Genomic DNA, 57,671 nt, shown 5'->3' with positions numbered 1-57,671 from the left:
CCGCTTCGGGCAGCTCGCTGCGGTATATCATCACATCATTCATCTCCCAGTCCTTTAAGCAACACCGTCATGTCGCGCTCCACAGCGTCGACCACGGGCGCAATCATGGCCGGGTCGGTCGCAAGCGAGTCGGGCAGCGACAGCGTGAGCGCGCCGCTCAGCACCCTGTCCCGGTCGTGGGCCAGCAACTGCACAGGGGTGGTCATCGACCCGCGGGCCACCACCAGGGTACACTCCCATCCTGCGGGGGTGGCAAACTCCAGGACCTCACACCGCTGCCCGCCCAGATTGAGCATCACGCGTTCGCGACGGTTGGCAAGCACGGCCCCCGTCCCCCCGTCGCCACACTCGGTGAGCGTGAGATAGAGGCGCGGCGACCCTATGACATTATAGCCGACATCAATCCATGCCCCGCTCTCGGAAGACGACACGTCGACATCGGCACTCTTATTGACCCTTAACCTCAGCCCGCGGGCATGCACGTCGGCATAGGAGCTGTCGGGCATCTCTACGCGCGGCCAGGCCACGGGTCGCGGCACAACTGCATCGCTCCCCCCTCCGCCACAGGCGGCAGTGAGAAGCAGCAGGGCCGTAAGCCCCGTGAGGCCCGTTATACGTTTCATTGTTTTATCTGATCGGTCTGCACCTCGCCCATCACCTTGACACGCACGTTGACTATGCGGTGCTGGCGCACGGAGAGCACCAGGAAGCGACACCGGCCGTAGACTATCGACTCTTTATCTTTGGGGAAGTCGCCCTTGATGCCAAGGAGCATGCCGGCGAGGGTCTCGCAGTCCTCGGTCACGTCGGCGTATTCCGACTCGTCGAGTCCGGTGACGCGGAAGAAGTCGTTGAGGAGCGTCTTGCCCTCAAACACATACGACCCGTCGGGCTGACGGTGATAGGTCTCCTCCTCCTCGTCATACTCGTCGTCGATGTCGCCGACTATCTCTTCGAGCACATCCTCGAGCGTGACTATGCCCTGAGTGCCGCCAAACTCGTCGACCACTATGGCCAGATGTACGCGCCGCGAGCGGAAATCTTCGAGCAGGTCGTCGATCATCCTCGACTCGGGCACATAATAGGCCTCGCGCATGAGCGACTGCCATTTGAAGCCCGCGGCCTCGGTCTTGCCCACATAGGGCAGCAGGTCGCGCGAATAGAGCACACCCTTGATATTGTCCATCGTCTCCTCGTAGACCGGCAGACGGGCAAAGCCGCTGTCGATGACTACTTTCATCACTTCGGCGAATGTAAGCTCCACATCGAGTCCCGTCACGTCGACACGCGGGGTCATGACCTCCGAGGCCGTGGTGTCGCCAAACTTCAGTATGCCCTCGAGTATGCCTTTGTCCTGCTCCGAGTCCACGGCCGTGATTTCAAGGGCCTGCGAGAGATCGTCGGCGGTCACCGAGTCGCTGTGTTTGGGCACGACCTTATTGACTATCACCGAACTCTTCACAAGCACCGACGACAGCGGGTAAAACATCTTTACGGCGAGGCTCAGCGGACCTGTGGCCATGCGGGCCCACGCCAGATTGTTGGAGTTGGCATAAAGTTTGGGTAATATCTCCCCGAACAGGAGTATCAGAAACGTCAGCAGTATCGTCTGCAGCACAAAGCTCCACAGTTCGCTCATGCCCTCAAACACCGGGCCGAGTGCGAAGTTACACAACACTACGATGGTGACGTTGACCAGATTGTTGGCGATGAGTATGGTGGCCAACAGCCGTTCGGGACGTCCGACCAGCGAGAGCACACGTTCTCCGCAGTCGCCCTCTTCCTCGAGCTGGTCATATTGCATGGGCGTGAGCGAGAAAAAGGCTATCTCGCTGCCCGATACGAAGCCTGAGACTATGAGGGCCAGAATTGCGATTGCAAGGGCTGCTATCTGCGACGCATCCATGGCGGGGATGGCGAGCAGTGGCATGGAAGCCAAGCCGTTGACGAGATTTGATAAGGCCTCTACGGCCGGTAAAGGATCTGTGTCCAAGACTATGGTTATGAGTGAAACAATAAGTATACGCGCCGGCAGACTGTCACCTTTGCGCATTAAAGCACTGCAAAGTTAACAATTTATCTTATAGTTTCAAAGTTTATCTATTATAGTTTAAAGAGTTTAGAGAGTTTAAAAAGTTAAGATAATAGTTTTGGAGGGTATCCGTTGGTGATATATCCACCAAGCTATTATTTTAACTTTTTAAACTCTCTAAACTCTTTAGACTATAAGAAATACCCGTTGCCGTTGCGGTTGTTGTGCCATTCGATGGTGGTGTCATGACCGCTCTCACACCATCTGATGAAATCGGGATACACTGTGCGGATATGCACATTCTCCCTGGGCCACCGCCATGTGGCCGGCACGCATATCATCTGCGGAGCTGTGCCTATCAAGCTCTCGATATTGGGATTGGTGGCCGAGATGATAGTGCTGCCGTCAGCGTGCTCCACCTTTACCTTAAATCCGCCCATGTTGCCGCTCTCTCCTTCGGTCGCGGTCATGCAGCACGACATTGTGAAGTCGCTGTCCACCTCTACGGTGGCAGTCTTGCCGGTTGCGCGCACACCCGAGGCATTGATTACCGTACCCGACGAGTGATTGCCCTCAAACCATGCGTGAAACTCTGCACCGCCCTCTTCGTCGGGCAAGAGCAAGTTGTCCTTATAATATAGGTACACAGGCAGAGTACCACCCGCGGCAAGAGCTTTCACCTTGACGGTCCTGGTCTCGGTCAGGGCATCGGTCACAGCCCCCGACACGCTAAACACCACGTCGTTAAAATCAAAGTCATTCGTGCCAAGGTCCTCGCAGGCAATAATCCACTCCCATACTTCGGGTTTGGGATCATCAGGATCTTCAATCTCGACAACGGGGTTGTCATACACGTGGTCCGAGTTATCAATAAGGAACACCATGTCATTGAGGTCCATGTCGCTTCCTTCGTTTGACAACCAGTCTTCAAAACCAAGCCATGTCCATCCGAATTTAGGTCCGACCCATGTCGCAGCATGGAAGGCTTGTTTACCTTCAACTGTGAGGTTTTGCCCGTTATCGTCTTTTAAGATGTTGCCGTTTTCATCTCGTTGCATAAGCGGGTCGGGATTGTAATCGGCCATAGAATAAACTTTTGTACCGTCACCACGCTCAATATACATTATATAACGCATGCCGACAGGTATGTCTACTCGTATGCCTTTCGTCAGTATGCAACCATCAGTTCCGGAGGGTAGGGCTACGCCATCATCTGTGCCGACACCTTTTATTTCCGGGTTATGTTCTGTCTCATCAGTAATATATTCAAGCAGGACGTAATCTCCATTACCCCAACCTTCTTCATAACGACCGTAACCGTTGCACTCACCGTTATTAACTTTGAGCACTGATTTTACATTATCGCCGATAACTCTTCGAGCTATTTCGAGATACTCGGCCGGTGTTACATCGTTGGGGCTGAGACTTTCTTTCCAGTTCTTTCTGAGGACTTGTTTTATGGTCTCATTTGTTCTAAAATCATGAAATTCATATCGTTCGACCTTGTTAAAGGTTGTTGTGCCTAAGAGGTTGTTCTCTGGATCGAAAGTTTCAGAGCGATATCTCTGCCATAGCTCAATTTCATGGATATTGTCATTGTCATCCTTGATGGCGATACCGAGTTTATTGGGTTGGGATGTGTTCCAATATACGGTGTATATAATGATAGGTCCTACAGAGCGGAATACGAAATCTATATCTACATTTTGCTTATAGATATTTAAATTACTTTCAGGCATCACGCTGTTGAAGCCTCTGACGTCGATGCAAGATATTGTGCGCCAATCGGCTTCTTCGGTCTTTGATACAGTGATTGTCTGCTCGGCACCATTGACAAAAACGGGATATGTGCCATAAGTGATGGTGCGTGAGGCGCGCGATTTGCTCGGAGCTGTGGTTTTGAAATCTACTGTTCCGCCGGCTTTTACGGCATAGTTATGTCCGTTGGCGCGGACTATGAGGTCGGTAACGCCCTTGGGTATGTCGACGTCAAGAGTCTTTTGGCCGTCGACATTGGTGTACGAACCGAAAATATAACGTTTACCGTCATAATCAGCCATGATTTTAACGTCAGTGGGGCGGGTGGTTGTGATGTCTACTGTGGTGCGTGTGGCGTGGTTCCAGTCGTGGGTGCGGTCAAACACGCCGAAGTTCTTAATGAACTCGCGGGAATACTCTTCTGACTTAGAGGGTAATATCGGTTCGACGGAACATCCCGTCAGGATTACGGCCGCACCAACTGATGCCGTTAAAGCCAGAGATAGTAGTTGCCTGTGTCTCATGTGTTTAAGCATAAGTTAGGTGAATGTATTGAGTGAATAAATTGGAAGGTTAGTGAATGATTGTTTAGGTAATATCAAAATGTGACTATATCAGGTTATAAATTAGATATCTGTCAAGTCTGATAAGTTTTGCAAAAATAATATAAAAATTTTGCCCCCCCCTAATCATTTAACAAGCGTTAACACAAATGCTGCCGTTTATCTCTTATGGTTTAGAAAGTTAAAGGAGTTTAGAAAGTTAAGACTGGGGCATTTTATTGACTTCTGTGCCCCTGTATTAACTTTCTAAACTCCTTTAACTTTCTAAACTATGAGAAATAACCTATAATAGTATCTTCTGAGTAAATCGTGAAGCTGAGCCTTGTAGCTCAAGGATATACACGCCGCCAGGCAGTCCGGCGGTCGAGAGGCGTATCTCATTTCCGGCGGCCGACGTCGAAGCCACGGCGGCACCCGTCATAGAGACGAGCCGCGCGCGCAACTGAGACTCGCCCGCCACAAACACACATACCTCTGTGTCAGATTGTTCCACGAGGATCTCGTGGCTCGCGGAGACATTCCCTATACCTGTCTGAGCATTCTTTTCTATGATATATTTCAGACCGGCCAGCGGCTGTATCATGCCGCCGCCCCAGCGCAGACGCTTCTCGTCATCCTCCGGAAGAGCGAGCACTGCCTCGGGATACACGTTGGTGTTGCGAAATACCTCCTTGATGTCGGCCACCGTCAGCTTAGGATCGGCCTGGAGCCACAGGGCGATGGTGCCAGCCACGAAAGGTGACGCCATCGAAGTGCCGGTCAGTGGAAGCCAGTAATAGGTCTCGCCGCCATATTGAGCCGAAGCTGAGGCATAAGAGTCATTGTTGATTTTTTGGGTGGTATAGCGGTTTGCCGCCGAGATGACGTTATAGCCCGGAGCCACGACGTGGGGCAGACGTTCGCCTGTGAAGGTGTTCTGACCGTATGATGACGACGGCCATATCTCTCCGGGCTTGATTGAAGCCGCATAAGAATTGCCGTTGAGATAGCTTGTGCGTGAAGTGGCCGAGCAAGCACCTACCGATATTATGTTATCGATGGTGGCGATGCCGCAGAGCGAGCCGTCGGTGGTGCCCTGGTGCCATGCAGGATAAGTTTTGGTCTTGTCGGCATTGGAGGCCGCACCTACGCCATATGAGTCAAGCGTATTGTTGATAGTGTAGCCATACACCCTCTCCCCCTTGCGGCAGCTGACATACAGGCCGGGGCGGTAGCGCGAATCCTTGCCGCCTTTGAGCCGCGAGAATATCTGAAATCTGTACTCGCTTTTCTCCGAGAGCACTATTGATGCTCCTTCGCGGGTGGCGTTGAGCCAGCCGTCCACGATGCGTATGTAGGAGTCGTCTGAAAACCATTTGTCGAAATCCTTGTTCACCTCACAGCCCTGATTCGCGGTTTTGCTGCCGCCTATGGCTTTTTGCACTGACGAAAGGATGTCGTTGAGATTGCGGCTGAAACATATTTCGCCCGAATCTGAGTCATAGACTATAAAATCGACCTGCGCCGGTCCGGCCATTCCGCTTACTGTAGGGAAACCAGTCGCTCCCTCTTTCAGTCGCGGGGTGGAGTAGACGTGTGTGGTCTTTTGTTCGGAAGTGTAGGGGAGGCCTACGCAATATTCTTCAGGAGCATTGTCGCTGCCAACCACCTTCATGGCGCATCGCAAGGCTCCCTCATTGCCTGCGGCCACGCAGATAATGTTTCCTCGGCCGGCATAGTCCGCCACGATCGAGCCGGTCACACCTGCACCCGTACCGCTGCGCGAGCCCTGGATGTCGCCCGACGAGATATTTATGACTATGGGTTTGCCTGAGGCGGGAGCATAGTCGTTGAGCAGAGCCGAGAGACCGTTGCCTAAGGTAGTGGAACTCAGATTGGCTCCCGCAGAGCCCATCACTATGTCGGCGTTGGGTGCTACGCCGAAGGTCGGCATCCTGTCATAGTTGGCGGTGCCTGAGCCATCGTTATATCGGCCCGCTCCGTCATAACCTCCGGCCGCTATGCCGGCTACGTGTGTTCCATGATATGCCGATTCCGCGTCGGTGGTGTATCCCGAAAGGTCGACCTTTGAGTTTGGGGTGTTTTTGATGTAATAAAAAGCCTTGACGCGGCTCTGAGAGGGATTGCCCGGCTGGCTGAACGCCAGATGGTTGGGGTCGAAACCAATGTCCAGAATGCCGATGGTTATTCCTGAGCCGTCATATTTCTGCGTCAGGCCCTCGCCGTTGTGGATGGCGTCGAGTTGTGACGGGATGTCCTGTGCCGAAACTGAGGCGCATGTGACTAACGCACAGAGAGTCAGTAGATGGGGCGATAAGAGTTTCATGGATGGGGTGATGATTGGTTGATTAGTTTAGACTAAGAGGTTATTATTAAACAACTTCTTAGGATAGAGTCATGGAGTCAGGGGTCAAAGTTATACAAATTTATGCGATTATGCAAATTCTTACTGTTTAAACACCATCTAAAAAACTCCTGTCTGTCGTTTGGCTCTGTTATCCTCTTTTTAACTTTATAAACCATAAGAATTGTATCTCTAAATATTTTTCCGTATTTTTGCACGCAAAACATCAATTTGGAAATGAGATATATACTATCACTTATCGCCCTTGTCGTGCTGATGTCCTGCATGACCGCATGCGGGTCTAAGACAAGCGGCGAGGAGTCGGAAACAGTCGCCGAAAGCGTCGACGAGCAAAACACACAGCTTGCCGAAGCTCTCAACGTGGGCAATATAGGCCGCGCCTCGGCTATGGCCGACAGCATGTCGCTTTTTGTTGACGATTTCACCCCCGAGCAGACCGTGCAGGTGCTCATGGCTTTTCTTAGCGTGCACAACGACGCCGTGGCAGCCAAGGAGCGTCGCCGCGACCTCGAGACCATACGCAAATATATCGACGTCTATGACATAGCCGTTTCCACCAATCCCAAAGACACCCGCGCGGCGTTTGCCAAGGCCAAACGCATCAATCCCGAGGTGGATTTTGACTCGATAGCTGTAATGTTTCGCGAGCGGCTCGCGCAGTATGACGCCATCCAGGATGGCACGCTGAACGCCCCCGAGCCCGCTGCCGCCGACTCGGCCGCCGCCGACAGTGTGGCCGAAGAGATACCCCTCGAGCTCCGTCCGGCCGAGTAATCCCCCCATCCCCTTACATCCGATTTATGAAAAAAATACTGACTTTTATAGCGGGGCTTGCTGTCATCGCTGCGGTGGCCTTCGCTTTCTTTTATCCCGATGCAATCCAGGGCAACGAGCTCCGTCAGCATGACATGCAGCAGGGCGTGGCCATCAGTCACGAGCTGATGCAACACATGGAGCAGACCGGGCAGGTGTCACGCTGGACCAACTCACTCTTCTCCGGAATGCCAACCTTTCAGATCAAACCCACCTACACCTCCTCGGGGCTCATCGGATGGGTCAACACGGTGATGGGCCTCGGGCTCCCCTCGCCCTCGTCGCTCATAGCCATGATGATGGTCGGATTCTTTATCCTCCTCATAGCCATGGATATGCGGTGGTACATAGCCCTTATCGGAGCCATCGCCTATGGCTTCTCCACCTATTTTATAATAATAATAGGTGCCGGACATATATGGAAATTCGTCACCCTCGCCTATATCCCGCCGACCATAGCGGGCATAATCATGTGTTATCGCGGCCGTTATCTCGCGGGCGGAGCCCTGGCGGCTTTCTTTGCCATGATGCAGATAGCGAGCAATCACGTCCAGATGTCCTACTACTTCATCTACGTAATCCTCGGCATCGTCATAGCCTGTGGCGTCACTGCATGGCGCGCCAAGGCCATGAAAGAGTGGGGCAAGGCTACCGGTGTGCTTGCCGTGGCCGGTGTGCTTGCCGTGGCCGCCAATATGCCCAATCTCTACAACACTTACGAATACTCCAAGGAGACCATGCGCGGCCGCCACTCCGAACTCACCCAGGCCGCCGCCTCGGCTTCGCAGTCAACCTCAGGTCTTGACAAGGATTATATAACGCAATACAGCTATCAGCCCTCCGAGACATTCTCGCTGCTCATACCAGACATCAAGGGTGGCGCATCGGTGCGCCCAACCCAGGGCCGCATGGCTGCCATGAATCTCTCCGACCTCGACGACGCCCGCTCCTACGGACAGCTCGAGCAGCAGTATCTCAGCTATATGAGCCACTATTTCGGCGACCCCGAGGGCACCAATGGTCCCGTCTATGTCGGCGCACTCATCTTTGCGATGTTCCTGCTGGGGTGTGTGATAGTCAAGGGGCCTATGAAGTGGGCTCTGCTCGCGCTCACGGTGTTCTCCATACTCCTTGCCTGGGGCAAGCACGCTATGGCCTTTACCGATATCATGCTTGCCGTGGCCCCGATGTATGCCAAGTTTCGTGCAGTCGAGAGCATACTCGTCATCGCCGAGTTTACCATGCCTCTGCTCGCCGTCATGGCATTGCAGCAGCTTGTCACCACCCCCGACTGCTATGCACGCTACCGCCGTCCGCTTCTGTGGTGTTTCGGCGTCACGCTCGCTCTCTGTGTTATCGGCATGGTGGCTCCGGGAGTCTACGGCTCGGCCATTACCGACAACGACCGCATGATTGACGGTTACATCACCTCGTCGCTCGTGCAGCAGGGCTATGACAACGCCACGGCCCGCTCCTTCTCGCTGAGCAATCCCGACATCTATGCGGCTGTCGAGTCGCTGCGTTACGGTCTGCTCGAGGCCGACGCCATGCGCAGCTTCATCATCGTGGCCGTTGGCGCGGTGGTGCTTGTGGCATGCATGCGCGGATGGCTGAAGATGGTGCCCGCTGTCGCTGTGATAGGCGTGCTGGTGCTCTGCGACCTCTATGGTGTCAACAAGCGTTATCTCAGTCACGACAGTTTCGTGCCTAAGCAGGTGACTGTCGGCCCGCCTATAGCCATTACTCAGGCCGACAAGGCCATACTCGCCGACACTGCCATGAACTATCGCGTGATGGACATCCCACGCTTCTTCAGTGCCGACCCTTCCTATTACCACAAGGCCATCGGGGGCTATCATGCGGCCAAGCTTACCCGCTATCAGGACCTCATTGACCGCCACCTCTCTCACTTTACCAACGGCTCTCAGACCGATGCCGACTGGAATGTGCTCAATATGCTCAACGCCCGCTATGTCGTGGGCATGGACGGTCAGCCGCTCGCCAATCCCGAAGCCCTCGGCAATGCCTGGTGGGTGGAGTCGGTGAGCTATGCCGACGGGGCCGATGACGAGATGGAGCGTCTCTCGCAGATTGACCCCGCGCGCGAGGCTGTGGCCGACAAGAGTTTCCGCGATGTGCTCGGCGACGGCTCGGCTGTGGTTCCCGGCGACACCATCTATGAGACGTCCTATGCTCCCGACCGTCTCACCTATCGCGCCCGCTCGGCCAAGGGTGGCGTGGCAGTCTTCTCCGAGATATATTTCCCGTGGGGATGGACCGCGACCGTTGACGGTCAGCCCGCTCGTCTGGGACGGGTCAACTATGTGCTCCGCGCTCTGCGCATTCCGGCCGGCGACCATGAGATCGTGATGACGTTTGACCCCGAGTCGACCCGTACGGCCGACACCGTGGCCATCATCGCCATTATACTTATATATATAGCGATAGCCGTGGCCATAGGTCTTGCTGTCAGAAAATATATGGCCCGAAAAAAAGTTACATCCTCTAAATGACACCGCTCGCCCGCGCGGTCCGACGCTGGTGGCGCAGCCGCGGCCACGGAGTGCACTCACCCTTTGCCTACCGCTTCATCACCACTGTGCTGAGGCAGCGCGGGGCGGCGGCATATTACGCCTGGCCCCGGGTGGAAGCCATGCCCTCGCCGGAGTGGCACAAGCTGCTCTTCCGGCTGGTGTGTGAGTTCGCGCCGTCGCGCGTCGACGCCTTGCGGCTCGCCGACACCGAGCGCGAGGCCATAGCCCTTGCCGACTCGAGAGTCGAGGTCTGCGCCGACACTCCGGGCATCCCCTTTGCAGGCATACGTCTCACCGCCCCCGGGGTCGAGGTGCTTGTCGAGCGCAATATCACCGGCCATGACAGCCGGTGGGCCGCGCTGCTTGCCTCGATGACCTCCGGCATGACATTTACCGACGGGCTCGTCGGCATAGCTGTCATCCGCCACGACCTCCCGCGACAGGATTACGAAGTGAACTTCTTGCAGCTATGACCCGCTCAATCCTCGACATCGACCGGCTGATTACCGACTACAACCTTTATCTCACGCTTGAGAAAGGGGCGTCCGCCAACACCCGCGAGGGTTACGTGCGCGACGTCAGGCGGTTTCTGAAATGGCTCTCCGACGGCAAAGGCGAAGCCTCCACGCTGCGCGAAGTCACCACCGACGTGCTGCGCCTCTATCTCGGCGATCTCAATGACGTGGGCATCGCGCTGAGCACACGCGGGCGCATCGTATCGTCGTTGCGCTCCTTTTTCGCATATCTCGAGATGGACGGCTATCTTGACGAAAATCCCGGCGAGCTCCTCGAGTCGCCACGCCTCGGGCTCCACTTGCCCGAAGTGCTCACCGTCGAGGAGATTGATTCCATGATAGCATCCATCGACTATGCCAAGCAGGAGTGTCAGCGCGACCGCGCCATGATGGAAGTGCTATACGGGTGCGGACTCCGCGTGAGCGAACTCGTCAACCTCGAGATATCCAAGCTCTATCCGCGCGAAGGTTTCCTCGTGGTCACCGGCAAAGGCGATAAAGAACGCATGGTGCCCATGTCCGACACCTCCATCGAGGAGATAGACGCATGGATGAACGACCGTTCGCGGCTCAAAATCAAACGCGGAGACGAAAATATCCTCTTTCTCAACCGTCGTGGAGGCCGTCTCACACGCCAGCGCGCCTTTCAGATAGTCAAAGGGCTTGCACAGGCCGCCGGCATACGCAAAAACATCTCGCCCCACACCCTCCGTCACTCCTTCGCAACCCATCTGCTCGAGGGCGGAGCCAATCTCCGCGCCATCCAGCAGATGCTCGGTCACGAATCGATAGCCACCACCCAGATTTATATCCACCTCGACACATCCACCCTCCGTTCCGACATCCTTGCCTACCACCCCCGCAACCACCGACCCTAAGCCGCAATCTCCCCTCTGCTCCATTAGCCTCGTTAGACCCGTTGTTAACTCGTTGATTACCCCATTGACCCCATTATCTCTCCCATAATCAAAATATTTCGCTGAAATTTTTGAAAATCAAAAGTTTTTCAATAACTTTGCACAGTTTTTTCAACCAATATTGTCGTGGGAAAGTTATCAATATTCAGCATCCCGCTCAAGACGATGCCCGAGGGCACGCAGGAATTTGCATATCATCTCGATAAGCAATTCTTTGTAAATATGGAGAGTACCGACGTGCACGACGCCGATCTTGAGGTCCGTCTCACGGTGGTGCATAAGCATGATATGTACAATCTTGCGTTCCATATCACCGGCACGGTCACACTCATCTGCGACCGTTGTCTTGACGACCTGATACTGCCTATTGACGTGACCTACGACATCGCAGTGAAGTATGGCGACGACTACGACGAGACTGACGAGCTGCTGATCATACCGCAGACCGACCTCACGCTCAACGTGTCCTACATGATATACGACACTGTGTCGCTCGCCATTCCCCTCAAGCACGTCCACCCCATGGGCAAGTGCAACAGGGCCATGAGCGCGCTTCTGCGCAAGCACCGCGCCATCAAGGACGACGAGGATGCCGAGCTGGCCGAGACTCTCATCGGTGAGATGGAGGCCATGCCCGACGACGTGGACGAAACCCCCGCCACCGACCCGCGCTGGGACGGGCTGAAAAAACTCTCGGCCGAGCTGCCCGACGGCGACAGTTGAGACCACCAACGAGACGATAATAGTAACAAGTAAATAAAAAATTTATAATAAGTCATGGCACATCCTAAACGAAAGCAATCCAAGACACGTACAGCCAAGCGTCGTACTCACGACAAGGCCGTAGTCCCCACCCTGGCACTCTGCCCCAACTGCGGTTCTTGGCATCTTTATCACACCGTATGCGGTGAGTGCGGTTACTACCGCGGACGCATCGTTATCGAAAAGACCGCCGCTGTCTAAAGTCGCGATTCTCCCCTCCACGGGAGAGAAACTTAAAGAGCCTGGTACCAACCCCAAAAATCGGTACTCAGGCTTAAATTCTATTTAATCAAATTTGCAATGGTAAACGCACGTATATCAGGACTCTCCTCCTACGCCCCTGACGATATCCTCGACAACCACATGCTCTCGCAGATGGTTGACACCAACGACGAGTGGATCACCACACGCGTAGGCATCAAGGAGCGTCGTATTTTAAAAGACCCCTCCAAAGGCTCGTCCTTCATGGGCATCAAATGTGTGGAGCGTCTGCTCGAATCCACCGGAACAAAGCCTGAGGAGGTCGACCTGCTCATCTGCGCTACTTCCAACCCCGACTACCGCTTCCCCTCCACAGGTTCTATCATAGCCCATCAGTGTGGCCTCAAGAACGCCTATGCTTATGACGTCCAGGCCGCTTGCGCCGGATTTCTCGTAGCCCTTCAGGACGGTGCGGCCTATGTCCGCTCGGGTCTCCGTAAAAAGGTAGTGGTTGTCGCCGCCGAAAAAATGTCGTCGATGACCAACTATGAAGACCGCGCCACATGTCCCCTCTTCGGCGACGGTGCAGGTGCCATGCTCCTGGAGCCGACCGAGGAGAATGTCGGCATAATCGACGGCGTGTTCCACGTCGACGGTGAAGGCCTCGAGCACCTCTGGATGCCCGCCGGCGGCTCGGCACTCCCCGCCTCTCACGAGACTGTGGACGCCAAGCAGCACTATGTCATACAGGACGGACGCAATGTCTACAAAAACGCTGTCACCGACATGCTCGACTCTTCGCTCGAAGTGATGGAGAAGAACGGTCTGACTGTCGAAAACATCGACTGGTTCTGCTCTCATCAGGCCAACCTCCGCATCATCGAGGCCGTAGGCGCACGCCTTGGCATCGACAATGAAAAGGTGCTGGTCAACATCGAGAAGTATGGCAACACTTCAGCCGCTTCAATACCCCTCTGCCTCGACGAGTGCCGCGATCGCATCAAGAAGGGCGACCGTCTGATACTCACAGCTTTCGGCGCAGGTTTCACCTGGGGCGCGCTCTATATCATCTGGGACCTCTAACCGGCCCTAAGGTAACCGCTTATGAAAAAAAACACAAAAATAGCATCTTTTCAGATGCTATTTTTGTTTTATCGGTAAACGTCTAATCAACTTTCAACATGGAACAGCAACAACAGCATAAAGCCGGCTTCGTCAACATCGTGGGCAACCCCAACGTAGGCAAGTCGACCCTCATGAACCTGCTGGTGGGCGAGCGCATCAGCATCATCACCTCCAAGGCCCAGACCACCCGTCACCGCATAATGGGCATAGTCAACACTCCCGAATATCAGATCGTGTTTTCCGATACCCCCGGAGTGCTCGCACCCAAGTACAAGCTCCAGGAGAGCATGCTCAACTTCAGCGAAGGCGCGCTCGTCGACGCCGATGTGCTCGTCTACGTCACTGATGTGGTTGAGGACCCGGCCAAAAACGCCGACTATCTGGCCAAGGTTGCCAAGGAAAACATCCCAGTGCTCCTTGTCATCAACAAGATTGACCTTGTGAAAGAGCAGTCTCAGCTCGAAGAGCTTACCGCCCGCTGGCAGACCATTCTGCCCAAGGCCGAGATATTCCCCGTGTCGGCCAAGGAAAACTTCAACGTCGCCAATCTAATGCAGCGCATTGTCGAGCTCTTGCCCGTCTCGCCACCCTTCTTCGGCAAGGACGCGCTCACCGATAAGCCGGCCCGCTTCTTCGTCACCGAAATCATCCGCGAGAAGATACTCCTGCTCTATGACAAGGAGATCCCCTACTCGGTCGAGGTCATAGTGGAAAAATTTGAAGAGAAAGAAAACTCCATCCACATCATGGCCGTCATCTATGTAGAGCGAGACTCGCAGAAAGGTATCATAATCGGCCACAAGGGCTCGATGATCAAGAAAGTAGGTGTCGAAGCCCGTAAAGACATTGAAAAATTTTTCGGTAAGAGTGTCTACCTCGAAATGTTTGTCAAAGTCGAGCCAAACTGGCGTAACCGCGAAAACAAACTCAAATCATTCGGCTATCTCGAATAATTCTTTAGATAAAAAAGTCAAAGGAGCCTATAATTGCACTGATAGGCTCCTTTGACTTTTTTATACTATAAGAGAAGAGATACAAAAGGACAAAAGTTTCAAAAGAAACAAAAGTTTTTAATTACATGTAAAGCACGTGTAGCTATTTAAAAACTTTTGTTTCTTTTGAAACTTTTGTCCTTTTGTATCTTCTAAATTATAATGATACGGTCTTGTTTATGCCTTGGCTCCTTTGTTGCGGCGGGCATCGGTGAGGTAGGCTACGGGAGCGGCCACGTAGATGGTGGCGAATGTACCGATAATCACACCGAATATCATTGCGAATACAAACGAGCGGATGGCATCGCCGCCGAGGATGAAGATGCACAGGAGCACGAGGAGTGTCGAGCACGAGGTCATCACTGTACGGCCGAGGGTCGAGTTGATCGATGAGTTGATGGTCTCGAAGAAGTTCTGCTTGGGATAGAGTCCTACGTTCTCACGTACGCGGTCAAACACTACCACGGTGTCGTTGATCTGATAACCGATTACTGTAAGGATAGCGGCGATAAACGACTGGTCAATCTCCATTGCGAAGGGGAATACGCCCCAGAACAGCGAGTAGAAACCTACGATAGTGAATGCGGTGAACGCTACGGCTGCAAGCGCGCCTACCGAGAAGGCTACGTTGCGGAAACGCAGGAGGATGTAGAAGAACATGGCGATGAGCGCGAGGATGACGGCGATATAGGCGTCGGTGCGCATATCGTTGGCCACGGTCGGGCCTACTTTCTGCGATGACATGATGCCGACATTCTCGTTGGTGGTCGAGAAGTCTTCCATGCTCATGCCGTTGAGCTCGCCCTGGAGTCCTTCGTAGAGTATCTTGGTGATTTCCTCGTCCACACCCTCTTCGTCAGAGTCGATTTTGTAGTTGGTCGAGATACGCACCTTGGTGTCGTCATCGATGGTGATTACGCTGAGCTGTGCGCCGTCAAAGAGCGGGGTCAGCTTGGCGTCGAGCTCATGGGTCTTGACGGGATGGTCAAACTGTACCACATAGTTGCGGCCGCCCGAGAAGTCGATGCCCTGGTTGAGACCGCGGGCAAAGAGGCTGATGACGATTACGGCTACAAAGATGCCCACTACAGTGAAGCTCACCTTGCGTGCGCCAAGGAAGTTATACTTGGTGTTGGTAAACATCTTGTTGCTCAGAGGGGTCGAGAATGTGAGGTTCTCAAAAGCCTTGGTCTTGCCGCAGAGCATATAGATGAGACGGGTCAGATAGACGGCGGTGAAGAACGAGCAGATGATACCGATGATAAGGGTGGTGGCGAAGCCCTTGATTGGGCCTGTGCCGAAGAGCAGGAGGATTACACCTGTGATAATAGAGGTGAGGTTGGAGTCGAAGATGGCCGAGAAGGCGTTGGCATAACCGTCAGCGATGGCGGTGCGGATGTTCTTGCCGGCGCGGAGCTCTTCCTTGGCGCGCTCGTAGATGAGCACGTTGGCGTCAACTGCCATACCGAGGGCAAGCACGATACCTGCGATACCCGAGAGGGTCAGCACTGCCTGGAAAGAGGCGAGGATGCCGAAGGTGAAGAAGATATTGAATATCAGCGCGACGTTGGCGATGAGTCCGGGGATGAGGCCATAGAACAGACACATGAACACCATCAGGAGCACCAGAGCTATCACAAACGACCACAGACCGTCGTGGATGGCCTGTTCGCCGAGCGATGGACCGATTACGGTGTCGGAGATGATGTCGACCTTGGCGGCCATCTTGCCCGATTTGAGCACGTTGGCAAGGTCCTTGGCCTCGTCGGTCGAGAAGTTGCCGGTGATCGACGAGCTTCCGCCCTCGATGGCACCGTTGACGTTGGGGGCCGAATATACGTGGTCGTCAAGCACGATTGCTATCTGCTTGCCGATGTTGGCTGCGGTGAGGCGGGCCCAGATGCGAGCGGCCTCGGGCTTCATAGTCATCGACACATAGTTGCCGCCCTGCTGGGGGTCATACTCGCTGGTGGCGCGGGTGATTACGTCGCCTGAGAGGGCGGGCTTGCCGTTGGTGGTCTTGAGAGCCACGAGCTCATAGATGGCGAGGTTGCGCTTGCCGCGTACCGAGTCGTCGATCTGCACGATCTGGGGCTTGAATTCCCAGGCGAGCTTGAGGTTGTTGGGGAGGATACGCTTGGCGGCGGGCGATGCCAGGATGGCGTCGATGGTGTCGCGTGCAGTCTCCGAAGCCATGCCCACGCCTACGATGCTGCGGGGGCTGCCTACCTGGAGGAAGTAATCAAAGAGGCCCTTGCCGTTGTTGGCCGAGTCGGAGCGCAGGGTGTTGTCGAGCTGCTGGAGCACACCCGAGATTTCGTTGAACGGGGTGGTCTCGTAAAATTCGAGGTTCGCGCTCGATTTCAGAAGCTCGCGCACACGGTCATGCTCTTTCACGCCCGGAAGTTCGAGCAATATCTGGCCGTCCTTTTCAAGCTCCTGGATGTTGGGGGCAACGACGCCAAACTGGTCGATACGGGTGCGGAGCACGTTGGTCGAGCTGCTCACACGGTCTTTTACCTCCTGCTTGAGCGAGTTCTTGGCTGCGTCAAAGCTCTCGCCGCGTTTCACCTGGTCCTTGAACACAACCGAGAGGTCGCCCTGCGGGTCGAGCTTGCGGTATTCGTTGCAGAATATGTCGATATAGTCGGCACTCTTGTTGACGCGGGCTACCGAGTCGGCGTTGGCGATGGCGGTGTTGAAGTAGGGGTTGCCTTCCGAGTTGGCCATCGAGCGGAGGATGTCGGGAACGGAAACCTGAAGTGTCACGTTCATACCGCCCTTGAGGTCGAGACCGAGGCCTACGGCGAGTTTCTGTACTTCGTTGAAAGTGTAGCCGAGATAAACTTTTTCGTTAGCGATGTTCTTGATGTACTCGCTATAGGCTTTACGTTTAGTTTCCGGAGAGTTGTTGTCCTTGGCTGCCTCGGTGGCTGCATATTCCTCGGCCTTGCCCTCCCAGTGGTTGGTCACCACGGTGAAAGAAAGGTAGAAGAGGCAGATGAGCACCATGAAGATGGCTATCACACCGGCAACAACACTTCCCAAAGATCCTTTGCTTTGCATTGTGTTAAAGTAGTGTATTAAAGTGATTTAAGTATTTGAATTTTTCGGTTTGACATGACGGGACGCTCCACACCCCGTCGGTTGTGAGGTGCAAATATACGAATTTTATTGCAATTACACCCAAAAGTTTATGTAAATGTGTGAAATAAGACACATGAGGGCGCGATTTTCCCTCTTTTTTACAGCGAAGCCAGACGGGCGAGATACTTGCCGATGATGTCAAACTCGAGATTGACTCTTGTCCCCGGCACGATGGCGTTGAAGTTGGTGTGCTCGAAGGTGTAGGGGATTATAGCCACACGAAACGATGTCGGGGTCGAGTCACACACCGTGAGGCTCACACCGTTGACCGTCACCGAGCCTTTTTCGACGGTCATATAGCCCTGGCGGGCCATCTCGCGGCTCACCTCGTAGGTAAATTTGAAGTATTTGCTGCCCTCGACATCCTCCACGCTCTCACACACGGCCGTGGTGTCGACATGGCCCTGCACGATATGGCCGTCGAGGCGTCCGTTCATAAGCATCGACCGCTCGAGATTCACGCGGTCGCCCGGACGCAGCAGGCCGAGGTTGCTGCGGTCGAGAGTCTCCTGTATGGCAGTGACGGTGTAAGTCCCGTCGCCGGGGAGGTCTACCACGGTCAGACACACACCGTTGTGGGCCACGCTCTGGTCGATGCGAAGCTCATTGGCAAACGAGCATGCCACTTTAAGGTCAATATTGCCGTCACGGCTCACAACATCCACCACGCGGGCGGCTTCTTCTACTATTCCTGAAAACATATGTATTCTGTTGTTTGTTATATGATTGATTGAAACTCAGTTATATATCTCTTGTCATCCGGAGAGAGCCGACCGGCAAAACTGCTCATGACCGTCAGCCGGGCAGAATAAGGAATGAGATTACAAGAAAGACTTATAAACTCATAACCTTATAAACTCATAACCTTCAGCGAAGCTGAGTAAAAATTCTCTCTGGCCTGGCAAATTTACGAAAAAATGGTGTATTTTTGCAATCATGAAGAAAAGTATGATTTATACCCGCACGGGCGACAACGGCACCACTGCCCTTGTCGGCGGCACACGTGTAGCCAAAAACTCACCCCGTGTCACAGCCTACGGCTCGGTCGACGAGCTTAACGCCCACATCGGACTCCTCCAGGCCCACGTCCGCGACATAGAGGCCGCAGCCGAGGACAGCACACTCCTGTTGCGCGTCAACGCCGTGATGTTCAGCCTCGGAGCCTATCTCGCCACCCCCTCGCCTCAGCTTGGGCCCGACGAGCCACTCCCCTCCGACCTCAAGCAGCCGGCCGTGACCGAGGCCGACATCGAAGCCCTAGAGCGCGCCATCGACCGGCTCGACGCCTCCGTGCCACCCCAGCGCACCTTCATACTTCCCGGCGGCACCATAGCAGCCGGCGTGGCCCACGTAGCCCGCACAGTGTGTCGCCGTGCCGAGCGCGAAGTCCTCGATCTCGCCGACACCGGAGCATACGTCCACCCCATGGTGATTCGCTACATCAACCGCCTCAGCGACTATCTCTTCATCCTCGCCCGCGGACTCAACCACTACTCTGGCGTCCCCGACATACCCTGGCCCTGAGGCGTGTCCTCATAGAGCGCGAGCGTCTCGCGCAGCGACGTCTTCACCATGGCCCGCAGCTCGGGAGGCGAGATGACAGTCACTTTCGGTCCAAGCGAAAGGAGCTCCTGCACAAAGTCGGGCGTGAGGCGCAGACGGTAATAAAATATTGAGTAAGAATCATGCACCGCCTCTCTCTGGGAGTGGTGCAGCGGCAGCGCGCGGAAATACTTAGCCTGGCGCGGGTCGGTGCGCAGGGCCACCTCCTTGGGTTCGCCTTGCGAAAAAACTATGCCGAAAGTATCGCGCACATAACTCTCGGCGTCAAATGTCGGGTCGGGCTCAAACGTCCCGTCGCTCACCGTCACATCCTCCATACGGTCGAGTGCGTAGGTCTTCACCTTGCCGTCGCCCGCATTGCGTCCGGTCAGATACCACCTCTGGCGGAAAATCTTCAGAAAATAAGGCTCGACGGCCACCCCGTGCGTAGGGGTCGAGCGTGTGTAAGGCCGATAGGTAAACAACACCGTGCGGTGCTCTCTCAGAGCCGACACCACCTGCGACAGATAAGTGCGAGCCGAGGGCACATCTTCGAGAAATATGCGGTCCGACACATCCGAGACCGTCGAGAGCACATTGCTCATGGCAGCCGAGTTGAGCAGCCAGTCGGTCACACCCTCCTGGCGGTCGTTGCCCGAGGCGATGCTGTATTCATACGTAGTCGGATCACACTCGATAGTGATAGCAAACAGCTCCTCGATAGCCGCACGATAGTTGTAAAACGTGCGTCGTGGCAGCGGTTCCCCGTCCGAGTAGGGCGAGCGGGCCCATAGCTCATTGAGCTTATCGCGCCTGATTGAGCCGAAGCGTCTTATAGTGTCGATGAGCCACACATAGCGGCCCAGTAAATTCCTTGCCATGACTGCAAAGATAACAAAAAATCCTGAACATCACGCTCCGGCGGCATAGATGTCGGCCGCCAGCGCGTTCATGGCCAGGCACACCTCGCGCGACACCTTCTCGCCGGCCCATTCCCCGCCTGCCGGAGTCACGATCAGCAGCCGCCCACGGCAACAGAGGTCAAAATCGCGGACATTAGGTTTGTAACGTTCGGCAAACGGGTTGTTGCTGATAAGTATCACGCGTCCGCCGGCCTCCTCCGCCTCGGCGCGTACAGCCTTCTCGGCCGGCGAGATAAACGGCGACACGAGCACCCCGCCGTTAGCCGCCGCATAGAGCCACCTCTCCCTCATGACCCTTCTTGTGGCCTCATCATCGGCCCTGTGCACCACTACCTGCTCCTTAAACGGACACCTCAGCAAAAACTGATTGCCATAGCTCTGACACCTCCTCCCGTTGATTGTAATATTCCTGACCCGCCTGAAGAAGTCGGGCAGAGCCTGTCTTACTGCCAGTCGTCGTGGATTGTCGCGAATATAGTCATAAAGAGTCTGTAGAGAGCGCGATGATTTGAGTATCTGGTCATTGAATCCGGGGTTGAAGACGCTGCCATAGCCCCACGACCGGTTTATTTCCGCCTTCATTCGGGCTATAGCCGCCCCTATCGGCTCGGCGGTTGGGCGAGTGACAAACAGCAGTATGTGCGCATGGTCGGGCATCACTGAATATTGGAGCAGCTTTATAGCCGGTTCATGACAGGGTAGATGTCTTATGGCCTGTTGTATTATCGAGCCAAGAGGAGTCATGGCCGTTGACGAGCATCCCGGCGAGCCTGTCGGAAGCCTGTAATCGCCGACAAGCGAGCTGAAAGGGGGCTGGTCCCAACGCTTGGTGATAGTAATCATATAAATGCATCGCGAGCGGTAGTCATGCCATGCCGCGCGTTGTATCTGCTGCTTGCTCATGGTAAGGAATAGTTGAGACAGGTTAGGGAGTCATTGATTGAAAAATAATGGATACGAGCTGAAGCTCGATGCTAAAACAAAAAGGAAGAAAGCCTCTGTCTCCTCTTGCAGTAACGCCTCGGCTTCCGAGCATCATCTCATTTCCCGCAGGCTTTGTTTCAGCGCAGGAGCTTCAGCTCCGTCTTAAGCAGGCGGCTTAAATCTCCTGCGCGAAGCTTTTGCCCCATGAGGCGCGGTCGAGGTTGCGGTAGGCGAGGGCCTCGTAGATGTGGTCGCTGAGCACCGGGGCTCCGGCTGCGGCGGTGAGGGTGGCCTCGTCGGTCTCGTCAAAGCCGGGGCGTGAGGCATAGTCGAGGTCGGCGATGGTGCGCGCCACTTTCAGTATGCGGTCATAGGCACGCGCGCTCATGTCGAGCCGTGTCATGGTGTCGCGCAGCAGTTGCATCCCCTCGCGGTCGGGCGAAGCGTGGAGCGTGAGCAGACGGTGGTTCATCTGTGCGTTGCAGTGTATGTGTCGCTCCTGTGCGAATCGCCGCGCCTGTATGCGTCGTGCTTTCATCACCCGTTGGCGTATGGCCTCGCTCCCCTCGGCCGGAGCCTTCGATACGAGGCTGTCAAAACTCACCGGCTGTATCTCCACCTGCAGGTCGATACGGTCAAGCAGCGGCCCGGATATGCGGTTGAGATACTTCTGCACGGCTCCCGGCGAGCAGGTGCACTCCTTGCCGGGATGGTTGTAATAGCCACACGGACACGGGTTCATGCTCGCCACAAGCATGAATCCGGCCGGATAGTCGATGCTGTATTTTGCTCTTGCCACCGTGATATGGCGGTCTTCGAGCGGCTGGCGCATCACCTCCAGCACCTGGCGTGAAAACTCGGGAAACTCGTCCATGAACAGCACGCCGTTATGTGCGAGCGAGATTTCTCCCGGCATCGGATTGGAGCCGCCGCCCACAAGAGCCACAGGGCTGATGGTGTGATGGGGCGCGCGATAGGGGCGGGCGGTCATGAGGCGCGCGCCGCTTTTCAGACGTCCGGCCACCGAGTGTATTTTGGTGGTCTCGAGGGCTTCAGACAGTGTGAGCGGAGGCAGTATGGTGGGCAGACGTTTAGCCATCATCGACTTGCCTGCCCCCGGCGGACCGACCATCAGCAGATTGTGACCGCCCGCACACGCCACTTCAAAGGCTCGCTTCACGCTCTCCTGACCCTTGACTTCCGAGAAATCGCAGTCAAAATGTGTGGCGGCCGAGGCAAATTCAGCGCGCGTGTTTATCACTGTCGGCTCAAGTTCTCGTTTGCCGGTAAAAAACTCCACGACTTCGCCCAGCGACCCCACGCCATATACGTCAAGATTATTGACCACGGCACCTTCCGACACGTTGGCCCGCGGCACTATCATCCCCTTGAATCCCATCTCGCGCGCCTTGATAGCCATCGGCAGCACGCCGCGTATGGGCAGCACCGACCCGTCGAGCGACAGCTCGCCCATAATCATGTATGACTCAAGCGGGTGTATACACTTTATCTGTTCGGATGCAGCAAGAATACCGAGCGCGATAGGCAGGTCATAGGCTGCTCCCTCCTTGCGCACATCGGCCGGCGAGAGATTGACCACCGTGCGGCGTCGCGGCCACGAATATCCGCTCTGTGTCAGGGCCGACACCACTCGTTCGTGGCTCTCCCTCACGGCTGTGTCAGCCATGCCTACGAGTGCAAACGACACCCCTTTCTCGGCGGCCACTTCTATAGTCACTATCAGCGCGTCAATGCCTTGCACCGCGGCTCCATAAGTCTTTATCAGCATCCTTTTGTCAATTAGCAATTAGTAATTGGTAATTAGTAATTAGTAATTCCTGGCAAGCCGATTAAGTAATTATTCAATCCTTGGCAGGCTTGCCGCTCAGTCGTGAATCGGTTGGCCCTCTAACCTTTCTCCTTTAAACTATACGCACTTCTATGCTTTAAAATCCACAATGCTCTGTAGTATCGCCACTGCGGTCTCCACCGAGGGGATGTTGAGGAACGCAAATGATTTCCTGCCGTTCTTGTCGCGTATCTGCACGCGCCGTGGATTGGAGGTGAGATAGTTCACCATCCGTCCGAACATCTCGCTTTGGTAGTAAGCCTTGTTGTTGTCGTCAACGAAATAAGTGAACATCTTGCCTTGCTTCAGAGCCACTTTTTCGATGCCAAGGCGGCGTGCCAGACGGCGCAGGGTAGGGATGCGGAGCAGTTCGAGCGTGACCTCCGGTATGGCTCCGAAACGGTCGGTCAGGCGCGAGCGAAACTCCAGCAGGTCGCTCTCGCGCTCTATGCCGTCGAGCTCCTGATAGAGCGATATGCGCTCGCTCTCGGTGGGCACATAGTCGGCCGGGAGGAGCAGTTCCATGTCGCTCTCGATTACACAGTCGGCCACATACTCCTCCTGCGCGCTCTCGAGCGTTTCGGCCTTGTCGAGCTCGGCAAACTCCTGTGTGCGCAGTTCGGTCACGGCCTCTTTGAGTATCTTCTGATAGGTCTCATAGCCCAGGTCGGCTATAAATCCGCTCTGTTCCGCACCCAGCAGATTGCCGGCCCCGCGTATGTCGAGGTCCTGCATGGCTATGTGTATGCCGCTGCCCAGTTCGCTGAAACTCTCGATGGCCTGGAGGCGGCGGCGTGCCACCGGTGTGAGCGGAAGCCCCGGCGGCACCAGCAGATAGCAGAAAGCCTTGCGGTTGCTGCGCCCAACGCGTCCGCGCAACTGGTGGAGCTCCGAGAGCCCGAAGTTTTGCGCATTGTTAACTATGATGGTGTTGACATTGGGCATGTCGATACCGCTCTCTATGATGGTGGTGGCTATGAGTACGTCATAGTCGTGGTTGGCAAAGTCTATGATGGCCTTCTCGAGTTTCTCGGGAGGCATCTGGCCGTGCCCCACAATGATGCGTGCGTCGGGCACAAGGCGTTTCACCTGGGCCTCGAGGTCATAAAGCCCCTCGATGCGGTTGTTGACTATAAACACCTGGCCGTTGCGCGACAGTTCAAAGTTGACCGCCTCGCTGATGATGTCGTCGCTCCCGGCGTTGACCGATGTGATGATGGGATAGCGGTTGGGCGGAGGGGTGTTGATGGCCGAGAGGTCGCGCGCTCCCATGAGTGAAAACTGGAGGGTGCGCGGGATGGGGGTCGCGCTCATGGTCAGAGTGTCGACACTGACCTTCATCTGCTTGAGTTTCTCCTTGACGGCCACGCCGAATTTCTGCTCCTCGTCGATGATGAGCAGCCCGAGGTCCTTGAATTTCACCTCCTTGCCGATGATTTTGTGGGTTCCGATGAGGATGTCTATCTTCCCCTCGGCAAGTTCTTTGACTATCTGCTTGACCTGCTTGGCCGTGCGTGCGCGCGAGAGATAGTCGACCCTCACGGGCAACTCTTTGAGACGTTCGGAGAATGTGCGGAAGTGTTGATAGGCGAGCACTGTCGTCGGCACTAGCACGGCCGTCTGCTTGCCGTCGACCGCAGCCTTGAAGGCGGCGCGTATCGCCACCTCGGTCTTGCCGAAACCTACGTCGCCGCATATCAGGCGGTCCATAGGCTTGGGGCTCTCCATGTCGGCCTTGACGGCCTTGGTGGCTGTCAACTGGTCGGGGGTGTCCTCGTAGATAAACGATGCCTCCAGCTCCTGTTGCAGATAGCTGTCGGGCGCGAAGGCATGGCCTTTCTCCTCCTTGCGGGCTGCATAGAGGCGTATCAGGTCGCGGGCTATGTCCTTGAGTTTGCTCTTGGTGCGCTCCTTGAGCTTGTTCCACGCGCCGGTGCCGAGTTTGTTGATTTTTGGTGGCACACCCTCCTTGCCGCGATATTTGGCCAGCTTGTGCAGGGCGTGTATCGACACGAAGATGATGTCATCGTTGGCATAGACGAGTTTGATCATCTCCTGTGTGCGGCCGTTGACATTGGTGCGCAGCAGTCCGGCAAACCGGCCCACGCCGTGGTCGACGTGCACTATGTAGTCGCCCGGCTCGATGGCACTCAGCTCTTTGAGCGAAAGCGCGAGTTTGCCCGAGCGGGCACGGTCGCTCTTGAGTGTGTATTTGTGGAAACGGTCAAATATCTGATGGTCGGTAAACACACACATCTTCAGCCCTTTGTCGCTGAACCCTTCGTGGAGGGTCGGCGTCACCGGGGCAAACGTGATGTCGTTGCCGCGGTCGGCGAAGATGGCTTTCAGACGTTCAATCTGTTTCTCGCTGTCGCTTAATATATATATGGTGTAGCCCTCGCCGAGAAATCCAGTGAACGAGTCGGCGATGAGGTCAAAATTTTTGTGATAGATTATCTGCGGCGTGCAGCCAAAGTCGATTGTCGCGCCGGCCTCGCCGTCGGGCTGCGCGCCCGCGGTGAATCTCACTTGGCGGAATGTGGCCAGATGCCTGTCAAACTCTTCGGCGTCTATCACCTGGCTCATGGCTCCGGTGTCGCCCTCGCCCGCGATTATCGCGCTCTGCGAGAACTCCTCGGCAGCTATGGCGCGTATGCGGCTCACCGTGTAGCCTGCGTCGCGCATCACAAAGAGCGTCGACGGGTCCACATAGTCGAGCAGCGACTCGCCCTGTGCATTCTCGGCAGCTATGCCCGAGGTAATGGAGGTGTGGTCGAGTTTCTGCTCCGAGAGCTGTGTCTCGATGTTGAAGAGACGTATCGAGTCTATTTCGTCGCCGAAGAAGTCGATGCGCAGAGGAAGCTCGCTGCTGTAGCCGAAGATGTCGAGTATGGAGCCTCGCGATGCAAACTGCCCCGGCTCATACACATAGTCGACTTCGTTGAATCCGTTGTCTCTCAGCCATCTGATTATCTCTGTGAGGTCATGTTCCGAGCCTGTGGCCAGACGTATGGTGTGGTCGTCTATAGTCTCGCGCGAGGCCACCTTCTCGGCCATAGCCTCGGGATAGGTCACCACATATTGCGGAGCCTTGGACGAATGCCAGCGGTTGAGGGCCTCGGTGCGGAGTATCTGCGACGGCGCGTCGGGCTGGCCATACTTGATGTCGCGCTTGTAGCCCGACGGAAACATCGCCACCTTCTCCTCGCCCAGTATCCTTGTGAGGTCGTGATACATATAGCCCGCATCGTCGAGCGAGTCGGCCACCACCACTGTCGGCACCTTGCGCGCCGGCAGCGCGCCGAGCATCATTGCCGGGGCCGAGCCTGCGAGATTATACACCGAGATTATGCGTGTGCGTCCCGCAAGAGCCTTGCGTAGAGCCTGCCCGCGCGGCGAGGAGAGAAATCTGTCGCTGAGTTCCTGTAAAGTCATGGATTGGATAACGCTTGCGTTGAGGACCGGATAGGGCCGTTACTTCCCGAGTATCTCCGTGTAGCGGGGAGTTGTCAGCACGGTGACGGCCGAGTCGACGGTCTTGTCCTCGCGCAGCGAGTTGATGATTTCGCCCTTCTGATGATAATAGCGGCGCACGATTTCACCTGCCAGATAGGGCGAGATGTTGCTGCGGTTGATGTCGAGGTCGCGGTTGAGGTCGTGCTTGAGCATCCCGGCAAGCACGTCAAACTGAGCCGAGGTCGAGTCGTTCATATAGCCTTCGGCCTTGGCTATCTCGCGCAGTTGCTCCACCGCGCTCTCACACACCTTGTCATAGTTGAAGCGGGTCGGGTCGATTGACTTCTTGAATTCCTCATAGATGGTGTCGGTCACGACAAACTCCTCGGGCGAGGGTATCGACGTGTGCGATGCCGCATAGCGGTTGGCGAAGTCAAATGCCCAGTTGTCTCTCACCACGTTGTATGTCAGGCGGTTCACGTCGGGGAGCTCGATGGTTATGTCGGGCGTGATGCCGCCGCCGTCACGCACCTCACGTCCGCCGGCCGTGTGAAACACCGTGGTCAGCGAGTCGGGTATGCGCGCCACCGATCCGTCGGGATTACGGTGGGAATAGTCGATGGCCTGTATGAGTCGGCCCGAGGGTATATAATATTTTGCTATGGTCACCTTGAGCAGACCGTCATAGGGGAGCTGACGGGTGGACTGCACGAGGCCCTTGCCGAATGAACGGTTGCCAATGACCACGCCGCGGTCCAGGTCCTGGACGGCTCCGGTCACGATCTCTGCCGCAGATGCCGACGCACCGTCGATGAGCACTGTCAGCGGTATTTTGGTGTCGACAGGCTGCACGGAGGTCTTGTAGACCTTCTCGTTGAGCACACCCTTGCCACGGGTGCTCAGCACTGTGGTGCCCTTGGGCAGAAACAGCCCGAGTATCTGCACCGCACTCTCCACCAATCCGCCGCCGTTGCCGCGCAGGTCGAGCACTATGCCCTTGGCTCCATCCTTGATGAGTCGCTCGAGAGCCTCGCGCACTTCGGGATAGCTCTTCTCCGAGAATGTGTTGAGACTTATATATCCCACGCCGTCGCGCAACATTCCCGAGTAGGGCACCGAAGGTATCTGTATCTTGGCACGCTTGATGTCAAACGAGAGTATCGAGTCCTCGACATAAGGGCGGTCTACCGTCACGCGCAGCATCGAGCCGTTGGCACCTTTGAGATGCGCGCTGACCTTCTCCGACGTCCAGCCTTTCACCGAGTCGTTGTCAATCATCACTATGAGGTCGCCCGGGCGCAGTCCGGCCTGATGGGCAGGGCTCCCCTCATAAGGCTCAGAGATAATGACTCCCTCGGGCGTCTGCTGTATCATCGACCCGATGCCGGCATACTCGCCTGTGGTCATGGTGCGAAATTGCTCCTGCTCTTTGGCGGGGATATACTCCGTGTAGGGGTCGATGTCGTTGAGCATCGCGCCGATTGCAGTGTTGATTGACTTTTCGGCGTCGATTGAGTCTACATAAAACGTCTGTAATTCCTTATATATCGCGTTGAATATATCGAGATTGCGTGCTATGTCGCTCTTCTTGCTGCGTGTCGTCGCCGAGGCAAGAAGTGACAGCAATACCAGAGAGGCCGCTAAAAGGGTCAGTTTCTTCATGTCGGAATTGGGATTGAAGTTGAAAACGTGGTTGTAAAATTACTCAATAATTATAACACTTGAACAATCAAAAAGTCAAAAAATCATTTAATGAAAGATTTTTTTTCAAAAAAGGTTGCATAGTTCAAATATTAAGTGTAATTTTGCATCGCTAAAGTCAAGAGGGCACACCCCTCGAGGCGAGCACTGCTTCAGTAGCTCAGTTGGTTAGAGCACCTGACTGTTAATCAGGGGGTCGTTGGTTCAAGCCCATCCTGAAGCGCACAACATAGTATATTGCAACACAACACTGCTTCAGTAGCTCAGTTGGTTAGAGCACCTGACTGTTAATCAGGGGGTCGTTGGTTCAAGCCCATCCTGAAGCGCAAGCAATCCTCGCGAAGTGATTTCGCGGGGATTATTTGTTTTAGGTAAGCTCTTTTAAGTCCGTCGTAATTTTCTAAGCAATACGAAAGCCTTCTCTGGAAGCATGTGTATCAGTCTGAAACACCACGATATACGACCTTTTATCGAGTCGTAATCGATAGCCTCGCGGGCACGGACGGTCAGGCGTCGCGCCTCCGCGGCCTCCGCCTCGGGCAGCTTGCCCTCCTCCAGCATAAGCAACGCGCTGTAATAGCCCAAAAAATTCTGCTTCTGAGCCAGCGCGTACTCCTCCGACCCCACGCCGTAACGCTCGCGGGTAAACGAGATGAGCGTCAGATTGCTCAGCAGATAGTGAAATTGTTTCACCGACACCTTGCGGGTGACTGACCCGGGATTGGCGCGGTAATAATAGGCCGCGTCGCTGAAAGCCACCAGACGGGCGTCGTATATAAGATAGCGCGTCAGCAGCTCGTCGGCAAACGTATGGTTTGCAAAGTCGGGCATCCGTTCGTAGAGCGACAGATACAGCCGTCTCTCCTTCAGTGCACCGTTTGTGTTGATTTTCCAGCCGTCAAGCGTCAGGCTTACAACATCGCGTCCCGCAATGGCCTTGTCATACAGCCCGGAGTCGAGAGGAAGCAGTCTTTGTGAAGTAGTGTTGTCAAACTTCCACATCGAGGGATACACTATGTCGGCTCCCGTCTCGCGTCGGCGTCTCATCAGCCGTTGCATAAAGTCAGGGGCGATGCGGTCGTCGGCATCCACGCAGCATATAAGATCGCTCCCGGCTGCCTCTATGGCGGTCTTGCGCGGGATAAAAGCCGATCCCGTCTGACGCTCCGTCTGCAACACCCTGATTCTCGGCTCCCTGCGGGCCCATTCGCGCGCCCTCATGGCCGTGTCGTCGGTCGAATGGTCATCCACCACTATCAGCTCCCAGTCCACGAAGCTCTGCGCGACTATCGAGCCGATAGCCTCGTCGATATACGGAGCAGCATTGTAGGCAGGCATGACAAATGTCACGGCCGGACGGCAGGGTAGGGGAGTCGGTGACGGGTCGTTCATAGAAATGCTGAGCTATAGACTGTCAAAATTAGCCAAAATCATTGTCAATTCAAAATCGCTTCAGGGCAAAAAAATATCCGCTGCCCCTTATCAGCAAGGAACACCGGACTAAAGCCAAAAGGCAATTTGCGATTTATAGTTAATTCAAACTATATCATCCAAATAATGTAGAGATTATATCATACTTACACAACACCATTTTTTCAGAGGACAAGCGTCATCACGACGACAGTCTGAGAAGTTGCCTTTGTCCTTAGTCCATAAAAACTAAAAAATAATGCGTAAAATCTTTATCAGTCCAAGGAATACAACTATGGTGTGTTTCTTTCCGATACAAAATTATACACAATCACGGTGTCCGCCAAAAATTTTAGCTCATATTAAGAATTTTTAAATATTGTCGGTTGAACAATTTGCAAAGTCTCTGATGCTGAACAATACACACCCCGCCCGCGTTTCATAAATATGAATCGGACCCGGCTTCGGCCGGCCCGTAACCGTTTCACTATTTTCCCCCAACTCTCATATACGCATATTACAATGAAACTACGTTATCTTTACCCTCTCGTCGCCGCGCTTGCCGTCACAGCATCTGTGCAGCGCGCCGAGGCCTGTTCGCGAGTCCTCTATGTGGGCAACGACAGCCTCCGCATCGTAGGCCGCTCTCTTGACTGGAAGACTCCTATCCCCACCAATATATATGTATATCCGCGAGGCATGCAGAAGATGGGCAACTCTCTTCCGGGCTCTGTCACGTGGACCTCAAAGTATGGCGCGGTCTATGCCGTGAGCTATGACGGAGGCGTTACCGAAGGCATGAACGAAAAGGGCCTTGTGGTCAACGGCCTCTTCTGCAAAGGCACCGTCTACGAGAGCGACTCCACCGCCAACCGTCCCCCCATGTCGCTCGCCATGTTTCCTGCCTGGCTTCTCGACATGTGTGCCGACACCCCCGAGGCTGTAGCACTCCTGCGTCAGCACAACTTCACCATTTCGGGCGCGACCTTCGACAACGGCACCACCACCGCCCTACACTGGGGCATCACCGACTCGCGCGGCCGCTCAGCCATGGTAGAGTTTGACCACGGCAAAATCAACATTTACGAAGGTCAGGACATCAAGGTGCTCACCAACGACCCGCCCTATCTCCAGATGAACGCCATCAACGACTACTGGGTAAAGAAGGGGGGCCAGAACACCCTCCCCGGTACTGTCAGCAGCCCCGACCGTTACGTGCGCGGCTACTTCTTTGACACCCATGTTGAGAAGACCGGCGAGGCCGACCTCGGCGTCTCCATCACCCGCTCTATACTCAACAACGTCTCTGTGCCCTACACCTATACGCTCGGTGACGCCAACGTCTCCTCCACCCAATGGCGATCGTTCTCCAACATCCGCGACCTGCGTTACTACTTTGACATCGTAACCAACCCCGGTATGTTTTATGTCGACCTCGGCAAGTGTGACCTCCGCAAAGGCGCATCTGTAATGAAGCTCGACACCACCAAGACCGCCGACTATGTGGGCGACGTGACCTCACGCCTCTTCCCCACCACCCCCTTCACGCCCATGTTCTGATCTCCTATAGTTTAAAAAGTTAAAGGAGTTTATAAAGTTAAGATAATAGTTTAAGATGGTAATCGTTGGCGATAGGCCCACCAAGCTATTATCTTAACTTTATAAACTCCTTTAACTTTTTAACTATAAGAGTTAAACTCTAAACTTTCAACCTCTAAACTCTCAATGGGGCGAGATACCGGCTGATTTCAGATGCAAATAACCCTCCCGGGGTTATTTACGTCCGAAATCAGCCGGTATCTCACCCCATTGAGGCGTATCCCATGTAAGGATAGGATTGCTGAAAGTATTGTTGGCCAGCCACGCCGTCGCGCGGTCGAGCATCTCGAAGAGGCGCGCGTTTTGCGGCGTGCGGGCCAGCGTAGTCTTCGGCTGCCCCTTCTTCACCCACGAGCGAGCCGTGCGCGAATCGGTATATATAGGAGTCGTGTGTCGGCCCTGCGCCTTCAGCATAGCCAGACCGTGAACCAGCGCGAGATACTCGCCTATATTATTGGTGCCCCCCTCCAGCGGTCCTACATGAAAGATTCGCTCGCCGGTACGCACCCACACGCCCTGATATTCCACAGGTCCGGGGTTTTTAGAGCACGCCGCGTCCACCGCCAGCGAGTCGAGGCGTATCTCCGGAAAATCCTCATAATTCACCGGAGCCGTGCGGTGTTCGGCTATCGAGCGCAGCAGTCCCATATGTTCGTCAGGATTGCCGCGATAGGCAGCCACAGCCGCCTCCTGCGAGTCAAACGCCTTGAACTTCGCGCCCGCATAACCCTTGGTCTGGAGCTCACACTCCTCCCATGAGTCAAACACCCCCGTGGCATGACCTGCCCATACTACATAAAATCTCTTGCGTGGAGCCATTAATATTACGATAAAGTCAGAAAAATGGAAATATCCACACTGCGTGTGCGCAGCATGGAGGCCACAGCCGGATTGACCGGCTTGCCGAAAAATGTCAGAGTCGCCTTCTGCATGCCCGGATGCAGTTTCAGCGCGTTTGACGGGCCTTCGCAGCTCACAATGCTCTCAAGCAGCGTCAGCAGCGTGTTGGTCAGAGCCATTGCTGCCGTGCGGGCCACCGCACTGCCGGCGTGTACGTAACAGATGCGGTTGTCGGTGCGCAGCGACCCGTCCACCGCCGAGGCCAGCGCGAGGTCCACGGGAGTCATCGACGGAAATGACGACCCGTCGGCCGCAGCCGTGAGGTCAAACGTCAGCACCCCCTTCTTCATACGCCCGACGGCTTCGCTGTGGAGCGCGAACGGCATCGTCACAGGCGTGGCCACCACCACATCGGCCGTGCGCAGGGCATTGTCGAGTGTGCGCGGATGAAGGGCCGAGGTGATGACACCCGCTCCGAGTTCCTGCGACGCACGCCGCAGCGAATAGATGTCGTTGTCAAACATCCTCACCGTCGCACCCAGACCGACAGCCGAGCGCGAAGCGGCGCATGCGGCTATACCCGAGCCGATTACAAGCACCTCACACGGCACTATGCCGGCTACTCCTCCGAGCAGTATGCCCTTGCCCTTCTGCGAGTCGGCAAGCAGTGACGAGGCTATGGCTATCGACGCGCGACCGTCGATTTCGGCCAGAATGTCGGCAAACGGCGTGCATCCCCGCTCATCTTCCACCAGGTCGAGAGCTATGGATATGACATGACGCTCCAGCAGCGCGCGTATCACGCGCTCGTTGCCACACGCCGCCCTCAGCAGCGTCAGCACCATCGCCCCGCGCCTCAGGGCCCGCGCGTCGCTCTCGCTCAGCGTGGCCGTGTATATCACTATGTCACAGCTCAGTGTCTCCGAGCGCGGAGCTATCTCCACCCCCGCGCGTATGTAGCGCGAGTCTTCATAATGGATGCTCTCGGCCGCCCCCTCCTGCATCTTCACGCTGAATCCCCTCTCGATGAGCAGGGCCGCCCCCTCGGGAGTCAGTGGAAAACGGCGTTCGGCCGGGTCCTCACATCGGGGCAACCCTATCGTGAGACGGCGGTTGCGGTTGCGCACCTCGCAGGGCTGCTCCACCGCGGTAGGAGTCGATTCAACATTCATGCTCTATGAGTTTTAAAAATTTCTCCACACTCTCGGCCACCTCCTCGACCGACTCCAGCCGCGAGCTGTCAAACCTCAGGGCCGCGCGGCTGTAATGAGGCCGACGCCACTCCATCTGCCTGACGATAAACTCGTCCAGCTCCTCGTCGCTCAGCCCGGCTATGAGCGGACGTTTGGCACGTCCCTCTTTGAGTCGCGACAGCAGACTCCCGTGGGGCGCGTCGAGATACACCGTCAGCCCGCAGCGGTTGAGCAGATCCATATTGTCGCCGAAACACGGCGTGCCCCCGCCACACGCCACCAGCGTGTCGGCCATACGGCTCACTTCCTGCAGGGCATCCCGCTCTATGGCGCGGAAAGCATCCTCGCCACGTGAGGCAAAAATCTCCTTGATCGAGCACCCCTCGCGCTCCTCGATGTAATCGTCGAGGTCGATAAAACGGATGCCTGTCCGGGCCGCCACGGCACGTCCGAGCGTAGTCTTGCCGCTGCCCATATATCCTATGAGAAATGTGGTTTTCATTATTACAAAAGTACGTAAATTATGATTTTAACCATTTTTTTAAGCGGTGAAAATTTGTTAAAACACACTGCGATAATTGCTTTCTCCCCTTTTTGTGACTACCTTTGCACTACGTAAAAATAGCAATCTTTTTATTGTAGGGTCTCGTAGCCGTAAGCCTCGAGATTCTAAATTTTTTTACGTTCACCCGATAGAAAAGTGTTGTGTAAAACATCGCAACCGATAACATAAACCTCTCACATATACAGAACAAACTTTTTTACAGCCATGGCAATAACTTACATGACCAAAGAAGGTTACAAGAAAAAAATGGAAGAAATCGCGTTTCTCGAATCAGTGGAACGTCCCCGCATATCAGCAGCCATCGCCGAGGCCCGCGACAAAGGCGACCTCTCGGAAAACTCCGAGTATGACGCCGCCAAGGAGGCCCAGGGTATGCTCGAAATGAAGATAGCCCAGCTCAAAGACCTCGTAGCCAACTCGCGCATCATCGACGAGAGCAATCTCAACAACGAAGAAGTGCAGATACTCAACCGTGTCAAGATCAAAAACCACACCAACGGCATGACTATGGAGTATACCATCGTAGCCGACTCCGAGGCCAACCTCAAGGAAAAGAAGATCGGCAGCTCCACCCCCATCGCCCAGGGACTTCTCGGCCACAAGCTCGGCGAGATCGTCGACATCCGTGTCCCCGCCGGTGTCATGAAGTTTGAGATCGTCGAGATCAGCTTCTAATCCCGCCATCCGGCACTCTCCACCCCTTGCTCGAAGAGCAAGCTCTCTATAACCTCATAACCATATAACCTCATAACCTTTGCTCGAAGAGCAACTCTCTATGACTATCTTCTCCAAAATAGCTGCCGGCGAAATTCCCTCCTACAAAGTCGCCGCCGATGACAAGCACTACGCCTTTCTCGACATCAACCCCGTAGCCCGCGGCCACGTTCTCGTCATCCCCCGTCGTGAAGTCGACTACATCTTCGACCTCACCGAAGACGAATACCGCGACCTCACCCTCTTTGCCCGTCGCGTAGCCAAAGCCATCGAGAAAGCCATTCCCTGCTCGCGGGTAGGAGTAGCCGTTGTCGGCCTTGAAGTGCCCCACACCCACATACACCTCCTCCCCATCAACAGCGAAGCCGACATGGACTTTACCAAAAAGCACACCTTCCCCGCCGAAGAGATGCAGTCCATAGCCGACGCCATCGCCGCACAATTTGAATAACAACCACTTATTGTATAGGAAGCAACAAGTCAAAAGAGTTAAGACAGAAGTCCGGGAGTAACGGTAGACGGCGGCCAAAATCGCATCACCCATCAAGCCCCGACACTCCTGTCTTAACTCTTTTGACATATTACCGTCTAATAAAAAATCATGTCAGGAAAAATCAAGATATGGCTTGAAGCCATGCGTTTGCGCACCCTCCCCGTCTCCCTTGCAGGCGTCATCTACGCAGGCGCGCTCGGCATGCTCGCCTGGCGGTTCAGACTCGTCCCCTGGCTCATGTGCATGCTCTTCGCCCTCCTCGCCCAGATAGCATCCAACTTCGCCAACGAATACTACGACTTCAAAGCCGGACTCGACAAAGCCGGCCGCGTGGGACCTCGTCGCGGAGTCACCGAAGGCGACATCACCCCCCGCGCCATGAAGACAGCAACCTATGCCACCCTTGCCCTCGCATGCGTGGTCGGTGTCTTGCTCGTAGCCCTTTACGGACAATGGTGGATGTACATCGCCGGCGTCCTCACCGCCCTCGGCGTCATAGCCTACAGCTCCGGACCCTACCCATTGTCGCGCCATGCCCTCGGCGAGATAGCCGTTATCATCTTCTTCGGCATAGTCCCCGTCTGCCTCACCTACATGCTCATGGGCGGCAGTTTCGGCTGGTGGCTGCTCGCCATGTCGGTCGGCATCGGACTTATGGGAGCCAACGTCCTTCTGGTCAACAACTACCGTGACCAGGCCGACGATCTCGCTGTCGGTAAACGCACCCTTGCCGTAGTCATCGGTCTTCGCGCCACAGCTTCCCTCTACCTCGCCAACGGCTTCATGGCCGTCATTCTCACCATGCCTGCATGGCTCGCAGCCTCGCGGTGGGGTTGGCTCCTACCCTGCATATATCTCGTGCTCCACTTCATCCTCTACACGCGCCTCGTACGCCGACACGGTCCCGCCCTCAATCCCCTCCTCGGCATGACCGCCATCCTCATGCTCCTCTACACCATCGCATTTATGGCTACTCTTATAGTTTAAAGAGTTTAAGGAGTTTAAAGAGTTTAAAAAGTTAAGATAATAGTTTGGGAGGGTATCCGTTGGCGATATACCCTCCCAAACTATTATCTTAACTTTTTAAACTCTTTAAACTTTTTAAACCATAGTGAGCTAGAATCTCATCCCGACAGCGGCTGTGAACGAGATGATAGTATTCAGGTGGCTCAGGTCGCCCATATTATAATTGACATAACCCATGCCGCGGGCGGTGAACGCTGCAAACAATGCCTTGTGGTTATACACCGCAGCCACGTTGATTTTGAAATTGTTAGCCACGCGCGACTTCGAGTCGCGTTCGTCGCCCGAACTGATAAGCTGTCGGTAGCCCACAGCCACCATGCCGGTAGCGTTTATGAGCCAGCGGCGAGGCTTCAGCACCCAGTTGTAGGAATATCCGCCCATAGCGCAATAGCTCCTGTAGTCTGACTGATATTCATTGCTTTCCAGCGGCGAATGCTCAAGCATAATGGCCGGCATGCCGTTGAAATTCATCTTGATATGCTGCTCCGTAAAGTTGAACCCTACCAGCGGAGTCCCCGCATTGCGCAGTTGATATTTCGAATAGCTGTAAGCCGCAGCCTGCGAATAACGGTAGTGATTGAAAAACCAATACACGTCGAGCGTCTTTGAGTCGGTCGAACAGTCGTCAAACTTATAGTGGAGTCTGTGGCCGTTGTTATAGTCGCCAAACTGCGTTATAATCATCCCTCCCGTCGACGACACCGACTGATAATTGAGCGAAAAGCGCGAGCATGTGAAGTCAAAATTAAACGTCCGTCGGTTGGTCGGATCGGTGAAGAGCTTGTTGATGTTCCACATATAACCGATGCTCACGGCCATGAAATTGAGCGAGAAACCCGCGTCGCTATACAGGTCGGAATGCATGTTGACCGACGACTGCTTCGGAATCGTTATCGTCGACGTCTCCATCCAGTTGTAGCTCTTGCCCTGCAGCTTCCAGTTCTTGCCCGTACCCACCACATAGGCGGTGTCGTAGGAGTTGAATGTGCGGTCGCCCCAGTTGTACACGTTCAGGCAGAAACGTGGGAAGCGCGGATAGCACACCCTCTCGTCATGGATGCGAAAACCGTTGTCGATCAATTGCTTTATCCAATAAGTCTTGCTCACTCCCTCACAGCACGTATCGCATGCCGTTGAGTCCGGCTCGCCGGCGGTCATGGAGGTCGGCTCCACAGCCATCGCAGTCAGCGACAACAGCATGGCAAATATTGTTATCAGGTGTCTCATAATCATTTTGCAAAATTACAACTTTTTTGCTTAACCTTCATTTAGTCATACTCTCACGGATGACTCTTTGGCCATTATTGACGAAATTTCGGATAATCTTTTGTTTAATATTTGTTAAATCTTAGTACTATGTATTGCAAAGTACTGTGGAATCTCCCTATCTTTGCAATGCCAAATAACAGACAAAACGTCCGAAATATGAATATCGACAACTTAAAATCACAGATGCGCAAAGGGATGCTTGAGTTTTGCGTGCTGCTCATCCTCAAGCGGGGCGACGCCTACGCCTCCGAGATGATAGCCCGGCTCAAGGAGGCCCATCTGATAGTGATGGAGGGCACGCTCTATCCCCTGCTCACGCGCCTCAAAAACGACGGGCTCCTGTCCTACCGCTGGGAAGAGTCTACTCAGGGCCCCCCGCGAAAATATTACTCCATCACCCCCGTAGGCCATCAGTTTCTCGAGCAGCTCCAGCAGTCATGGGACGAGATAGCCTCAGCAGTAACAATCCTTCAACTCGACTACAACAACAAATACCTGCCGCAATGAAAAAGACATTCCAAGTAAATATTAACGGCAAAATATACCATATCGACGAGGACGCTTACACCCTCCTCCAGAACTATCTTGCCCAGCTCCGCGACGCTTTTCCCGGCGACGAGGGCATAGAGATTGTCAACGACATCGAGTTTCGCATCTCCGAGCACTTCGACCAGCGGCTGGCCGGCGGAGCTTCGGTGATAGTCATCGATGACGTCAACCGTGTCATATCCATCATGGGCCGCCCCGACGAGATTACCGATGAAGCCGGCTTTGAGTCGGATGCCTCCGAGCCCTCCCGTCCATCCCGCCCCGAACCCTTCGGTGCCGAAACGTCACCCGTGGCCGACGGAGCCACACCGCCCCCGTTTCATAAAAAGTTTTTCCGCGACGAGCGTCATAAAGTGTTCGGCGGAGTCATAGCCGGCCTCGGACAATATCTCGGCTGGGATGTCACAGTGCTGCGCATACTCGTGGTGGTGGCCACGCTCTCGCTTACAAAATTCGGCCTCTTCTGGCCTCTCCTGCTCGGCTATCTCATCTGCTGGATGGTCATTCCTCCCGCGCGCACCCCGCGTCAGATACTCGAGATGCGCGGTGAGCCGGTCACCGTCGACAACGTTGGCCAGACCGTTATCGACAACATCGCCCCTCCCGCCGCCCCGGTCCCCTCGGGCGGAAGCGTCAGTAATGTCATCAACAGTATCTTCCTCATTATCGGACGCATAATCCTCGTCATCCTCGGTCTTGTCGGCGGACTCGTCGGCTTTGCCACAGCCATCGTCGGCATAGTCATCGTCGGCGGCGTCACCTGCCTCTATTTCGCCTCCAACGACACCCTCCTCACAGCCTTCGGCATATCCTCCGGCAGTCCCTATCTCCAGGGTTGGGGATGCGCTCTGGTGCTCTTTGCCGTAGCTCTTCCTGCCCTCTGCCTCTGCCGCGCCGGCATCGCCACCCTCTTTCGCGCGCCGAGCATGTCGGTGACAGCCATAATCTCCCTCATAGTGCTCGAAGCGGTGTTTATCATCGGCTCATGCATACTCCTCGGCCTCGGCAACGGACCAATGGAATTTTTCGACACCTTTGCCTGCAACGTCTCCTCTGTCCTCTACACCGTCTCGGCCGTCTCCATGGTCCCCGTCGTCATAAGCTGACGGTCTTGTCACACATTATTATATATACCGCTAAAATTATCACCCCGCGTATGAAAAAAATCCTCGCCTCATTGCTCCTCGTCCTCATGGCAGTCACGGTCAGTGCCGCCGAGCGTTCCCTCTCACTCAAAGGCACCGTCAGCGCGCTACGTGTCTCGGCCGGAGTCGACGTGACCTACATCCCCGACACCCTCCGAGCCCGGGTACTCATCACAGGCCCCGCTAAAAACATAAACAATGTAAAGGTGACACTCCGCAAGGGTGTGCTTCACATCTATGGCGAAAGCGATACAAAACAAGGCCTTCTCAGCCTCTTCGGAATTGGCGGGGGCCATCCCCTCAAAGACGTCAAAGTCACTCTCTATGCTCCTCACGTAGCACGTATGAGCACAAGTTCCGGTGCCGAACTCGAAGTCCCCGCGCCCGTCAATGTCCCCGGACAGGCCGCCGAAATCACAGCATCCTCCGGCTCCGACATTAGCATCGAATGGCTCACCTGTGGCTCGCTGCAGTGCAACACAAGCTCGGGAGCAGACATTGACATCGACATTCTCACCACCAGGACAGCAGCATTTGACGCCTCTTCGGGCTCCGACATCGACATCGATGCCGTCACCGCCGACAGCCTCACTGCCGATGCCACGTCGGGCGGCGACATATCCATAGCCGGAGCCGCCAACACAGCCACAGTCAAAGCCTCCTCAGGCGGCTCCATCAACGTCCGCAAACTCTCCTGTCCCGCCATCACCGCCGACAAATCCCCCGGCGGCACCATCAAAAAGTAATTCTTAGGGTTAAGCAAGTAACAAGTTAAAGGAGTTTAGACATCTGGTAACATCTCCTGTCTAAACTCCTTTAACTTGTTACTTTTTTAACTATAAGATTACTTTTTTGACTGCAAGAAACCCGCATATCGCTGAGGGTCGTTGATGATCTCCACAGCCGTGCTGAAAATATTGTTATGGGGATTCATAACCTTGAAATAGGTCGACTGGTCAAACAGGTCGCGGCCTACAAGACCCTTCACAATCGCAGCCAGATATTCGCGTGACGTCTCATACTGCTCCTGATTCAGCTCCACGCCATTTTTGACACCCGTGTCTATGAGCCCCTGCATAATCTCCGGAGTAACCTCAAACTGTTCCAGATAAGCCTTCTCCGTCTTATACTTCTTCTTCAGAGCCTGGCGGTTCTCGTCGACATACTGAAGCGTGTAATCACTGATGGCACCCTTGGCCACAAGGTCGCGGTAATAGTCGGAGTAGAAAGTCGTGTCGAGCGGCACGAACTCATCGGGCATGATGCCGCCTCCGCCATATACCGCACGGCCCAGGCGCAGAGTGCTGTAACGCAGCGAGTCGGGCAGCGAGATAGAATCGGCCGAATTCAGCTCGCCCGACTTATAGCGGTTCACCATATCCATGCGGTAGGCATCATCGTCACCGTCGGCATACGGCTTCTGGATGCAACGGCCCGAAGGAGTGTGATAGCGTGCTACGGTCAGACGTATCATCGACCCGTCGGGGAAGGGGAATGGTCTCTGCACCAGGCCCTTGCCAAAAGTGCGGCGGCCAACGATGACACCACGGTCATTGTCCTGGAGCGCGCCCGAGAGAATCTCGCTCGCCGAGGCTGAATACTGGTTGACCATCACCACCACGCGTCCATCAAGAAACTTACCGTCCGTAGGAGCCTCAAAGCGGCTCGAACCGTTCTTGGGCGAGTCGGTGTAGACTATCAGGTCGCCGCGGCGCAGAAAATTGTTCACCACGTCGGTCGACGCTTTAAGATAGCCGCCGCCGTTGTCGCAGAGGTCGATGATGAGATGCTTCATGCCGCTCTTGCCGAGCTTCTTCATGGCATCGTTCACCTCGTCGGCAGTAGTGCCGGCAAAGCGGGCTATCGAGATAAAGCCCACGCTGTCGTTGACCATATAGGATGCGTCGACGTTGTAGATGGGTATCTCGTCACGCTTCACGGCAAACATTATAGGCTCGGGCGTGCGCTTGCGCAGCACTTTCAGATTGGCTATCGACCCCTTGGGACCACGCAACACTTTAAGTATCTCCGAGTTGGGCTTCTTGACACCGGCTATCACCGTATCGTTGCACGAGATGATGCGGTCGCCCGGCTGGATGCCTACGCGCTCCGACGGACCTCCGGCCACCGACTCGATGACATAGAGCGTGTCGTTGTTCATCTGAAAACGTATGCCTATGCCCGAGAAATTTCCGTCGAGCGGCTCGGTCAGCTCGCGCGTCTCCTCGGCGTTGGAGTAGGTCGAGTGGGGATCCAGGTCCTTGAGCATAGCTACGATAGCATCCTCCACCACCTTGGTGGTGTCGATGGTGTCAACATAATAGTTGGCGATAATCTGCTGGGCAAAAGCCAGTTTGCGGTCGGGCGACAGTCTGACGTCGGCCCATAATGCCGCCGTCATGGCGGTAGTCAACAGTGTGGCTAAAAGTATGAAAATTCTTCTCATGGGAGATATTTTGTAATGTCATGGCCATGTGATGCAAGTTCTCTGACCATTGACGATGATATGTAGCTTAGTTCGGGAAGAGAGTAGAGCAGCAGAGTTTCGATGCCGGCGATGGCACGGTTGATGTCGGCCAGATTACGCTCATATTCATAGTCGGCCACCGACCTCACGCCGCGCAGCATCCAGTCGGCACCCTCGCGGCGGCAGGCGTCGACAGTCAGACCGTCATAGGCGATGACCTTTACCTTGGGATTGCCGGCATACAGTGCCGCGATGCTTTCCACACGCCGTGCGGCACCATCGGCCGCCGAACTCTTCGACGCGTTATAGCCGACAGCAATCACCATCCGCTCACACAGAGGCAGAGCCCGCTCCACTATCGAAGCATGCCCGACGGTAAAAGGATCAAAAGTTCCCGGAAACAATAATGTCATCAGCGTTAAAAAAAGATTGTCGGATTGAATGTCAAATTGAATAAATGCGGCCCGATGCCTGAGATTAACTACTTTAACTTGTTACTCCTTTAACTATAAGAGTAACTATAAGAGTTATAAGAGTTCCGAATCATCCTCCACCACAAGGTTGTCGATGATAAACTCCTGTCGTTCCATAGTGTTCTTACCCATATAAAACTCCAGCAGCTCGTCGACCGCATCCTCCTTGCGCAGCGTCACACGGTCGACCCTCATCTCTGGTCCGATAAATCCGCGGAACTCATCGGGAGAAATCTCGCCCAGACCCTTGAATCGCGTAATCTCGGCATTATCGCCCAGCTTGGCGATAGCCGCCACGCGCTCCTCGTCGGTGTAGCAGTAATAAGTCTCCTCATTGCCCCCCTTGCGTCCCGCACGCTTGGCGGTCTTGGCGTTGCGCACGCGGAAGAGAGGTGTCTGCAACACATACAGGTGGCCTTTCTTGATCATGTCGGGGAAAAACTGCAGGAAGAACGTCAGCAGCAGCAGCCTGATGTGCATGCCGTCGACATCCGCATCGGTCGCGATAATCACATTGTTATAGCGCAGACCGTCGATGCCCTCCTCGATGTTGAGAGCCGCCTGAAGCAGATTGAACTCATCGTTCTCATAAAGTATCTTGGCCGGCACCCCGTAGGAATTTTTAGGCTTGCCTCGCAGCGAGAACACTGCCTGGGTCTCCACGTTGCGTATCTTGGTGATCGACCCGGCGGCCGAGTCACCCTCCGTTATAAATATCGACGACGCGCGCTTCTTCTCCTCGTCACCCTTGGGATCGTTGAAATGCACGCGACAGTCGAGCAGTTTCTTGTTGTGCAGATTGACCTTCTTGGCCTTCTCGCGCGCCAGTTTGGTCACGCCGGCCATAGCCTTGCGCTCGCGCTCGCTCTCCTGCACCTTCTTGAGTATTATGTCGGCTATATCGGTGTTGCGGTGCAGATAATTGTCGAGCTCGGTCTTGATGAAATCGCCCACAAACTTGGCCACTGTCGGCCCCTCGGGACCAACATCGCGGCTGCCCAGCTTGGTCTTGGTCTGCGACTCAAACACCGGCTCCTCCACCTTGATCGACACCGCGGCAATCATGCCGTTGCGTATGTCGGAATAATCGAAGTCACGCTTGAAATACTCCTTGATGGTGCGCGACACCGCCTCCTTGAAAGCCGTCAGATGCGTGCCTCCCTGAGTGGTGTGCTGGCCGTTGACAAACGAGTAATACTCCTCGCCGCGCTGGTTGGCATGCGTCAGCGTCACCTCGATGTCATCGCCCTTGAGATGGATGGGCGCGTAGAGAGGGTCGACACTCATGTTGTCGCGCAACAGGTCGAGCAGACCGCCGCGCGAGATGTATCGTTTGCCGTTATAGATAAGTGCCAGCCCCGTGTTGAGATAAGTGTAATTCTTGACCAGCGGCACTATATACTTGTCCTGAAACTGGTAGTCGCGGAAAATGTCGGCGTCGGGTGTAAATCTCACAAGCGTGCCCGACTGCTCGTCGGTGTCCACCAGTCCGCTCTCCTCGATAATCTCGCCGCGGCTGTAGAGCACACTCTTGGCCTGGCCGTCGCGCACGCTGCGGATGAAAAACTCCGTCGAGAGCGCGTTGACAGCCTTGATGCCCACGCCGTTGAGGCCGACCGACTTCTTAAACGATTTCGAGTCATACTTCGCGCCTGTATTCATCTTGGACGACACATCCACCACCTTGCCCAGCGGGATGCCGCGGCCATAGTCGCGCACGGTCACCGTGCCCCCCTCCACGTCGAGGGTGATCTGGCGTCCGTAGCCCATCATGAACTCGTCGATGCCATTGTCGAGCACCTCCTTGATAAGCACATATATACCGTCGTCAAAGTTGGAGCCGTCTCCAAGTTTGCCGATATACATGCCCGGGCGGCGGCGTATATGCTCCTTCCAGTCGAGGGTGCGTATATCATCCTCGCTGTAGTCCACCACCTCCACCTCGGCCTCGGTATCGTCGGCACCCGGCCCGGCGTTCACCGCTCCGGCGGCATCAAAAAGGTTCTCGTCAGTAAAATTCTCGTCACTCATGGGCTAAAATGCTTGTATATTGCAAAGATACAAAAAATCCCGCTCAATCCAAAAATCACATGCCGATGTGTTACACAAGCTTCTCTATCTCACTGATAATCGCCTCGCTGCCAAATCGCAGCGATTGCTTGTGAGACATCCCGGCATAGTGGTCGAGCAGACCGGGGTCTTGGATGAGCGTCTCCACTCTGTCGGCAATCTCGCTGACGTCAAATGATGTGAGTATCCCTGTCCCTCCGGCAAGCAGTTCGTCCGAGCCTGTGATGGCTGTCGAAACTACGGGTTTGTCAAGACAAAGTGCTTCGCACACCACTGTAGGGTAACCCTCCGTGTCGGATGTCAGCAAGAAAATATCGGCAGCCTTGAGATAGGGATAAGGATTTTTTTTAAATCCGAGAAATCTGATTCTGTCATCGACCTCAAGGCTCTTTGCGAGCTGTCGGAGTCTGGACTCAAGCCGGCCTGTGCCGAGTATCCATACGGTAAAATCCAGCCGTCGCCGTTTTAGCTCCGCTGCTACTTTTATCAGACGGTCGTGACGCTTGGGCTCGGCGAGCCGTCCTATGTTGCATATGGTGAAGCCGGTGCTGTCGATGCATTCCTCGCCGGCTTTGGCGATGATGGCATTCCTGTCGATGATGTTTGGTATCACATGGAAACGTCCGTTCAGGCCGAGTAGGTCTTTGAAGGCCTCTTTCGCTCCGGCTGACACAAATACTATGCTGTCCATGCGACTATATATGTCACGCTCCTCTCCCGGATTATAAAAGGTTGCAGTCCAGGGGTTGGTGCGGAAATTTGTATGCACCCACGAGATGTTTTTGCCGGCACGTCCCATCAGAAACGAGTGAATCAGCGTCGAAGGACCTTCGAGAAATGATATTATCGTGTCATATCTTTGCCGTCCTACGGCACGCAATGTCTGAAATTTCCATAAGGCTCTGCGGAAATGACGCTTATAGAGCAGGTTGTGCTTTATGAAAAACGAATTTTCACCGTTGAGAGCGATTAGCTCCACATTATCGGGCAAATCGCTGATATTGGGACCGGTGGCGTTGAGGAGCAGCAGCGAGACGGCATATCTTTTAGAGTCGAGATTGCTCAGGAGGGTCGTGAGTACCTTTTCGGCACCCCCTCCGCACATTGACTCCATTATAAACAATATACGTTTCATGCCTGCTCTTTCCACCATACTTTGTAGGGGTGTTCCGACACCTGTTGTTCTTTCGGCGGGAGTTTCATATAGTCGCCATAATGTTTTGTAAGATAGGCGTCCCAGTCAGCTATGGCCATATATTGCCGCCCTTCAAACGGTAGTGTCACATATGATGTGAACACCGGTTGCTGCATGTGTTCCTTCTCTCCATAGCTGCCGCAGATGGCTCCGGCATAGTCGGAGGTGTCGAAGTCATGGGAGGCGGTGAGTTGCTCCAGCGCGTCGAGTGTCTTGTCGCGTGATGGATATTTGAGCTTCTTCAGGTAATATTTCAGCAGCTTCCACCCGCTTAAACGATATGTGCGTGTGTTGTTGAGCAGGTTGTGGTGTAATGTCTCTATTGTTGAGATGTAGCTTCCCAGGGCGTCGGGTGCCGGCAGACCGTCAATGGGAAATATATCGATTGCCACTCCGTTGCGCAGGCGGTCGGCCTCTTCGAGTACGGTGCGTGTGTCGTAGATTTTTGTAAACATCAGTATGCATGCCGGGTCGAGCCTCGCGTTCTGCATGGCCATGTGTGTCCCCTCGCATTTAAATTCCCGAATGAATCTCTCATAGTCGGGTCGTGGGAGCATGATGTCGATGTCATCGTCCCAAGGTATGTAGCCCTTGTGGCGTACGGCTCCGAGCAGTGTGCCTCCTCCGAGAGAGTAGCGCAGCCCGTGTTGCCGGCAGAAGTCGTGGACTGCGTCGAGAATATCGAGCTGGAGGGTGCGTATCTCGTCGATTGTCACCGGGCGTCTATTGTCTGTCATATTCAAAACTTTTCAGGGTGCGTGTTATGCCTTCCCGAAGTGAAACCATGGGGATGAAACCGAGGGCTGTGAGCCTGCTGTTGTCAAGAGCCACGCGCCGGTATGTGCAGTAGCCGGCCTGTGATTGCCGGCCGCTGAACCGTACTTCTATGCGGTGTCGGTCGCAGCACTCGCAGATGATACGGGCTATCTCTCTGATTGGGAGCGGCTCGCTTTCGTTGGACAGGTTGTAGGCTGTGCCGCTTTCTCCTTTGATGGCCAACAGAGCCAGAGCGGTCGTGGCGTCAGATATGTAGCAGAAGGCTCTGACGGCATCGCCGCTACTGTTGAGGGTGATGTCGCGGCCGCTGATGGCGTCACCGATAAAGTCGGCCATCACACGTCCGTCGTTGTCGGTTTTCATGCCCGGACCGTAGCAGTGGGCTATGCGCGCGCTGATGCTTTCCACTCCATGTTGCAGGTGATAGGCTCGCAGTATGCTCTCGGCTGCACGTTTGCTCTCGGGATAACATGAACGGTTGTCCATAGGGTCGAGACTTCCGAAGGTGTGTTCCGACAGTTGCGGGAGGTCAAGTGCTCCGTAGACCTCGCGCGTGGAGGCGAATATCACACGAGCTTTCTTTTCTCGAGCAAGTTCCATGACATTGAATGTGCCGGTGAGATTGCTCTGCAGTATGCCGACGGGGTCAGTGTTGATGAAACGTGGCGATGCGTTGCCGGCAAAGTGATATATGTAGTCGAGCGGGCCGTCATATGCTATGGTGTGTGTGATGTCGCTGTCGATTATGCCGAAGTATTCCCGGCCGATGAAGTCGGCATAGAGCGCGCGCGTCTTGTCGGCCGAGCGGGTTAGCACCACTGTCCTGACATCGAGGCCGAGCTTGTCGGCCATGTAGAGAAACAGGTAGGCCATGTATGTGCCGAGCATCGAGTTGGCCCCCGTCACGAGTATGGTCTTGCCATCAAAGGCTGCCGTGTCGATGCGCGAGCATATCTCTTGCAGGTCGCGTTGGACTATGGGGTTGGTGTATGTGAGCATAGCGTGTCAGATGGCTGGTGTCAGAATCCGAATATCTGCTGATTTTCATGCGCTTCGGTGATGGCACGAAACATGAAGAAGTCAGACGGTGTGGTAATCTTGATGTTTTCGCTTGGCCCTTCGGTCAGAGTGAGGCTATGGCCGTAGTGGCTCATCATGGTGCAACTGTCGATAAAGTCGTTGTGTCCCTGTGCGATGGCCCGGCGATGGGCGTCGAGAATGTCGGGCAGCATGAAAGTCTGCGGTGCGCGGGCTATCATTGAGTCGGCTCTGGACGGGATGGCGTGGGTGCCGTCGGGGTTGGATATGACAAATGTCTCGGTGGCCGGGACACAGGTGATGCAGTTGCCGTGGCGGTGGCCTTTTTCGATATTGTCGGTGATGGTCTGCTCGTTGATGAGCGGGCGCACCCCGTCATGGATAAGCACGAGGGTGTCGGAGATATCGCCTCCGGCGAGGCGTTCGGCTTCGCACAGTCCGTTGTATATTGATGCCTGGCCAGTGTTGCCGCCTGTCACGATGCCTTTGACTTTCGTGATGCCGAAGTGGCGTATGGTCCGTTCGAGAAAGGGTATCCATCCGTCAACGCACGACACTATAATGCCGTCGATAAGCGGATGATTGTCAAAAATCTCGAGCGTGTAGATGATGACAGGTTTCCCGTTGAGTTCGAGAAACTGTTTGGGGCGCGACTGTGCGTTCATTCGTTTGCCGATGCCTCCGGCAAATATTACGGCAATATTCTTCATGGCGGTATTATCTATCGGTGAGACTCCCCCTCGGGTTATATGAGTTGTAGCTTTCCTTTTATAATTGATGACAAGGCCGAGCGTTCGGTGGCGGTCAGGGCTATGAAATATGTTGTCGGGACGAATACAAGCATGGCGATGGTGTAGGAAGTGATCAGCCTGATCCATCCCTCCATGCCGAAAACTGAGACCGCATACATGGTTATGGCCATGACAAGTGTGATGAGTGAGACCGGCAGGATGACGCCTGTGGCAAACATTCTGACCGAGTATCCAAGCAGCCGGCGAGCGAAAAGCAGCCGGGCTATTATCAGCACTACGTCTATGCCGCATTTTACGGTCACGACTGATACAGGCGACATTCCGGCATACAGGCACAGCCATGACAGGATGAACACCATCGAGATTATCAGGCTCATGGTGATGTGATAGGTCTTGATTTTACCTGTGGCTGTTATGGATGTCCACAGCGGGGCCATGAGCGACTCGAGCAGCATCCAGACGATGAGTCCGATGCACAGCGGTGAGGTGTAGGGTGGCACTTCCTTGAGCCATACTGCCAGCAGGAAATCGAGGTTGCAGAACAGAGGGCATACAATCAGTAGCAACAGCAGATAGGAGACTCGTGACGCGCGGTAGGCCAAGGTCTGCATCAGACCGAGCTCTCCCGAGGAGTAGTATTTCACTATCTGAGGATTGAATGCTACCTGAAAGTTGGTGACAAACTGGTTGATGGCTACGCTCACCTGGGTGGCTATGCCCATGGCTGAGTTGACTGCGACGCTGCAGAAAGCGTTAAGCAGTATGTTGACTCCGTTGGTGGCTCCCATGGTGGTCACTGAGCTGAGGAGTGTCCATCCGGAGAATGAGAGCAGCGAGCGGAAGGCTTTGATGTCGCGCGGCAGACGAAGACGGATTGCGCTGAATTTCAGATGACAGAACGCTATGATGCAACATGTGATGATGATGCTCACGGCGAGCTGGTTGAAGGCGTAAAGCCGGAGTTTGTCGACCGAAAAATATATTAGCGACAGGGCGTTGCCAAACTTGAGTATGACATCGGCCACGCTCACGTAGGCATAGAAGTCCATCTTCTCGTGAGAGAGTATCAGTGACTCGAAGGGGGTGCGCAGCAGCATGACCACGAGAGAGATGACCGACAGGTGAAACACCCATTGTGCCGCCTCGCGGCTTTCGGGCGGGATGTTGAGCCTGTTGTCGACATACCATCCGCCGACAATCTCGATCACTATCACCAGCAGCAGCGCGAGAGCAAGATACACGATGAGCGAGGTGTTGAAAATCTTGCTTATCTCGCCCCCGTCCTTGCGTCCGAGCTCGTAGCTGAAGAACCGTTGTGTGGCGGCGGTGAGCGGTCCGCTCACAAATGTGAACATTACTATGACTGAGCCTACAACATTGTAGATGCCGTAATTGTCAATGCCCAGAGCATCAAGGACTATGCGCGATGTATAGAGTTGTACTATCATCGTGATGCCCATGCGCATGTAGAGAAACAGTGTGTTTCTGGCGATTCTTCGGTTGTTTGACTGTATAGTTGCGGCCATCGGTATGATAACGTGACAACCGGCTCAAAAATTATGTATCAGAGGGGATATTTATTCTGCTTTGCGGCAGGATGTGAGTCGCGGTTGGTGGAGCTGTGTCAGGGCTTGGGGTCGGCGGGGGTGGTGTCCTGCCAGAGATACATGCGGTCGGAGGGGCGGATTTTGCGGGGGACGCGCAGTGAGAAGCTCTGGCCTTTGGTGACGACGGGCACGGGGTCGTAGTCGAGACGCAGTTCGCCGGCTTTCATGATGATGGCTCCGGTGTCGGTGCCTGTGATGACGATTTCGTCGTCGGGGTGGAGTTCGCCGGCTTCCATGAGAAACTCGCCTACGCCGAGACGTGGGAAGTAGCGTACGCCTTTGGCTATGTAGCGTTTGACTTTTGTGGCTGAGGAGCCGTATTTTGAAGACCATTCGCCGAGCCGCTGTCCCATGTAGTAGCCGTCCCAGAATCCTCGGTTGAAGACGCGTGAGAGCGATGTGTCCCAGCGGCTTATCATTTCGTCGGAGTAGGTGCCGTCGCAGATGGCCTGAATGGCTTCGGAGTAGGCGCGTACGGTGAGGGCTACGTATTCGGGGCCTCGGGCGCGTCCTTCGATCTTGAATACTCTGACGCCGGCGTCAATCATTTTGTTGAGGAAGTGGATGGTCTTGAGGTCTTTGGGCGACATGATGTATTTGTTGTCGACCTGTAGCTCGTCGCCTGTCTCGATGTCGGTGACGCGATAGCCTCGGCGGCATATCTGGGTGCATGCTCCGCGGTTGGCACTGGAGTTCATCTCGTGGAGGCTGAGGTAGCATTTGCCCGAGACGGCCATGCACAGCGCGCCGTGGCAGAACATTTCGAGGCGTATGGGCTCGCCTTTGGGGCCTCGGATGTCTTGCTCGGTGATGGCCTGGTGGATGGCTGCGACCTGGTCGAGCGAGAGTTCGCGCGCGAGCACCATAACGTCGGCCCACCGGGAGTAGAATCTGACTGCTTCGGTGTTGCTGACGTTGACCTGGGTGGAGATGTGGACTTCGACTCCTATGCTGCGGGCGTAGTCGATGGCAGCTATGTCGCTGGCTATGATGGCTGTGATGCCGCTCTGGCGGACGGCGTCGATTACTTCGCGGCATTTGTCTATCTCGTTGTCATAGATGATGGTGTTGACGGTGAGATAGGTCTTGACGCCTGCGGCGTCGCATATGGATGCGATGCGTCGCAGGTCGTCGAGGGTGAAGTTGACTGATGAGCGGGCTCTCATGTTGAGGCCTTCGACTCCGAAGTATACGGCGTCGGCTCCGGCTTCGATGGCGGCGTGGAGCGATTCGTATGACCCTACGGGGGCCATTATTTCAAAGTCTGTCCGTTTCACGCGTCTTGCCGGTTATAGGTTGAGCCGGGGTAGGCTTTGAGGGCTGCTGCCAGGATTTTCATTGCTTTGGCAAGGTCTTCTTTGTTGAGGACATAGGCCATGCGCACTTCGTCGCGTCCCATGCCGGGGGTGGTGTAGAAGCCTGAGGCGGGTGCCATGAATATGGTCTCGCCGTCAAGGTCGAAGTCGCTCAGACACCACTGGCAGAATTTGTCGGCGTCGTCGACGGGGAGCTTGACTACGGTGTAGAATGCGCCCATGGGTATGGGGGTGTAGCAGCCGGGTATTTTGTTGAGCTGGTCGATGAGGAATTTTCTGCGCTCGACATATTCGTTGTAGGTGGCGAGCATGTATTCGGCTGAGGTGTCGATGGATGCTTCGGCTACTATCTGGCCCAGCAGGGGTGGGCTGAGGCGTGCCTGGCAGAATTTCATGACGTTTTTCTTCAGGGCGGGGTGCTTGGTGATGAGTGCGCCGATGCGTATGCCGCATTCGTTGTAACGTTTTGACACGGAGTCGACAAGCACTACCTGTTCCTCGATGCCGGGGAGGTGGAAGGCTGAGATGTAGGGCGCGCCTGTGTAGCAGAACTCGCGGTAGACTTCGTCGGAGAAGAGGAAGAGGTCATATTTCTTTACGAGGTCGCGTATCTGCAACATCTCTTTCATTGTGTAGAGATAGCCTGTGGGGTTGTTGGGGTTGCAGATGAGTATGCCTTTGGTGCGGGGGGTGATGAGCTCTTCAAATTTTTCGACAGGGGGGAGGGCGAAGCCTTCGTCAATGGTGGAGGGTACGGTGACGATTTTGGCTCCGGCTGAGATTGCGAAGGCCATGTAGTTGGCATAGGCGGGCTCGGGGACTATGATTTCGTCACCGGGGTCGAGGCATGCCATGAAGGCGAAGAGTACGGCTTCGGATCCTCCTGTGGTGACGATGATGTCGTCGACGTCGACGTCGATGTTGAATCGCTTGTAGTAGCCTTTGAGTTTCTGACGCAGTGAGAGCAGACCGTCGGAGGGGCTGTATTCGAGCACGTTGCGGTCGATGTGCTTGAGTGCGTCGAGGCCTTCGCGGGGGGTGGGTACGTCGGGCTGGCCGATGTTGAGGTGGTATACTTTGGTGCCGCGTTGTTTGGCCTGGTTGGCCAGGGGCACGAGGCGGCGTATGGGGGAGGCGGGCATCAGCTCGCCGCGTTCGGATACTTGGGGCATTGTTTTTTCCTTGTGTTAAGAGGTTGGATGTGGGGGCGTTATTGCTGGCTGTAGAGAGAGTAGAGTATGTCTTTGTCCATCTGTGTCAGCTCGATGTGGCGGCGCGCCATGACTTTGGCGGCAGTCTCGAAGAAGGCGTCCATGAAGACGGGTTTCATGCCGGCTGTGGAGCCTTGTGTGAAGGAGGGTATGAATGTGCGGGGGAAGCCTGCGCCGTAGAAGTTTACGCCTACGCCTACGGTGGTGGCGGTGTTGAACATGGTGTTGATGCCGGCCTTGGAGTGGTCGCCCATGATGAGTCCGCAGAACTGGAGGCCTGTGTCGACAAAGCGTCCTTGTCCCATGCTCCAGAGCTTGATGGTGCCGTAGGTGTTTTTGAGGTTGGAGGCTGTGCATCCGGCTCCGAGGTTGCACCATTCGCCGATGACGGCGTTGCCGAGAAATCCGTCGTGGGCTTTGTTGGAGTAGCCGGTCATGACTACGTTGTTGAGCTCTCCGCCTACTTTGCAGTAGGGGCCGAGTGTGGTGGCTCCGTAGATTTTGCCGCCCATGTTGACGACTGCGTGTTCGCAGAGTGCTATGGGGCCGCGCAGACAGGCTCCTTCCATTATTTCGGCGTCGCGGCCTATGTAGACGGGGCCGTGCTTGACGTTGATGGCGGCGGCTTCGACTGTGGCTCCTTCTTCGATGAAGAGGTCGGCGGGGTCGCCTATGAGGGTGCATGTGGTGCTCAGTGGCTGTGAGGTGCGTCCGGCTGTGAGGTCGGCGAAGTCGCGTCGGATGGCTTGGTCATTGAGCATGAAGATGTCCCATATGTTGTTGATGGCAAGTGGAGTGCCGGTGTATTCTGTCTTCGGGCCTTCTTCGCGGTAGCCGCGTCGGGCTATGACTTCGCCGCCGAGGGTTAGCTGCTCGCGTGGCTCGAGGGCGAGGATGGCTTGGGTGAGCTGCGGGTCGGGGTGTATGTTGGCAGCGATGTAGAGGTCGTTGTCTTCGTCGGCTGAGACGAGGGGGTATTTGATGCTCAGGTAGTCCTGGGTCTGAAAAGAGTAGTTGCCCGGGATGGCGCGTTGCCATTTTTCGAGCATGGTGGTGATGCCGTGACGTATGAGAGCCACGGGGCGTGTGTAGGTAAGCGGGAGCAGGTCGGTCCGCGCTTTTACGGGGTCGAAAAGTATGATGTTCTGCATAATTTGGGACTATGCTTTTTGAGTTTTTTGCTTGTGGAGATGAGTCTCTGGCGTGGTTGAGGTCAAAATATTTGTCTCACGGCCAATAATTTCGCAAAATTACAAAAAATCGTCCGATATTTTTTCATTCGCGGGCTGAAAATGTTGCCGGACGGTGACTGTATGCGGCGTTATCGCACCTTTTTTTGAGTTGCGAGGGGGTAATTTTGTGGTGTCATTCGGTGCGGGTGTCATGCGCTGAGTGTGTTTTTCTGATTTTTTTTACGTATTGATTTGTATGAATAAGGATTTTGTCAAGATGGTTGCTTCGGCGGCTGATGTGAGGGGGCTCGGGCGTATCGGTAAGGTCGCGCTGGGGGGTGTTTTTTCTGATCTTGTGGCTATAGGTGCTTCGGGACGGATGGCTGCGGGGGTGTTTATGGCTACGGTGGTGGCGGTGTATTGTTATATCGCTGATGCTTCTTATGTGCCCGGTGATGATGTGGATGCCGAGGTGTGGGAGATGTTTAAGGTTCGTGTCGACAGGTGTGCTGCGCGTTCGGCTGCGGCTCGGCTGAGCTGGGAGCGCAGGCGGGCCCGTGAGGCCCGTGAGGTCCGTGAGGCCAGTGAGGCTGTTATGGGCCAAATGGGGCCAATGGGGCTAATGGGAGAGGCTGAGGTGGCTGCTGATGCTGCGGCCGGGGCTGAGGAGACTGCTGATGCTGCGGCCGAGGCTGAGGTGGTTGTGCCTGAGGAGCTGTATGAGGATGTCGTGGGGAAGGTGATGTGCGGGCTGCCTTATCTGGATGAGTCGAGGAGGGTGGATTGCAGGTGTATGTCGGTGGAGGTGATTGCTTATGACTGGTTTTATGAGAGGGGGTTGCGTGATGATGGGCTGATGAGGGCTGTGGAGGGGTTTATCGAGGAGGTGGCTCGCAGATGCCGGCCGCGGACGGGGTGGTAGGGGGGATACAAAAGGACAAAAGTCTCATAAGAGACAAAAGTCTTAATTTTTTCAAGGCCGTGAGGCAGTAGCTGCCGGCTATCTTAGATTAAAAACTTTTGTTTCTTATGAGGCTTTTGTCCTTTTGTATCTCCTCTGTGGATCAGAAGGGGAAGTTGAGGCCGAGATTGAGGTTGAGGTTGGAGTTGAGGGGGACGCCTTGCTTGGCGAGTTTGCCGGGGATGTGGTCGGAGGCTACGAAGAGATTGAAGCCCGGGGCTTTGAGGTTGACGATGCATCCGAACGAGGGCCCGAATGTGCCCATGCCTACGTTGACGCCTGCGGAGATGAAGCTGACTGGCTCGATGTTGGCCGAGAGGCGGAAGTCGGTCCAGGTGAAGGGGCCGTTGAAGCGTGTGGTGCTCAGGAATCCGAATTTGGCGCGACGGTAGACGGGGAGTGTGTACTGTGCGGCGAGGTTCATCGTGGCTCCGATGCCTGAGAGGCGGCTGCCTGTGTCACCGAGGTCTTCGAGCTGGTAGAGCATGGTGAGGTTGTCTTTAAACTTGTCCCATGTGTCGTTGTTGTCGACGTTGAACGAGTAGTCGTCGGTCACTACCTGCTGCAGTCCGTTGGTGGAGGCTACGTGGTTGTTGTCCCATGAGATGCAGCCGAGGTCGAGGAGTGATGCCGAAAATTCCCAGTCGTCGTTGAGTCGGTAGACGGCTCCGAGGTCGATGGCCACGCCGTAGCCGCTGATGGGTGAGAAGTCGTCGATGTTGACTCCGTTGACATAGTCGCGGCGTGTGTCTTCGTTGTATTTTGTCTCGTAGCTGATGTTTTTGAGGCTTGTCTGAAGCTCGGCGTCGACGCTGGCTATCCAGGTGTCTTCGCGCAACCGGAGGTCGGCTGTGCGGATGTCGGTCTGCATGGAGCCTACGCCTGCGAGAAGTTTGAGAGTGGCTCCGACTGAGAGGCGGTCGTTGATGCGGTGGGAGTGTCCGAGTGCTATTTCGGCCCATGCGGCTCCGCGGGCGTTGAGGTGGGAGAGGTCGTAGGTAGTGTTTTGGAGACCTTCTTTGGCCAGGCGGAATATGTCTTTGGGCAGAGAGAGCCCGATGTCGGCGCGTGCGTTGACGCTGAAGGTGTTATAGCCACCCATGCCGCTGAATCCGAAGGCGAGGACTGTCTCGCGGAGGTTGATGCCGAGGCGGTTTTTGTCTTTGAGTCCGTCGAGGACTTCGTTCGCGCTCACGCCGGGGTTGAGGAGTGTGGTGGTCTTGCCGTTGACGTTGTAGAGGATGTGGCTGACGCCGATGGTGCCGTTGGTGGCGAGGTTGAGGTTGCCGAGTCCGGGCATGGCCACGAATCCGTGTCCTTCGTTGCCGAAAGCGGGGTTGGACTGGAAGCGGTAGAGATAGTTGTCGTCAAAGTAGCCCGACTGGAGGTTCTGGGCCGAGGCGCATATGGGGAGCATGGCGATAACCGCTGCCATACCACGTGCGGCGATAGATTTTATGTTGTGTATCATCGTTGTAGTTACTGAAATATTAGGGTATGGAAACGGTTAGAGTTCGTCGATGTAGAAGCCTGAGATTGTGGCTTTGATGCCTGTGAGCGATATTGTGGCGTCGGGACGGAGTGTCACGTCGGGGCGTGTGACTTTGGCTGTGGCGTAGTAGCGCACTCCGTCGATGGCCCGGATGGTGCCTGTGGTGGCGAGGCTCAGGGGTGAGGTCTCTCCGGCTTTGACGGTGACACTGCCGAGGCTTACGGGTGAGCCGGTGTGGATGTCTTTGCACTGGTTGCCCTGTGCGTCAACGGGATAGCCTGAGATTACGATGTCGAAGGGGAGCGAGTTGGTGATCGAAGCGTTGATCTTGAGGGTCTCGATGGTGATTTTGTCGATTGTGTCGTCGCTCCATCCGTCAGTGGTCTCGTCATAGACGATGGTGGAGCCTACGCCGAGGTTGAGGGGGGCGTAGAAGTGATATGAGCCTTGGATTTTGTCGAGGGTGTTGGGCACGGTAAAGTTTCTGACTTCGCCGGGGCCTGCGCATGGGTCGTCAAAGTCTACCTCGATGGATGAGGGGAGTCCGGCTCCGCTGAGCACGTTGCCGAGTCCGTGATAGAGCACCGGTGTGGCTCCGGCATACTCGGCGAGACCTCCTGCGGCCGAGGGGTCGGGGGCGAGGCAGAAGCGGTAGGGGCCGGCTATGCCGTTGTCATGTCCGATGACGATGCTCTGGCCGGGGTCGAGCGAGTAGGGCTGTCGCGAGCCGTCGTTGCGGCAAGCGGTGAGTGTGAGTCCGCTGCTTGCGTCAAGGCCATAGCCGGCCATGGGGTTGTTGATGGAGAGGTAGAGACGTGGGTTGGAGATGGTTATGTCGGTGCCGTCCTGCTGCAAGAGGTCGGGAAGGTCGTTGAGCTGCACGGGGTCGACGTTGAAGTCGGTGATGGCGTAGCGTATGGTGCCGTCGATGGATTTGACCTGGATGTCGTTGCCGGTGGGGGCGAGGGTGAGTGTGGTCTTGGCGGGGACTGTGGTGGCCGAGCTGTTGGTTACGGCTACTACGTTGCCGCCCTGGATGCCGATGGTGCCGTTGAGTGAGAGTGTTCCGGGTGCGAGTCCGTCGGCCGAGGGTGTGAAGGTGTATTCGGCGGGAGTGAGGCGCGAGAAGTCAATCTCGTCGACGCGTATGGCTACGCTGTGGGTCATGGCTCCGGGGCTGAGGGTGATGTCATCGAGGGTGATGACGCCGCCGTTGTTGGCATAGTCGGGTGTGTGGAGGCCGGCGGGGAGTTTGAGCGATACTCCGCGGAAGGCTACCGACTTGAAGGCGTTGGCGGGGTTGGCGACCGTGAGACGGACGTCGATGGTCCAGTCGACTCCTATGCGGGAGAGGTGGCGGATGCTTTTGTCGACTGAGGATGTGGTGTAGTTGAATGTAGTGCTGAATCCTGTGATGCCGTAGGTGAATGTGGCTTCAATGCCCGGGACGGGTGTCACGCTGCCTGTGCCGTCGCCGAGCAGCACTATGTTGGCTGTGGTCGGGGGGATGGTGGGACGCGAGAGGGTTACGGCGTTGATGGTGATGGCGTCGGAGCTGAAGTCGCAGTCGACGCTTACGGCGTAGATGCCGTCGATGTCCTTGACAACGCTTTCTTCGTCGAGGTCGAAGATGTTGGAGAGTGTGATTTCGTCAAGGTTGACGGGGATTACGAGATTGTTTACTTTGATCTCGGCTGTTGTGTCGATGTCTTCGAGGTCGTAGCTGTCATCAAAGCATCCTGTCAGCGGCAGACATGAGACGGCCACGGCTGTAGTCAACGAAAGTCTTGAGAGTAATTTGTACATATGTCTATAAAATGATTGGTATCAACAGGTTGGGAAGGTGTATATTCACGTGCCTACGGGGAGGGAGGTGTCAGCAAAAGTCGTTAAAAACATGCCCACGGACATGTAAGTTACTTGTGTAGTCGGGATATATACAATAAATACACTGCAAAAATAATGATTTTTTTGCAGTGTATAACAATTTTTTGATAAAAAAGCGGGGGGGAGAGTGAGGCTGATTGAGCCGGATGGGAGGAGAGAGGGGATGTTTTAGAGGTTGTTTAGTAACTACTCAGGTAGGTATGCCGTACTCATATTATGACGAAACAATAGCAGCTTAACGTTCAATTATCACTTCGCATTTGACGCTCATAAAAGCTATTGAATATCAAGAAAATAAACATTATTTTACTTGCATATTTGTTTTTTTTTT

Annotated in this window: 47 protein-coding genes and 2 tRNA genes (1 of these 49 running past the window's edge); 19 read left to right on the top strand and 30 right to left on the bottom strand. The window is 55.1% G+C overall.

Annotation, left to right across the window (positions count from 1 at the left end; translation table 11 throughout):
• From QGT73_RS01585 to QGT73_RS01565, 5 genes are all read right to left on the bottom strand, one after another.
• A protein-coding gene (locus tag QGT73_RS01585) for a 4'-phosphopantetheinyl transferase family protein (protein ID WP_280121165.1) crosses the window boundary here: on the bottom strand, nt 1-31 show its beginning. 476 nt of this gene lie to the left of the window's left edge; only the first 31 of its 507 coding nucleotides appear in the window; the start codon lies at nt 29-31; its stop codon lies off the left edge, out of view.
• A gap of 4 nt (nt 32-35) precedes the next feature.
• Nucleotides 36-623 (bottom strand): hypothetical protein, encoded by a 588-nt coding sequence (locus tag QGT73_RS01580; protein ID WP_280121137.1) that lies wholly within the window; start codon nt 621-623, stop codon nt 36-38.
• On the bottom strand, nt 620-1,993 hold the full coding sequence (gldE, locus tag QGT73_RS01575) for a gliding motility-associated protein GldE (RefSeq protein ID WP_280121136.1): 1,374 nt from the start codon (nt 1,991-1,993) through the stop codon (nt 620-622). Before gldE ends, QGT73_RS01580 begins: the two co-directional genes overlap by 4 nt.
• A gap of 230 nt (nt 1,994-2,223) precedes the next feature.
• A complete protein-coding gene (locus tag QGT73_RS01570) occupies nt 2,224-4,314 on the bottom strand; it encodes a DUF4842 domain-containing protein (RefSeq protein WP_280121135.1) in 2,091 nt (696 codons plus the stop codon).
• Nucleotides 4,315-4,636: 322 nt separating this feature from the next.
• Entirely contained in the window at nt 4,637-6,679 is a 2,043-nt protein-coding gene (locus QGT73_RS01565) for a S8 family serine peptidase (RefSeq protein WP_280121134.1), read from the bottom strand.
• Between the two features lie 255 nt (nt 6,680-6,934).
• Here QGT73_RS01565 and QGT73_RS01560 point away from each other — a divergent pair, with 255 nt between their 5' ends.
• From QGT73_RS01560 to era, 8 genes are all read left to right on the top strand, one after another.
• On the top strand, nt 6,935-7,492 hold the full coding sequence (locus QGT73_RS01560) for a hypothetical protein (protein ID WP_280121133.1): 558 nt from the start codon (nt 6,935-6,937) through the stop codon (nt 7,490-7,492).
• 26 nt (nt 7,493-7,518) lie between these two features.
• Nucleotides 7,519-10,044, top strand: a complete 2,526-nt coding sequence (locus QGT73_RS01555; RefSeq protein WP_280121132.1) for a hypothetical protein — start codon at nt 7,519-7,521, stop codon at nt 10,042-10,044.
• Nucleotides 10,041-10,538, top strand: coding sequence for a hypothetical protein (locus QGT73_RS01550; protein ID WP_280121131.1), 498 nt, complete (start codon nt 10,041-10,043; stop codon nt 10,536-10,538). Before QGT73_RS01555 ends, QGT73_RS01550 begins: the two co-directional genes overlap by 4 nt.
• Nucleotides 10,535-11,458: a site-specific tyrosine recombinase gene (locus tag QGT73_RS01545; RefSeq protein ID WP_280121130.1), complete on the top strand. Its 924-nt coding sequence runs from the start codon at nt 10,535-10,537 to the stop codon at nt 11,456-11,458. Before QGT73_RS01550 ends, QGT73_RS01545 begins: the two co-directional genes overlap by 4 nt.
• A gap of 165 nt (nt 11,459-11,623) precedes the next feature.
• Nucleotides 11,624-12,220: a YceD family protein gene (locus QGT73_RS01540; protein ID WP_280121129.1), complete on the top strand. Its 597-nt coding sequence runs from the start codon at nt 11,624-11,626 to the stop codon at nt 12,218-12,220.
• A 54-nt stretch (nt 12,221-12,274) separates the two neighbouring features.
• Nucleotides 12,275-12,460: a 50S ribosomal protein L32 gene (rpmF, locus tag QGT73_RS01535; protein WP_123616745.1), complete on the top strand. Its 186-nt coding sequence runs from the start codon at nt 12,275-12,277 to the stop codon at nt 12,458-12,460.
• 99 nt (nt 12,461-12,559) lie between these two features.
• Complete coding sequence (locus tag QGT73_RS01530) at nt 12,560-13,543, top strand: beta-ketoacyl-ACP synthase III (protein ID WP_123616744.1); 984 nt, start codon at nt 12,560-12,562, stop codon at nt 13,541-13,543.
• Between the two features lie 98 nt (nt 13,544-13,641).
• A complete protein-coding gene (gene era, locus QGT73_RS01525) occupies nt 13,642-14,538 on the top strand; it encodes a GTPase Era (RefSeq protein WP_280121128.1) in 897 nt (298 codons plus the stop codon).
• A gap of 216 nt (nt 14,539-14,754) precedes the next feature.
• Here the strand turns inward: era and secD are convergent, their stop codons facing one another.
• Both secD and QGT73_RS01515 read right to left on the bottom strand, forming a co-directional pair.
• Nucleotides 14,755-17,643: a protein translocase subunit SecD gene (secD, locus tag QGT73_RS01520; RefSeq protein WP_280121127.1), complete on the bottom strand. Its 2,889-nt coding sequence runs from the start codon at nt 17,641-17,643 to the stop codon at nt 14,755-14,757.
• A 179-nt stretch (nt 17,644-17,822) separates the two neighbouring features.
• The gene (locus QGT73_RS01515) at nt 17,823-18,425 is read right to left on the bottom strand and encodes a riboflavin synthase (protein ID WP_123616740.1); all 603 of its coding nucleotides are present in this window, start codon (nt 18,423-18,425) and stop codon (nt 17,823-17,825) included.
• A 235-nt stretch (nt 18,426-18,660) separates the two neighbouring features.
• On the opposite strand from QGT73_RS01515, the gene QGT73_RS01510 reads away from it, so the two are divergent.
• Nucleotides 18,661-19,248 (top strand): cob(I)yrinic acid a,c-diamide adenosyltransferase, encoded by a 588-nt coding sequence (locus QGT73_RS01510; RefSeq protein ID WP_280121126.1) that lies wholly within the window; start codon nt 18,661-18,663, stop codon nt 19,246-19,248.
• On the opposite strand, the gene QGT73_RS01505 is transcribed toward QGT73_RS01510, so the two are convergent.
• From QGT73_RS01505 to QGT73_RS01485, 5 genes are all read right to left on the bottom strand, one after another.
• On the bottom strand, nt 19,215-20,147 hold the full coding sequence (locus QGT73_RS01505) for a helix-turn-helix transcriptional regulator (protein ID WP_280121125.1): 933 nt from the start codon (nt 20,145-20,147) through the stop codon (nt 19,215-19,217). The two genes, QGT73_RS01510 and QGT73_RS01505, sit on opposite strands and share 34 nt — an antisense overlap.
• Before the next feature lie 30 nt (nt 20,148-20,177).
• Nucleotides 20,178-21,092 (bottom strand): hypothetical protein, encoded by a 915-nt coding sequence (locus tag QGT73_RS01500; RefSeq protein WP_280121124.1) that lies wholly within the window; start codon nt 21,090-21,092, stop codon nt 20,178-20,180.
• Between the two features lie 196 nt (nt 21,093-21,288).
• Nucleotides 21,289-22,902, bottom strand: a complete 1,614-nt coding sequence (locus tag QGT73_RS01495) for a YifB family Mg chelatase-like AAA ATPase (RefSeq protein ID WP_280121123.1) — start codon at nt 22,900-22,902, stop codon at nt 21,289-21,291.
• A 150-nt stretch (nt 22,903-23,052) separates the two neighbouring features.
• Entirely contained in the window at nt 23,053-26,397 is a 3,345-nt protein-coding gene (mfd, locus tag QGT73_RS01490) for a transcription-repair coupling factor (protein ID WP_280121122.1), read from the bottom strand.
• Nucleotides 26,398-26,436: 39 nt separating this feature from the next.
• On the bottom strand, nt 26,437-28,080 hold the full coding sequence (locus QGT73_RS01485; protein WP_280121121.1) for a S41 family peptidase: 1,644 nt from the start codon (nt 28,078-28,080) through the stop codon (nt 26,437-26,439).
• Between the two features lie 188 nt (nt 28,081-28,268).
• On the opposite strand from QGT73_RS01485, the gene QGT73_RS01480 reads away from it, so the two are divergent.
• Both QGT73_RS01480 and QGT73_RS01475 read left to right on the top strand, forming a co-directional pair.
• Nucleotides 28,269-28,342 (top strand) — tRNA-Asn (locus QGT73_RS01480).
• 29 nt (nt 28,343-28,371) lie between these two features.
• A tRNA-Asn gene (locus QGT73_RS01475) sits at nt 28,372-28,445 on the top strand.
• Between the two features lie 55 nt (nt 28,446-28,500).
• Here the strand turns inward: QGT73_RS01475 and QGT73_RS01470 are convergent.
• The gene (locus tag QGT73_RS01470) at nt 28,501-29,511 is read right to left on the bottom strand and encodes a glycosyltransferase family 2 protein (protein ID WP_280121120.1); all 1,011 of its coding nucleotides are present in this window, start codon (nt 29,509-29,511) and stop codon (nt 28,501-28,503) included.
• Between the two features lie 540 nt (nt 29,512-30,051).
• Here QGT73_RS01470 and QGT73_RS01465 point away from each other — a divergent pair.
• Nucleotides 30,052-31,089: a linear amide C-N hydrolase gene (locus QGT73_RS01465; protein WP_280121119.1), complete on the top strand. Its 1,038-nt coding sequence runs from the start codon at nt 30,052-30,054 to the stop codon at nt 31,087-31,089.
• A gap of 213 nt (nt 31,090-31,302) precedes the next feature.
• Here the strand turns inward: QGT73_RS01465 and QGT73_RS01460 are convergent, their stop codons facing one another.
• The 3 genes from QGT73_RS01460 to QGT73_RS01450 are packed head-to-tail and all read right to left on the bottom strand — an operon-like array spanning nt 31,303 to nt 33,663.
• Entirely contained in the window at nt 31,303-31,947 is a 645-nt protein-coding gene (locus QGT73_RS01460; RefSeq protein WP_280121118.1) for a ribonuclease H1 domain-containing protein, read from the bottom strand.
• Between the two features lie 5 nt (nt 31,948-31,952).
• On the bottom strand, nt 31,953-33,140 hold the full coding sequence (locus QGT73_RS01455; protein ID WP_280121117.1) for a hypothetical protein: 1,188 nt from the start codon (nt 33,138-33,140) through the stop codon (nt 31,953-31,955).
• Complete coding sequence (locus tag QGT73_RS01450; RefSeq protein WP_280121116.1) at nt 33,130-33,663, bottom strand: shikimate kinase; 534 nt, start codon at nt 33,661-33,663, stop codon at nt 33,130-33,132. The genes QGT73_RS01455 and QGT73_RS01450 overlap by 11 nt, the downstream gene beginning before the upstream one ends.
• Before the next feature lie 267 nt (nt 33,664-33,930).
• On the opposite strand from QGT73_RS01450, the gene greA reads away from it, so the two are divergent.
• The 3 genes from greA to menA all read left to right on the top strand — a co-directional run bounded on the left by greA (nt 33,931) and on the right by menA (nt 35,920).
• Entirely contained in the window at nt 33,931-34,401 is a 471-nt protein-coding gene (gene greA / locus QGT73_RS01445) for a transcription elongation factor GreA (RefSeq protein ID WP_123616728.1), read from the top strand.
• A gap of 100 nt (nt 34,402-34,501) precedes the next feature.
• The gene (locus tag QGT73_RS01440; protein WP_280121115.1) at nt 34,502-34,891 is read left to right on the top strand and encodes an HIT family protein; all 390 of its coding nucleotides are present in this window, start codon (nt 34,502-34,504) and stop codon (nt 34,889-34,891) included.
• Nucleotides 34,892-35,041: 150 nt separating this feature from the next.
• A complete protein-coding gene (gene menA, locus QGT73_RS01435) occupies nt 35,042-35,920 on the top strand; it encodes a 1,4-dihydroxy-2-naphthoate octaprenyltransferase (RefSeq protein ID WP_280121114.1) in 879 nt (292 codons plus the stop codon).
• A gap of 129 nt (nt 35,921-36,049) precedes the next feature.
• On the opposite strand, the gene QGT73_RS01430 is transcribed toward menA, so the two are convergent.
• Nucleotides 36,050-37,186: a DUF4421 domain-containing protein gene (locus tag QGT73_RS01430; protein WP_280121113.1), complete on the bottom strand. Its 1,137-nt coding sequence runs from the start codon at nt 37,184-37,186 to the stop codon at nt 36,050-36,052.
• Between the two features lie 198 nt (nt 37,187-37,384).
• Here QGT73_RS01430 and QGT73_RS01425 point away from each other — a divergent pair, with 198 nt between their 5' ends.
• From QGT73_RS01425 to QGT73_RS01415, 3 genes are read left to right on the top strand one after another with little or no spacing between them, the layout of a single operon-like run.
• The gene (locus tag QGT73_RS01425; protein ID WP_123616724.1) at nt 37,385-37,735 is read left to right on the top strand and encodes a PadR family transcriptional regulator; all 351 of its coding nucleotides are present in this window, start codon (nt 37,385-37,387) and stop codon (nt 37,733-37,735) included.
• Nucleotides 37,732-38,883, top strand: a complete 1,152-nt coding sequence (locus QGT73_RS01420; RefSeq protein ID WP_280121112.1) for a PspC domain-containing protein — start codon at nt 37,732-37,734, stop codon at nt 38,881-38,883. The genes QGT73_RS01425 and QGT73_RS01420 overlap by 4 nt, the downstream gene beginning before the upstream one ends.
• 50 nt (nt 38,884-38,933) lie before the next feature.
• Entirely contained in the window at nt 38,934-39,668 is a 735-nt protein-coding gene (locus QGT73_RS01415; protein WP_280121111.1) for a GIN domain-containing protein, read from the top strand.
• A 98-nt stretch (nt 39,669-39,766) separates the two neighbouring features.
• On the opposite strand, the gene QGT73_RS01410 is transcribed toward QGT73_RS01415, so the two are convergent.
• The 11 genes from QGT73_RS01410 to QGT73_RS01360 form a co-directional block, all read right to left on the bottom strand.
• Entirely contained in the window at nt 39,767-41,368 is a 1,602-nt protein-coding gene (locus QGT73_RS01410; RefSeq protein ID WP_280121110.1) for a S41 family peptidase, read from the bottom strand.
• Entirely contained in the window at nt 41,365-41,802 is a 438-nt protein-coding gene (gene coaD, locus QGT73_RS01405; protein ID WP_425278372.1) for a pantetheine-phosphate adenylyltransferase, read from the bottom strand. The genes QGT73_RS01410 and coaD overlap by 4 nt, the downstream gene beginning before the upstream one ends.
• A gap of 114 nt (nt 41,803-41,916) precedes the next feature.
• Nucleotides 41,917-43,893: a toprim domain-containing protein gene (locus tag QGT73_RS01400; RefSeq protein ID WP_280121109.1), complete on the bottom strand. Its 1,977-nt coding sequence runs from the start codon at nt 43,891-43,893 to the stop codon at nt 41,917-41,919.
• A 70-nt stretch (nt 43,894-43,963) separates the two neighbouring features.
• Complete coding sequence (locus QGT73_RS01395; protein WP_280121108.1) at nt 43,964-45,067, bottom strand: glycosyltransferase; 1,104 nt, start codon at nt 45,065-45,067, stop codon at nt 43,964-43,966.
• Entirely contained in the window at nt 45,064-45,864 is an 801-nt protein-coding gene (locus QGT73_RS01390; RefSeq protein WP_280121107.1) for a LicD family protein, read from the bottom strand. Before QGT73_RS01390 ends, QGT73_RS01395 begins: the two co-directional genes overlap by 4 nt.
• On the bottom strand, nt 45,851-46,903 hold the full coding sequence (locus tag QGT73_RS01385; RefSeq protein ID WP_280121106.1) for an NAD-dependent epimerase/dehydratase family protein: 1,053 nt from the start codon (nt 46,901-46,903) through the stop codon (nt 45,851-45,853). Before QGT73_RS01385 ends, QGT73_RS01390 begins: the two co-directional genes overlap by 14 nt.
• A gap of 20 nt (nt 46,904-46,923) precedes the next feature.
• Complete coding sequence (locus tag QGT73_RS01380; protein WP_280121105.1) at nt 46,924-47,652, bottom strand: IspD/TarI family cytidylyltransferase; 729 nt, start codon at nt 47,650-47,652, stop codon at nt 46,924-46,926.
• Between the two features lie 35 nt (nt 47,653-47,687).
• Nucleotides 47,688-49,220, bottom strand: a complete 1,533-nt coding sequence (locus QGT73_RS01375; protein WP_280121104.1) for a lipopolysaccharide biosynthesis protein — start codon at nt 49,218-49,220, stop codon at nt 47,688-47,690.
• Nucleotides 49,221-49,318: 98 nt separating this feature from the next.
• Nucleotides 49,319-50,578, bottom strand: coding sequence for a peptidase U32 family protein (locus tag QGT73_RS01370; protein WP_280121103.1), 1,260 nt, complete (start codon nt 50,576-50,578; stop codon nt 49,319-49,321).
• Nucleotides 50,575-51,789 carry a pyridoxal phosphate-dependent aminotransferase gene (locus QGT73_RS01365; protein WP_280121102.1) on the bottom strand — a complete coding sequence of 405 codons (1,215 nt, stop codon included), beginning with the start codon at nt 51,787-51,789 and terminating at the stop codon, nt 50,575-50,577. The genes QGT73_RS01370 and QGT73_RS01365 overlap by 4 nt, the downstream gene beginning before the upstream one ends.
• A 38-nt stretch (nt 51,790-51,827) precedes the next feature.
• Entirely contained in the window at nt 51,828-52,979 is a 1,152-nt protein-coding gene (locus tag QGT73_RS01360; protein WP_280121101.1) for a GlmU family protein, read from the bottom strand.
• Nucleotides 52,980-53,256: 277 nt separating this feature from the next.
• Between QGT73_RS01360 and QGT73_RS01355 the strand changes: the two genes are divergently transcribed.
• A complete protein-coding gene (locus QGT73_RS01355; protein ID WP_280121100.1) occupies nt 53,257-53,922 on the top strand; it encodes a hypothetical protein in 666 nt (221 codons plus the stop codon).
• Nucleotides 53,923-54,064: 142 nt separating this feature from the next.
• Here QGT73_RS01355 and QGT73_RS01350 read toward each other — a convergent pair whose 3' ends face one another.
• Nucleotides 54,065-55,432, bottom strand: a complete 1,368-nt coding sequence (locus tag QGT73_RS01350) for a DUF5723 family protein (RefSeq protein WP_280121099.1) — start codon at nt 55,430-55,432, stop codon at nt 54,065-54,067.
• Nucleotides 55,433-55,468: 36 nt separating this feature from the next.
• Nucleotides 55,469-57,259, bottom strand: a complete 1,791-nt coding sequence (locus tag QGT73_RS01345) for a hypothetical protein (RefSeq protein WP_280121098.1) — start codon at nt 57,257-57,259, stop codon at nt 55,469-55,471.
• Nucleotides 57,260-57,671 lie beyond the last annotated feature (412 nt).

The organism is Duncaniella muricolitica, from assembly GCF_910574735.1.
Lineage (GTDB): Bacteria > Bacteroidota > Bacteroidia > Bacteroidales > Muribaculaceae > Duncaniella > Duncaniella muricolitica.
This window is presented reverse-complemented; position numbering and strand designations above follow the sequence as displayed.

Coding starts and splice junctions, on each gene's coding strand:
- QGT73_RS01580 (WP_280121137.1), bottom strand. CDS start 623: ATGAAACGTATAACGGGCCTCACGGGGCTTACGGCCCTGCTGCTTCTC.
- QGT73_RS01570 (WP_280121135.1), bottom strand. CDS start 4,314: ATGAGACACAGGCAACTACTATCTCTGGCTTTAACGGCATCAGTTGGT.
- QGT73_RS01565 (WP_280121134.1), bottom strand. CDS start 6,679: ATGAAACTCTTATCGCCCCATCTACTGACTCTCTGTGCGTTAGTCACA.
- QGT73_RS01560 (WP_280121133.1), top strand. CDS start 6,935: ATGAGATATATACTATCACTTATCGCCCTTGTCGTGCTGATGTCCTGC.
- QGT73_RS01555 (WP_280121132.1), top strand. CDS start 7,519: ATGAAAAAAATACTGACTTTTATAGCGGGGCTTGCTGTCATCGCTGCG.
- QGT73_RS01550 (WP_280121131.1), top strand. CDS start 10,041: ATGACACCGCTCGCCCGCGCGGTCCGACGCTGGTGGCGCAGCCGCGGC.
- QGT73_RS01545 (WP_280121130.1), top strand. CDS start 10,535: ATGACCCGCTCAATCCTCGACATCGACCGGCTGATTACCGACTACAAC.
- rpmF (WP_123616745.1), top strand. CDS start 12,275: ATGGCACATCCTAAACGAAAGCAATCCAAGACACGTACAGCCAAGCGT.
- QGT73_RS01530 (WP_123616744.1), top strand. CDS start 12,560: ATGGTAAACGCACGTATATCAGGACTCTCCTCCTACGCCCCTGACGAT.
- era (WP_280121128.1), top strand. CDS start 13,642: ATGGAACAGCAACAACAGCATAAAGCCGGCTTCGTCAACATCGTGGGC.
- secD (WP_280121127.1), bottom strand. CDS start 17,643: ATGCAAAGCAAAGGATCTTTGGGAAGTGTTGTTGCCGGTGTGATAGCC.
- QGT73_RS01515 (WP_123616740.1), bottom strand. CDS start 18,425: ATGTTTTCAGGAATAGTAGAAGAAGCCGCCCGCGTGGTGGATGTTGTG.
- QGT73_RS01510 (WP_280121126.1), top strand. CDS start 18,661: ATGAAGAAAAGTATGATTTATACCCGCACGGGCGACAACGGCACCACT.
- QGT73_RS01505 (WP_280121125.1), bottom strand. CDS start 20,147: ATGGCAAGGAATTTACTGGGCCGCTATGTGTGGCTCATCGACACTATA.
- QGT73_RS01500 (WP_280121124.1), bottom strand. CDS start 21,092: ATGAGCAAGCAGCAGATACAACGCGCGGCATGGCATGACTACCGCTCG.
- QGT73_RS01495 (WP_280121123.1), bottom strand. CDS start 22,902: ATGCTGATAAAGACTTATGGAGCCGCGGTGCAAGGCATTGACGCGCTG.
- mfd (WP_280121122.1), bottom strand. CDS start 26,397: ATGACTTTACAGGAACTCAGCGACAGATTTCTCTCCTCGCCGCGCGGG.
- QGT73_RS01485 (WP_280121121.1), bottom strand. CDS start 28,080: ATGAAGAAACTGACCCTTTTAGCGGCCTCTCTGGTATTGCTGTCACTT.
- QGT73_RS01470 (WP_280121120.1), bottom strand. CDS start 29,511: ATGAACGACCCGTCACCGACTCCCCTACCCTGCCGTCCGGCCGTGACA.
- QGT73_RS01465 (WP_280121119.1), top strand. CDS start 30,052: ATGAAACTACGTTATCTTTACCCTCTCGTCGCCGCGCTTGCCGTCACA.
- QGT73_RS01460 (WP_280121118.1), bottom strand. CDS start 31,947: ATGGCTCCACGCAAGAGATTTTATGTAGTATGGGCAGGTCATGCCACG.
- QGT73_RS01455 (WP_280121117.1), bottom strand. CDS start 33,140: ATGAATGTTGAATCGACTCCTACCGCGGTGGAGCAGCCCTGCGAGGTG.
- QGT73_RS01450 (WP_280121116.1), bottom strand. CDS start 33,663: ATGAAAACCACATTTCTCATAGGATATATGGGCAGCGGCAAGACTACG.
- greA (WP_123616728.1), top strand. CDS start 33,931: ATGGCAATAACTTACATGACCAAAGAAGGTTACAAGAAAAAAATGGAA.
- QGT73_RS01440 (WP_280121115.1), top strand. CDS start 34,502: ATGACTATCTTCTCCAAAATAGCTGCCGGCGAAATTCCCTCCTACAAA.
- menA (WP_280121114.1), top strand. CDS start 35,042: ATGTCAGGAAAAATCAAGATATGGCTTGAAGCCATGCGTTTGCGCACC.
- QGT73_RS01430 (WP_280121113.1), bottom strand. CDS start 37,186: ATGAGACACCTGATAACAATATTTGCCATGCTGTTGTCGCTGACTGCG.
- QGT73_RS01425 (WP_123616724.1), top strand. CDS start 37,385: ATGAATATCGACAACTTAAAATCACAGATGCGCAAAGGGATGCTTGAG.
- QGT73_RS01420 (WP_280121112.1), top strand. CDS start 37,732: ATGAAAAAGACATTCCAAGTAAATATTAACGGCAAAATATACCATATC.
- QGT73_RS01415 (WP_280121111.1), top strand. CDS start 38,934: ATGAAAAAAATCCTCGCCTCATTGCTCCTCGTCCTCATGGCAGTCACG.
- QGT73_RS01410 (WP_280121110.1), bottom strand. CDS start 41,368: ATGAGAAGAATTTTCATACTTTTAGCCACACTGTTGACTACCGCCATG.
- coaD (WP_425278372.1), bottom strand. CDS start 41,802: ATGACATTATTGTTTCCGGGAACTTTTGATCCTTTTACCGTCGGGCAT.
- QGT73_RS01400 (WP_280121109.1), bottom strand. CDS start 43,893: ATGAGTGACGAGAATTTTACTGACGAGAACCTTTTTGATGCCGCCGGA.
- QGT73_RS01395 (WP_280121108.1), bottom strand. CDS start 45,067: ATGAAACGTATATTGTTTATAATGGAGTCAATGTGCGGAGGGGGTGCC.
- QGT73_RS01390 (WP_280121107.1), bottom strand. CDS start 45,864: ATGACAGACAATAGACGCCCGGTGACAATCGACGAGATACGCACCCTC.
- QGT73_RS01385 (WP_280121106.1), bottom strand. CDS start 46,903: ATGCTCACATACACCAACCCCATAGTCCAACGCGACCTGCAAGAGATA.
- QGT73_RS01380 (WP_280121105.1), bottom strand. CDS start 47,652: ATGAAGAATATTGCCGTAATATTTGCCGGAGGCATCGGCAAACGAATG.
- QGT73_RS01375 (WP_280121104.1), bottom strand. CDS start 49,220: ATGGCCGCAACTATACAGTCAAACAACCGAAGAATCGCCAGAAACACA.
- QGT73_RS01365 (WP_280121102.1), bottom strand. CDS start 51,789: ATGCCCCAAGTATCCGAACGCGGCGAGCTGATGCCCGCCTCCCCCATA.
- QGT73_RS01360 (WP_280121101.1), bottom strand. CDS start 52,979: ATGCAGAACATCATACTTTTCGACCCCGTAAAAGCGCGGACCGACCTG.
- QGT73_RS01355 (WP_280121100.1), top strand. CDS start 53,257: ATGAATAAGGATTTTGTCAAGATGGTTGCTTCGGCGGCTGATGTGAGG.
- QGT73_RS01350 (WP_280121099.1), bottom strand. CDS start 55,432: ATGATACACAACATAAAATCTATCGCCGCACGTGGTATGGCAGCGGTT.
- QGT73_RS01345 (WP_280121098.1), bottom strand. CDS start 57,259: ATGTACAAATTACTCTCAAGACTTTCGTTGACTACAGCCGTGGCCGTC.